This window comes from Leifsonia aquatica H1aii (assembly GCF_000633535.1).
Classification (GTDB): Bacteria; Actinomycetota; Actinomycetes; order Actinomycetales; family Microbacteriaceae; genus Leifsonia; species Leifsonia aquatica_A.
Genome location: NZ_AYMR01000020.1, coordinates 1 through 55,409 on the forward strand (window position 1 = coordinate 1; position 55,409 = coordinate 55,409).

The following is a 55,409-nucleotide window of genomic DNA, read 5'->3' on the forward strand; positions in this document are numbered from 1 at the left end:
CACGCCCTTTTCCGCGCCGTTTCGGCCTTCGAAAGGGCGTGTCGCGCCCGTTCGCTGTGGAGTTCCTCACAGGGCACGGCACCGGAGGGGCGCGCACGGGGCGGTGGGAGGTTGTCGCCTACGATGAATGCGGGGCCCACGGCCCCGCGTCCGTGTCGTCCGTCCATCCGGGAGGTGCCATGCCGAAGCGGCCCACGCTCCCCACCGCGGCACCGAAGGCCGAGAGGCCGTCCGCATCGGACCCGTCGGAGGCACCGCCCGCCGGAGGGGCGCAGAAGCCGGGATCCGGGAAGCCGGAGCGATCCCGGAAGCCGGGATCCCGGAAGCCGGAGCGATCCCGGAATCCGGGCTCCCAGAAGCCGGAGCGATCCCAGAAGGCGTCCCGGACCGACACGCGGCCGACCACCCGGACCGTCGCTCCCTCACTGGCCGCGCCGAGCGGCACCGGGCGGTGGTTGCGCGGCATCCACTTCTCGGCGTTCTCGCTGGTGATGATGGGCATCCTGGTGCTCGCCGTCGTCATCCTGGCCCCGACGCTCCAGGCCTTCGCCCAGCAGCGGGCGCAGATCGCCGACCAGCAGGCCGCCGTCGATGCCCTGACGAGCCAGGTGGATGCGGCCAAGGCGCAGCGCGCCCGCTGGAACGACCCCAGCTACATCCGTGCCCAGGCCCGCGACCGGCTCTATTATGTGATGCCGGGCGAGACCAGCTATCTCGTCGTGGACGACCGGCCGCCCGCCGCGGCGCACGCCGACGACGCGGTCAGCTCGAAGATCCAGAAGACCCGCACCGACTGGGTGGGGTCGCTCTTCGGCTCCTTCATGGGGGCGGGGCTGACCGAGGCGACGCCCCAGCAGCTGAGCGGGCAGGGCGGCACCCCGACCCCGAATCCCACCCCGACCAAGTGAGCACCGCACTATGACCAGACCGCCGTTCGATCCCGTGACCGACGAGGACATCGCCGTCGTCAGCCGTCAGCTCGGCCGTCCGGCCCGCGACGTGGTCGGCATCGCCGCGCGCTGCGTGTGCGGGCGCCCGACCGTCGTCTCCACCGCCCCGCGGCTCGCCGACGGCACGCCGTTCCCGACCTTCTACTACCTGACCCATCCGGTGGCCACGGCGGCGATGTCGACGCTGGAGGCGAACCAGGTGATGAACGAGTTCAACGACCTCCTCGCCGACGACGAGGAGGTGCGCGCCCGCTACGCCGCGGCGCATGAGCAGTTCCTCGCCGACCGCGAGTCCATCGCCGTGGTCGAGGAGATCGCCGGCATCTCGTCCGGAGGCATGCCGACGCGGGTGAAATGCCTGCACGCGCTCGCGGCGCACGCGCTCGCCGCCGGTCCCGGTGTCAACCCGGTCGGCGATCTCGCGCTCGCCCGCGGCGGGTGGTCGCCCGAGGTCTGCGAGTGTCAGGTCGACGTGACGGAATGAACGGGGCCCCGGGGGGAGTCCGCAGGACGGGCGGTGGACGCGCGCGCCGCACGCTCGCCGGTGTGGCCGCGACGCTCGCGTTCCTTCTCGTGGCGCCCACGGCGGCGCACGCCGACCAGGTCCGTGACCTCGAGTACTGGCTCAACGACTACGGCTTCACCTCCGCCTGGCAGACCACGCGCGGCGCCGGCGTGAAAGTGGCCGTGATCGACACCGGCGTCGACGGGAGTGTCCCCGACCTCGCCGGGGCGGTCGGCGCCGGCACCGACGTCTCCGAGGTGGGCGCGCCGAACGGCCAGAAGCCGCTCGGCGACGGCGACGCGGCGAACCACGGCACCTGGGTCGCCTCCCTGCTCGCCGGCCGGGGCACCGGCGACGGCAACGGGATCCTGGGCGCGGCCCCCGAGGCGACGATCCTTCCGGCGTCCGTCGCGCTCGGCAAGGCGATGGGGCCCGTCGGCAGCGACGACCAGATCGCCCAGGCGGTGCGCTGGGCGGTCGATAACGGCGCCAGCGTGATCAACATGTCGTTGACCCGCAACACGCTCGACTGGCCCACCAGTTGGGACGACGCGTTCCAGTACGCGTTCTCGCACGATGTCGTCATCGTCGCGGCCGCAGGCAACCGGGGGAGCGGCACGACCGAGGTGGGCGCCCCCGCGACGATCCCCGGGGTGCTGACCGTCGCCGGCGTCGACCGGCAGGGCACGGCGAGCTTCGATGCGTCCTCCCAGGGCATCACCATCGGCGTCTCGGCGCCCAGCGAGCAACTGGTCGGAGCGAATCCCGGCGGCGGCTACGTGCAGTGGGAGGGCACGAGCGGAGCGGCCCCGCTCGTCTCCGGTGCCGTCGCCCTGGTGCGTGCGGCGCACCCTGAGCTCAAGGCGGCCGACGTGATCGAGCGGATCATCAAGACCGCGCGGCCGGTCGCCGGAGCCGTCCCCAGCCCGATCTACGGCTTCGGGTTGCTGAACGCGGCGGCCGCGGTCACCGCTGACGTGCCGCACGTGACGGCGAATCCGATGGGCGATCTGACCGAATGGATCCGCGTCCATCGGCGCGCCGTGACCCCCACGACCCCCGCTCCGACCGCCGATCCGCAGGCCGCTCCGGCCCCGGAGAAGCTCGCACCCGAACGCGCGATAGGATGGACGCGGTTCTTCTGGCCGCAATGGAGCGTCCTCACCACCTTCTGGATTCCGTTCGCCGTGATCTCCGGTTTCGTGTCTCTCGCCGCCCTCGGCGGGGTGGGCGCGTGGCTGCATTTCAGGCGAAGGGTGCGCAGGGGGTAGATTAACACCCATTGTTTCGTGTTGAGGAGACGCATCACTGTGCCCAAGATCCTGATCGTCGGCGGAGGCTACGCCGGTTTCTACACGGCGTGGAAGCTCGAGAAGCAGCTGCGCAAGGGTGAAGCCGAGGTCACCATGGTCGACCCGCTGCCCTACATGACGTACCAGCCCTTCCTTCCAGAGGTCGCGGCAGGCTCCATCGAGCCGCGTCACGCGGTGGTCGCGCACCGTCGCCACCTGAAGAGCACGAACGTCATCACGGCGAAGGTCACCTACATCGACCACGCCAAGAAGACCGCCACCATCCAGCCGCCGGTCGGCGAGGCGTACGAGTTCGCGTACGACATCGTCGTCGTGACGGCCGGTGCCGTGTCGCGCACGTTCCCGATCCCGGGCGTCGCCGACCAGGCCGTCGGCCTCAAGACCATCGAAGAGGCGGTGTACATCCGCGACACGATGCTCACCAACTTCGACAAGGCCGCGACCCTCCCGGCCGGCCCCGAGCGCGACCGCCTGCTCACCACCGTGGTGGTCGGCGGCGGCTTCGCCGGCATCGAGATCTTCGCCGAGCTGCGCTCGTTCGCCAGCGCTCTGCTGAAGCGCTACCCGGAGCTGTCCTTCGAGGACACCCACTTCCACCTCATCGAGGCGATGGGCCGGATCATGCCCGAGGTCAGCCTCCCGACCAGCCACTGGGTGATCAAGAACCTCGCCGAGCGCGGCGCGGAGATCCACCTCGACACGCAGCTCACCAGCGCCGTCGACGGCGTCATCGAGCTGTCCACCGGCGAGTCGTTCGAGACCGACCTGATCGTCTGGACCGCCGGCGTCATGGCCAACCCGACCGTGGTGCGTCACACCGACCTCCCGATCGAGGAGCGCGGCCGTCTCCGCGTCCGCGCCGACCTGCGCGTCGGCACCGACGAGGAGATCATCAAGGACGCCTGGGGCGCCGGCGATGTCTCGGCTGTCCCCGACCTGACCGGCGCCGGCGTCGGCGGCTACTGCGTGCCGAACGCCCAGCACGCCGTCCGCCAGGGCAAGCTGCTCGCGAAGAACATCGTCGCCGACCTGCGCGGCGAGCTGCCGCGCCAGTACTTCCACAAGAGCCTCGGCGCCGTCGCGGGCCTCGGTCTCGGCATCGGCGTCCTCCAGTCCGGCAAGCTCGCCTTCAAGGGCGTCCTGGGCTGGCTGGCGCACCGCGCCTACCACGGCCTGGCCATGCCGAGCTGGGAGCGCAAGTGGCGCGTCATCTGGGGCTGGTGGAACAACTTCTGGCTCGGCCGCGACATCGTGTCGCTCGAGGCCCGGCAGACCCCGCGCGCGGTCTTCGAGGAGTTCGCTTCGCGCCCGAAGCCGGCCGTCGAGGCTCCCGCCGAGCCGGCCAAGGCTCCGGCCAAGAAGGCTCCCGCCAAGGAGCCGGCCGAGGCCGCAGCGAAGTAGCGCGACCCGTCCGATCCCAAGGCCCGGTCCCCGCAGCAGCGGGGCCGGGCTTTCGGCGTTCCGGGGCCGGTCTCGCTATTCCGGGCCGGTCTGACTCTCGCGGGCGCGACTCGCGCGCCGAGCGGAGACGTTCAGCCGGTGACGCGTGCGCGCCCGCCGCTGGCGTCGCGGACCGCGTCGACGGCGGCGTCCCGCTGTGCGGCCGGGAGCGCCACGACGAGCCGCACCGCTGCGCCGTAGTCGACGTCGGGGACGGTGAAGCCCTCGGCATCGGCCCAGCGCCGGATGCGCTCGGCATCCGCGTAGTCTGCCGTGACCGTGATCGTGGTCTCCGGGATCCGCTCGACCACCTCCGCATCGAGCAGCGCCGTGGCGATCGCGTCGGTGTAGGCGCGGACGAGTCCGCCTGCCCCCAGCTTGACGCCCCCGAAGTAGCGGACCGCCGCGCCGAGCACGCCCTCCAGATCCTGGTGGCGCAGCACTTCGAGGATGGGGCGGCCCGCGGTGCCGCTCGGCTCGCCGTCGTCCGACATCCCGGAGTGGCCGCCGGCCAGGAGCGCCCAGCAGACGTGCGAGGCGCCCGGGTGTTCGGCGCGGAGGCGCGCGATCTGCTCCGCCGCCTCGTCGCGTCCGGCGACGGGCACGGCGAGGGCGAGGAATCGGCTGCGGCGCACCTCCAGCTCCGCGTGAGCGGGGGAGGAGAGCGTGCGGGCCATCACTCCACGCTACGGGATCCGGCCGCGCGTCACTCGTCGGCGATTCCACCCAGGATCCCGGCGGCGCGCTGCAGCACGGCGCGCTCGTCCGGGGTGAGAGCGGCGAGGCTCTCCCGGAACCAGCGGTGGCGCTGCTCGCGCGCCGCCGCCGCGAGGGTGTCTCCTTCGTCGGTCGGGGCGAGCAGCACCCTGCGGCCGTCGTCCGGATCGGGGGTGCGGACGGCCAGGCCCAGGGAGGCCAGGCGGTTCACCGTCTGGCTCATGGAGGCCGGCGTGACCTTCTCATGCTCGCTCAGTGCGCCGAGCGAGGTCGGGCCGGAGCGGTGGAGGTGCCCGAGGGCCGACATCGCGGCGTCCCCGAGCTCGCCGCTCGCGCGCTCCGTGCGGAACCGCCGGTAGATGCGTGCGACCGCGCGCGTCACGGCTTCGTCGAGATCGCGGATCCCGTCGGCGTCGGTTGCGTCGTCCTGCATAAGTCTTTAGTATACCTAAAGAAGTAGTTAACACACCTGAATGATCTGGAGTCGTCACGACCGCCACCGACCGCACCTCGACGAAGCCCTTCGGCTGGCGCTTCACCGCGCCGCTGCTGCTCGGGTCCACCCTCAACCCGATCAACAGCTCGATGCTCGCCACCGGCCTGCTGGCCATCGGCCTCGACTTCCACCTCGGGCCCGGCAAGACCGCGAGCCTCATCTCGGTGCTCTACCGGTGCAGCGCGATCATGCAGCCGACGATGGGCAAGCTGTCGACCGTGTTCGGTCCACGACGCGTGTTCGTCTCCGGCATCGTCATCCTGCTGATCGCCGGAGTGGTCGGCGCCGCGGCACCCGGCTTCGGCTTCCTGCTGGTCTCGCGGGCCCTGATCGGCATCGGCAGTTCGGCCGCCTACCCGACCGCCATGGCGATGGTGCGGCGGCGTGCCGACGAGCGGCAGGTCGGCGTGCCGTCCCGGGTGCTCGGGAACTTCTCCATCGCCGCCCAGATCACCGCGGTCGTCGGTCTGCCGCTCGGCGGCATCCTCGCGGGCGCCTTCGGCTGGCGCGCGCTCTTCCTGGTGAACGTCCCGCTCGCCCTCATCGTGCTCACCTTCACGCTGATCGGCGTGGAGAAGGACGCCCCGCGCGAGCGCGGCGGAGTGCGCTCGCTCCTGGTGTCGGTCGACCTGCCCGGCATCGGGCTGTTCGCCGCCACCGTGGTCAGCCTCCTGCTGTTCCTCTCCAGCCTGTCGGCGCCCGTCTGGTGGCTGCTGCCCGTCATCGTGGTGTGCGGTGCCGGCCTCATCCTCTGGGAGCGGCGGGCGACGCGCCCCCTCATCGACGTGCGGATGCTCGGCAGCAACGGGCCGTTGCAGCGCACCTACCTACGGCAGACCCTCTCCGCGCTGGTCAGCTACTCGACCCTGTACGGCGTCAGCCAGTGGATGGAGCAGTCGGCCGGCTACTCCGCCACCCAGGTCGGGCTCATCCTGCTGCCGCTCTCCGGTATCAGCATCGTGCTCGCGCGCATCGTGTCGAACCGCGGCTGGGTGCGCAGCCCGCTCCTGCTCGGTGCCGTGGCCATCGCCGCGGCGGCCGTGCTGCTCCTGCTGATGAACGCGCACACCAGTGTCTGGCTGCTCCTGCTGATGGCGGCGCTCCTCGGCGTCGCCAACGGTCTCACCGGCTTCGCCAACCAGGCCAGCCTGTACGTGCAGGCCCCCGCGGGCGAGATCGCCGTCGCCTCCGGCCTCTACCGCACCTTCGCCTACATCGGCGCGATCTTCTCCTCCAGCCTCATCGGCATCACCTTCGGCGAGGCGGCGACGGACGCCGGCCTCCACACGCTGGCGTGGGTGATGGCGGCGATCGGTGTCGCCCTGCTGGTGATCACCGCCGCCGACCGCCGGATCCCGCGCGGGACGGCGGGGGAGCGAGGCTAGGGCACGACCCGGTCCGCGAGCGGAGGCGCCTCCATCCGTGACGGGACGCCGTGCCCCCAGTGGGACTCGAAACCGAATGCAACCTCTCTATCTATCGCGAGTGCTGGGCCAATTCGCGGAATTATGCAGATTATCGATCACGAAAGACCTATTTCAATCAGGGGGCAGCGGGCGATTTGCGGGCGATAGGAGGGCGAAGAGTGCGGGGCTCGATACCGGCGCGGCGGTCCAGCTCCACGCGAATCGCGATGTTCAGAAACGCGCGCGCCGCCTCCCGGAAGCACCCCTCCCGGCATTAATAGGGCGTGTGCAAAGCACCGTGAGCCCGACACGGCTCCAGGAGAACAATGCCGTGAGTTCGGCAAGCCGAGACCTCCTCGGTGAAGGGCCCGAGAGATGGGGGAAAGAGCGCCCCGCGCAATGGCTGAAGGTTGTGACTGCACAGATCATTCGATGACGGCATATGTCGACGCTAGCGACGTCGACTCGCGTCAGTTCGCGCCCGCCCTCGACGCGGTGCTCGAATAGCCCCCATCGCACGCGCGGTCTAAGTAGAGGCTGGCGCGCGTCCAAGCCTGATCGGCTTTGGCATTCAGCTAACAGTACGTTGACTCGCCTTTCAATCTGTGACGCGACGCTCCAGCTCGACTCGCATGGCGATGTTCAGGACTACCTTGTCTGCCACTCGGAGGCAGTGTTCGCGACTCCGCTTACCTGGGGAGCGTATGCCACCATACGCCTCGACGAGTGACGTAGATCTGGTCGGGACTGGCTATCACGTGCCGCCAAGGGGCGGCTCTAGATTGTCCGAGCTTGGGCAGTTATCCTGGCCGCGCAACATCCTCACGGGGGGGGTCTGTGGGGAGGATCAATGAAGATCTGGGGGATCTGACTATGAAACGAGCTGTAATTCAGAGGACTGTTGCCTTTGCGGGGGCGGCTGTGCTTGCATTACTGACCGTCGCGGCAGCAAGGCCGGCGGCGGCCGATCCGGCCTCTCCTGGAGATGCGCCGAAGCCGGTCGCGGTGACCAAGGTCATCGATCGGACGTCCGAAAAAATCCCGGTGGACGTCACTGCGGTGAAGGCCCTGCAGGCGAGTGAGTTGGCGGGTGCGACGAACCCGCAGGCGGTCGCGGTCAAGCCGGTGCCGCTCCCGGATGGCGTCACGCTGCAGCCCGGGGAAACCCTTCAGGTGAACTACAGCAATGGTGTGGCCGTGCATCAGGCCATCACGGCCGCATGCACCTCCACCTCTACCGTCGACACTCCGTATGTGTCCGGCGGCTACGCGTGGTCGTACCATTCACACGGGATCAGCTCGGGCTGCTCGAACTCGGCATCGGTCAACGGCATCCTGTCGTCCTACGCGCCGCCGTTGTGGTGGCAGAGAGACTTCCAGACGGTCACGGTTACGCCGGGCTCGTCGCTGTACTGGGCGACGAACAAGAAGTGCGTCAATAGCGGAAGCAAGACATGGCATTCCGAGAACGCGATCGGTTCGTCGGACACGGCTCTGTCGCCCGACAAGAACCTGGCGTGCAACCCGGGATAAGGATGGAACGTAGGAGCTAGGAGGAATCATCATGGTCGCAACCGACGTCCACACACAGAAGAGCTCACGAGGACGCAGCGTCCCGAGGATCGTCTCGTCGATCCTTCTCGGCGTCGCCATGGGGATCGTTGCTTACTACCTCATCGCGGTGGCGGCGACGGCACAGATACCCGGCAACTTCACGATCAACCCGTTGGCTTTGGTCATGGTTGCCGTAGTTGGTGCTGGCGCTGTCGTCGCCAGCTGGAGGTGGCCAACGACGGGCCTCACCGCGGGAGTCCTTATCCTCCTCCTCGTGGGCCTCGCTGTTGCCGGCCGAATGGCGTGGTCATCATCCAGCGCGGACTGGCTGAATCCGTTCAACGCGGTAGCCTTCGGAGCGGCAAGCGGGTACCCGGCGCTGCTGGGTGCAGTGCTGACCACGGTGTCCGCGCTGCAACTGCGATCTCGAAAGATCAGGTAGCTGAATTACAAGCAAGACGCACCTGTGGCGTCTGTCCTGGCCTGATCCTCGCCGGACGTCACAGGTGCGTTAATCGTGTCCTAGAGCATCTGCTGCAGTGATGTTGCGATCTGGGCCAGTCCGATCCTGACTGTGACCACTAAGGTCGCGATCTCAAAGTCAGTCACCCGTGAGGATGAGCCGGGGCCGCGGCCCGTTAGAACCGGTGATGATGATCGGTATCCCGCGCAGAGCGGTCGCCGTGAAGGACCACCGAGTTGCCCGGAACGACGCTCGGGGCGTTGATCTCCCACGGAAGGAGAAGGCGCACACGTATCTTTCGCATGAGCAGGTCCACGCGTTTGCAAGCGAAGCCGGGCAGTGTTCTACGCTTGTACGCACCCTCGCCTACCGGGCATTCGATGGGGCGAGGCGGCGGGGCTCCGAGTGAAGCACCTGACATGTTGCGCGCGGGCTCCATGTGGAGGACGATGCCGTGAACGTCGGAATTGAAGTCGTCGTTGGTGCGCCGGAGAGCCACAGGATGCGGTCGGGCACATTCCCGAAGTTCCTCGCGGAGGACCTCGCGCGACAGAGCGAAGGCAAGATTGCAGGAGCAGCTGGAATTCGGCGACGGACACACACATCACCACGCCCGACTGGGCAGGCGGTTGGTTTCACTACGCACGGAAGCCGTCGGGGCCGCCCGCTTCGCTCACGATCCACGACTTGTGGCACACCGCAGCGTCGCTCGCTATCGCGCCCGGAGCGAACGTGAAGGCAATCTAGCCATGGTCGGCCATGCCTCAACAGCGAGAACGCTCGACGTCTACGGGCACCTGTCCGATGACGACCTGGACGCCGTCTCCGCAGCCCCCGATGACGCTGTTGCGAAATCAGATGTGGACAAGAACTAGGCAAACGGGGTGAGGGGCTGGCTTGGAGCTGCTTTGATCCCAGTTTTTCAAGGGATTTGACGCCGTTGGGAGGGTGCCCCCAGTGGGACTCGAACCCACACTGAGGCGATTTTAAGTCGCCTGCCTCTGCCAATTGGGCTATAGGGGCCCGGCGACCATCGTAGCGAGCGCCGCGCGGGCGGCGGGGCTACGGGAGAGGGGTGGCGTTACTTGCCGCGGTACGGCGACTTGACCATCTGCACGATGGCCGCGAGCGCGGTCACGCCGCCGACGAGGACGACGAGCGAGATGATTCCGATGAGAACGCCTGACATACGCACAACGGTACACCTCGTGGGCCTTGCCAGCGGCACACCGGCGGGGGAGGGTGGGCGCATGATCCGGATCGGCTCGGTGGTGTGGGGTGTGCGGGATGTGCAGCGCGGGATCGCGTTCTGGTCGGCGGTGCTCGGCTACGAGCCCGTGTATGAGCCGGACACCGATTGGGCGCTGCTCGCTCCCGTGTCGGGGCACGGCCCGCGGCTGGCGCTCAAAGAGGTCGGCGCCGAGACCAACCGGGCCCCGCACCACCACCTCGACCTCTATGCGGACGATCAGGCGGCGGAGGTCGCCCGGCTGATCGGGCTCGGCGCGGCGGAGGTGGAATGGGACTACGAGGACGGCGCCGACTACGTCGTTCTCGCCGACCCCGACGGCAACCGGTTCTGCGTGGTCGCGGCCGGCCCGGCGGCCAGGGAACCCGACTGAACCGTCCTCGCGCCCCCGGCGCGCCCGGGCCGGACGAAAGCGTTGTGAGAGGTCCTTCAGGGCCTACATAGCTCACATTCACGTCGGCATCGCACACTGTTCTCGGCACCCTTTCTGGTGAGGTGTCCTCCCCCGGCCGAGGCTCGCGATCCCCCGATACCTGCCTCGGCCGGGTTCTCTTCGTCCGGTCCCGGATAGGCTCGACGGGTGACCTCCGACCGGTGCCCGTGCCTGAGCGGCCAGACGTACGACGAGTGCTGCGGGCCCCTGCATCGCGGTGAGCCCGCCCCCACCGCGGAGCGGCTGATGCGGTCGCGGTTCAGTGCGTTCGCCCGCGGCGACGCGGACTACCTGCTGCGCAGCTGGCACCCCTCCACCCGGCCCGCCGCGCTCGATCTCGACGACGGCCTGCGCTGGTACCGGCTCGACATCCTCCGCACCCAGCGAGGAGGGCCGTTCGACCGGGAGGGCGTCGTCGAGTTCCGCGCGTTCCACCGCGGTGCGGAGCGCGGCGAGCTGCACGAGACCTCCCGCTTCGTCAAGGACGCCCGGGACTGGTTCTACGTGGAGGCGCTCTAGGGTGCACGGTGGGGAGACGACCCGGCTGATCGCCTGGAGCGACGAACTGCGGAGTGTGCACACCCGGCTCCGGGACGCGCTGTCCGTCGTGCGACGCGCGCTCGAGGCGGGGGAGTCCGCACGGGTCGCGAGCCGGGACCTGCTCCTCTACTGCCACGGCTTCTGCTCGGCGCTCACCGGGCATCACGAAGGCGAGGATTGCGCGCTCTTCCCGGCGATCGAGGCCGCCCACCCGGAGCTCCGGGACACGCTGGTGCAGCTGTCGCACGATCACACGATGATCGCCCACCTCATCGGAGGCCTGCAGTCCGCCGTCGACGCGGCTGCGGCCCCCGAGGAACTGGAGCGGCACGTCGTCGGCATCGCGGCGATCATGGAGAACCACTTCCGCTTCGAGGAGCGCCGCCTTCTCACCGTGCTGGAGACGCTCGCGTTCGACGCCGACCCGGGTCGGGTGCTCGGGCCGCTCTAGGTGCTCCTCCCGGGGACGACTGCTAGCGGGCGGGTTCCACGTAGCGCTGCCAGAGCCACACCGACAGGCTGAGCACCGCGAAGACCAGGGCGGCGATGGTCGCGACGATGAGGCCGCTTCCGGCCTCGACGAGGGAGGCGACCGGGAGGAGCAGGGCGAACAGCAGGGTGTAGACGACGAGGCTCATGCCGGTCCACAGCAGGCGGCTCCACTGGAAGATCGCCCGGCCGGCCAGACCACCCACCGGCAGCAGTGCGATGGCGCTGGAGCCGATGCCGACCTGGGCCAGGGCGTTGGCGCCCTCCAGCAGGAAGGCCGACACCCCGCCGGTCGGCGCGGGCAGGATCCCGGTGAGCAGCCAGGCGAGCACGCCGAGCGCGGCCGTGGCGGAGATCTGGACGGCCGCGATGCGCCCGCGGACGATCCGGCCCAGCTCCGGGGCGATGGTCACCCCGAGCACCAGGCCGAAGAGCAGGGCGGGCTCGAGACCGAAGAGACGCGATCCGAGCGCGGCGACCGCCACCAGCACGAGCAGGCCCGGCCTGACCGCGACGGGAGGCACAGGACGGCGGAGCTGCCGAGCGAGGCCACGGGCGGCGAGCACCCAGACGGCGTTGACCAGGGCGATCGCGACCACCACGGCGACGAGCAGCCGCAGGTACGCGCCCGGATCGGTGATGGAGGTCGACAGCGTCACCAGCGCGGCGGCGATGACCCCGGTGAGCGGCGCCAGCCAGCCCGGGCGCGACGGTCGGGTCGTCGTCGCCGCGGTCTCCCCGGCGCGGCCGCCGAGCAGGGCATCCGCCTCGCCGAGCTCGGTCCGCGAACGATTGCGACCGAAGATCGAGCCGCGCTCCCGCGGGACCGCGCCCTCGGCCGCGCGGGCCGCCCGACCCCGGGCGATCGTCGCGGCGAGCAGTCGGGCGGGCAGAGCGAGCAGGAGGAGCGCGGCCAGCGCGAGCAGCGCGGAGCGCAGCCAGCCGGGGAACGCCTCGGCCGAGACGACGGGCGCGGATGCCGTGCTGAACGGCGTCTCGATCCATCCTTTCGTCCCGGGGTGCTGCTGCCCGGCGGAGGGTGGCGCGGGAGAGGCGGCGCCCGGCGGAACCGTCGGTGTCGGCGTGGGGGTGGGCGTCGCGGTCGGGCTCGGCTTCGGCGAGCGTGTGGCCGGGGGGACCGCCGCCGTGCCGGCACCCGCGACGGTGACCGCGACCGTGTTGCTGCCGGCGCTGATGTTGCCCGCGGCGTCGCGTTGCAGTGCGGTGATCAGGAAGCCGCCGTCGGCCAGGGTCCCGGTGCACGCCCACGCGCTCCCGGCGACCGTGGCCGTGCAGGCGACGGTGGCGCCCGCCGAGGTGTTCGCGTACACCGTGACGACGCCGCCGTCCTCTCCGGTGCCGGTGAAGCTCATCGGTTCCCCACTGTTCACCGTGCTCCCGGGGGCGGGGGAGGTGATCGTCGGCGCGGGCGGCGCGACCGTGTCGACCAGGATGGTCGCCGGCGCGCTCGCCGCACTCCGGGTGGGGGAGAACGGCGCGACCTGGGTGGCCGTCACCGTGTGGCGGCCGTCCGGGATGGACCCGGTCAGCACGCACCCCCACGCGCCGGTGGAGTCGGCTGGGAACTGGCAGGTGGCCCCCGAGTCGGAGGTGACCGTGACGCGCGCGCCGGGGTAGGCGGTTCCGTGCACACCGCCGCCGGTCGCGCCGCCGTCCGAGAGGATCACCGGCGGCGACAGGACGGCGACGTGCGTCGTCGCCGACTGGCCGGTCGCGGCGGATTCGGCGCGCACGGTGACGTTCGGCCCGTCGGGCAGGGCACGGAGGTCGCAGGAGAACCGGCCGGAGGCGTCCACGGTCGCCGTGCAGCGGTTGGCGGCCGAACCGGCGGCTCCGGCGGAGACCGCGATGGTGTCTCCGGGATCGCCGCCGCCCTGGATCGTGAGGGGGAAGCGGGTGACGAGGTCGTCTCCCGGCTCATCGAGCGTGAGCGGTGACGGGGTGGGGGTCGGGGTCCCCGACGAGGGGAGGGCGCTCGACGGGTGGTCGGGGGAGGGGGTGCCGTCCGGGGCGGCGGACGCGGGAGCGGCGAGAGCGAGCACACCGGCGGAGGCGAGGAGCAGGGCGGACACGGCCAGGGACGCGAGCGCGCGACGGCGCGGTCCTGTCGCCCCCCGCGACCGGACTGGAGGAGAAATGTCCGAGAAGTGCACCTGCATTCCACCCCATTCCAGGGGGAGTGCGAGGCCAAGTCAAACCACCGGGCCGGATTTGGGGCATACTGACATCTGGGTCAACCGTCCCACTTTCTCGCGCATCGGCGCGAGAGACATCCCGAGGAGACTCCGATGACGCGCATTCCACCCGCAGCTCGTCGCACCGCCCTCATCCAGGCCGCCTTCCGGATCGTCGCCCGCGACGGCGTCTCCGCCGCCACCACCCGGCGCATCGTCGCCGAGGCGGGAATGCCGCTGGCGAGCTTCCACTATGTGTTCTCGTCGCGGGACGAGCTGATGGCCGAGCTGGTCGACAGCGCGGTGGCCGGGGAGCAGTCCGACCTCGCTCCCGCCTTCGACCCGCCTCCCACGGACCTGCGCGGCGCGATCCGCAGCGGGCTCGAGCACTACTTCGAGGGCGTGCGCGCCGACCCGGACCGGGAGAAGGCGATGTTCGAGCTGACCCAGTGGGCGCTGCGGGAGCCCGGCTTCGCGCCGCTCGCACAGCGGCAGTACGAGCGCTACTACGAGGTCGCCGAACGCGCCGCCGCCGACGCCGCCCGGTTGACCGGCAGCACCTGGAGCCTGTCACTGCCCGAGGTCGCCCGGCTGCTGGTCACCCTGACCGACGGCCTCACCGTCGCGTGGCTCGCCACGCGCGACGACCGCGCCGCCGCCGCGACCATCGACTTCGCCGCCGAGGCCCTCGCCGCGCTCGCGGCGCCCGCGTCACCCTCCCCCTCCCTCCTCCCGAACGCAGGTGCCCGATGACCGACACGACATCCACCCCGGCGGTCTTCGCCGAACCCACCCGCCGCATCCCCGGGCGCTGGATCGCGTTCTTCGCGATCGCCTGGCTCGGAGTGTGGATGGCGCAGCTCGCGCCGATCCAGAAGCTGCTGCCCGATCAGGTGCAGACGCAGCTGCACACCACCTACTGGGTCGACAACGTCGTCGTCTTCGGGGTGATCTCGGGCATCTCGGGGGTGTGCGCGATCATCGCCTATCCGCTGACCGGAGCCCTCTCCGATCGCACGACCAGCCGGTTCGGCCGGAGGCGCCCCTGGATCGCCGCCGGGGCCGTGCTCTTCGCCGCCTCCCTGCTCCTGCTCGGGCTGCAGACCACGATCGTCGGCATCGGCGTCTTCTGGTCGCTCGCCCTCACCGGCTTCTGCGTGCTGACCGCGGCGCTCACGGCGACGATCAGCGACCAGGTGCCGGTCGCGCAGCGCGGCTACGTCTCGGGCTGGATCAGCGCACCGCAGGCCATCGGCATCATCCTCGGCGTCTCGCTCGTGACCTACGTGTTCGTGGGCGCCGTCGTCGGCTACGCCGCCATGGCCGTGCTGCTGCTCGTCCTGGTCCTGCCGTTCCTCTTCCTGCCGGACGCGGTGCTGCCGAAGGAGCTGCGGCAGCCGATGACGGCTCGCAGTCTCATCGAGGGCCTCTGGATCAGCCCGCGCGAGCACCCCGACTTCGGCTGGACGCTGCTGAGCCGCATCCTGGTCAACTTCGGCAACGCGTTCGGGACGTCGCTGCTGCTCTACTTCCTGGAGTTCGGACTGAAGGATCCGGACGCCGACGACGACCTGCTCATCCTGATCCTGATCTACATGGTGTTCGTCATCATCGCCTCGCTCGTCTTCGGCCGGCTCTCGGACAAGCTGGGCCGCCGCAAGGCGTTCGTCTTCCTGTCCTCGGCGATCCAGGGGGTCGCCGCGCTGCTGCTGGCCTTCGTCCCGGAGCTCACCGCCGCCATGATCGCGGCCGGCCTCCTCGGTCTCGGATACGGCTGCTTCCTCTCCGTCGACCAGGCGCTCGCCACCCAGGTGCTGCCGGATCCGGAGAGCCGCGGCAAAGACCTCGGCATCATGAACATCGCGACCGCCGTTCCGCAGGCCATGGCGCCGCTGCTGGGCGCGGGCATCGTCGCCGCACTCGGCGGGTTCATGGGCCTCTTCCTCCTGTCCGGATTGTTCGCGTTCGCGGGTGCTCTCGCGGTCGCCCGAGTGAAAGCCGTGCGTTGATGGATCTCACCAGCCCGCCCACCCCCGCCCAGCGGACGTGGACCACGCCCGACGTGTTCTGGCCGTCCCTCTCCGCTGCGACGACCCGTCTCGACCCGGCGCTGGCGGTGCTGCACCTTCCGGCGCTGCGGCACAACACGCACGACATGCTGCGTCGCGCGGGCGGCAAGCCCATCCGTGTCGCGTCCAAGTCGGTCCGGGTGCGTTCGGTGCTCGACGCGGTGCTGGCACTGCCGGGCTACGCGGGCGTGCTGGCGTACACCCTCCCGGAGGCGCTCTGGCTCGCCGAGGGCGACGCCGAGCACCCGCCGATCGAGGACGTGGTCGTCGGCTACCCGACCGCCGATCGCGGCGCCATCGCCCGGCTCGCGCAGTCGCCCGAGCTCGCCGCACGGGTCACGCTGATGGTCGACTCGATCGCCCACCTCGATCTCATCGACGCCGTCGTCCCGCCCACCCGGCGCGAGAGCATCCGGCTCTGCCTCGAACTCGACTCCTCCTGGGACGCCCCCGTGCTCGGCCACATCGGCGTCTTCCGTTCGCCGCTGCACACCGTCGAGCAGGTGCGCGCGGTCGCCGAGGAGATCCTGCGCCGGCCCGGCTTCGAGCTGGTCGGGATGATGGGCTACGAAGCGCAGATCGCGGGCCAGGGCGACAACCCGGCCGGGCGACCGGCCTGGGGCGCCACGCTGCGCTGGATGCAGAAGAACTCCCAGGAGGAGCTGATCGCCCGCCGCGGTGAGGCCGTCGCCGCGGTGCGCGCGCTGACCGACCTCGAATTCGTCAACGGCGGCGGGACGGGCTCGCTCGAGTTCACCTCCAGCGATGACGCCGTCACCGAGATCGCCGCGGGCAGCGGGCTGTTCGGCGGGCACCTCTTCGACACGTACCGCGGGTTCCGGCCGGCGCCGGCGGCCTCCTTCGCCCTCTCGGTGGTGCGTCGTCCCACCCCCGAGATCGCCACGCTGCTCGGCGGCGGCTGGATCGCCTCGGGCCCGCCCGGGGTCGACCGGATGCCGAAGGTGGTCTGGCCGACCGGCCTGTCCATGGTGGACCGGGAGATGGCGGGCGAAGTCCAGACGCCGTTGACCGGAGCCGCGGCGAGCGTGCTGCGCATCGGCGACCGGGTCTGGCTGCGGCACACCAAGTCCGGTGAGCTGAGCGAGCACGTCGACGTCTTCCACCTGGTGGACGTCGTCGACGGCCGTGCCACCGTCGTCGGGGAGGCACTCAGCTACCGCGGCGAAGGACAGGTGTTCCTGTGACGGCGGTCGACGCGCGAACGGGCGTCTGGCGCAACTGGGGCCGCAGCGAGTCCATCCGCCCCCAGCGCATCGAGCGGCCGGCGACCGCGGAGGCGGTCCAGCGCGCCGTGGCGGCCGCCGCGAAGCAGGGGATGCGAGTCAAGGCGATCGGCGCGGGACACAGCTTCACGGCGATCTCGGCCGCACCCGGTGTGCTGCTCGACCTGGAGGACGTCACCGGCATCCTCGACGTCGACCTCGAGCGCGCCCGGGTCACCCTCGCCGCGGGCACGCACCTGCACCGGCTCCCCGCCCTCCTGCGCCCGCACGGGCTCGCGCTGCAGAACATGGGCGACATCGACCGGCAGACCATCGCCGGCGCCACCTCCACCGGCACGCACGGCACCGGCGGTGGATTCGGCGGTCTCGCCACCCAGATCGTGGCGCTGACGCTCGTCACCGGCGAGGGGGAGCTGCTGCGGATCAGCGAGACCGAGAGCGCCGACCTGCTGCCCGCCGCCCGGCTGGGGCTGGGAGCGCTGGGCGTCATCGTCGACGTCACCCTCCAGTGCGTCCCGGCGTTCCTGCTGCAGGCCGTCGAACGTCCCGAGCCGTTGCAGGACGTCCTCGACGCCTATCTGACACGATCGGCGGCCGAGGACCACTTCGAGTTCTACTGGTTCCCGCACACCGAGACCGCGCTCACCAAGACGAACACGCGCCTGCCGCTCACCGAGAAGCGCGCTCCGCTGCCGCCGATGGGTCGATGGCTCGACGACGAGCTGCTGGCGAACGGGCTGTACCGCGGGGTGTGCGCGCTCGGGACCGTCGTACCCGCGATCGTCCCGCCGTTCAGCCGCCTCGCCCAGAAGCTGACCGGCAACCGCGACTTCACCGACCACTCGCCGCGGGTCTACGTCACCAACCGCACCGTGCGGTTCCGTGAGATGGAGTACGCCCTCCCGCGCACGGCCGTCCCGCAGGCGCTGGCCGAGGTGAAGGCCCTGATCGAGGAGCGCGGCTGGCGCATCTCGTTCCCGATCGAGGTGCGCTCGGCCGCCGCCGACGACAACTGGCTCTCGACCGCCTACGGCCGCGAGACCGGGTACATCGCCGTGCACCGGTACTACCGGGAGGATCCGAGCGCCTACTTCCACGCCGTCGAGCAGATCATGATGGCGCACGGCGGTCGCCCGCACTGGGGCAAGATGCACTATCGCGACGCGGACTCCCTGCGCACGGTCTACCCGCGCTTCGACGACTTCATCGCGGTGCGCGATCGCCTCGACCCGCAGCGGCGCTTCGAGAACACCTACCTTCGGCGGGTGCTGGGCGAGTAGGCCTCAGGCGGAGGGGCCCCGGCCGGCAGGATGCGGCGCGAACGCGTACGCGTCGACGAGCAGCCAGCGCCGGCCGGTGTCGTCGCGCTCCCGGCGCAGCCGGAGCTCCAGGTTCTGCGGGGAGGGGACGGGGCGTCCCGCTTGCAGACGGCGCACGTCCACGCCCGGGTGTCCCGCCCGGGTGAGTGCGTCGGACAGGTCGTTGCGCTGCTCCGCCTGGGAGTGCCACACCGCGACGAAGAGCCACAGGAAGACGAACAGCAGCACGAGGATCCCGACCAGGCCGAACAGCAACGCGACCCCCCATCCGCCGTACGACGCGGGCAGGAGCAGGATGAGGATCGCGACCAGTCCGGCGATCATCACTCCGGCGACGACCAAGGCCGCCGTCTTCCACGCCCGGATGGCACCGCCGTGGGCGTCCACGATCGCCACGCCGCTCGTCGCCGGCTGGAACATGCTCCGTCTCCCCTCGGTCGGGTGAGCGTCCTCGGTCGCGCGGGGGCGGGAACGCCCGTCGGCGACGACCGGTTCGAACGCTGCGGTCGGTGCCCGATGAGAGCCCCCTGCCGTCGAGTCCGGGATGGCCTCGACGCTCACGCCGTCCACCCTAGCCCGGCCGCCGCGCCCCGCCCATCCGTGCCCGCACGGGCGTGCCGGCGGGCTATCGACGGGCTCAGGGCGTCCGGCGCTGCAGGGTGAGGGCGCCCAGCACCACCGCGCCGACCGCGTAGGCGCCGATGATGAGCAGCTCGCCGCCGACGTAGGCCGCATCGTGCGAGTCCGTCGCCACCGCGTTGAGAGCATCGATCGCGTGGGAGAGGGGGAGCCAGTCGCTGATCGCGTGCAGCACGTCCGGGAGCTGGTCTCGCGGCAGGAAGATCCCGCCGAGCAGGATCTGCGGGAACACGATGACGGGCATGAACTGGACCACCTGGAACTCGGTGCGGGCGAACGCGCTCACGAACAGCCCGAGGGTGGTGCCGAGCACCGCGTCGCAGACCGCCACCGCCAGCAGGATCCACACGTTCCCGGCGATGCCGAGTCCGCAGACCCAGACGGCGAACCCGACGGCGACGCACGACTGCACGATCGCCAGCACGGCGAACGCGAGCGTGTAGCCGAGGATGAAGTCCGCCTTGCCGAGCGGAAGGGAGAGCAGCCGCTCGAGCGTGCCCGTCCGCCGCTCCCGCAGCGTGGTGATGCTGGTGACGAGGAACATCACGATGAACGGGAACAGCGCGAGCATCGCCGGACCGATGGTCTGGAAGACCCGCGTGTCGGTGAAGATCCACGCGACGAGCCCGGTCAGCAGAGCCGGGACGAGGACGAGGAGGGCGACGGTGCGGGGGTCGTGCCGGATCTGCGTGAGCACGCGTCCGGCGGTCGCGACGGTGCGGGTGGCGTTCATCGCTCGTCCCCCTCCGGGAGCTGGTGGCGCGGATGCCGCCGGCGCAGCAGGGCGAGGAACGCCCCCTCCGCGTCGGCAGCCCCCGTCTCCGCGAGCAGTTCGTCGGGCGTGCTGTCGGCGATGATCGCGCCCTCCCGCATCAGCAGCAGCCGGTCGCACCGGGTGGCCTCGTCCATCACATGGCTGGAGACGAGGAGGCTCGTCCCGCCCGCGGCGAGCCGGTGGAACAGCTCCCAGAGATCCGCGCGCAGCAGCGGGTCGAGCCCGACGGTCGGCTCGTCCAGGACGAGGACGTCGGGGGAGCCGAGCAACGCGGCGGCGAGGGAGACCCTGCTGCGCTGACCGCCCGAGAGCGTCGAGACCAGTTGAGCGGTGTTCGCTCCGAGGTCGGTGGAGGCGATCGCCCGTTCCACGTCGTCGGGGGATGCGCCGAGCACGCGCCGGAAGTACTGGAGGTTCTGCGCGACCGTCAGGTCGTCGTAGACGCTGGCCGCCTGCGTGACATAGCCGACACGATGCCGCAGCGCCGCCGAACCCGCCGTCTGCCCGAGCACCGTCACGGTGCCGCCCGCGATCCGTTGCACGCCGACGATCGACCGCATGAGCGTGGTCTTGCCGCATCCGCTGGGGCCGAGGAGCCCGACCACCTGGCCGCGCGGCACGCTGATCGACAGCCCGTCGAGCACCGTGCTGCGGCCGCGCCGCACCCGCAGTCCGTCGACCACGATCGCGTCCGACGAAATATTCATCATGTGGTGAATTATTCGCCTCGGGACTCTCCCGGTCAAGAGAGCGGACGTGATATCCCGACGATCACTCCATCGGCGTGCCGAACAGATGCCACTGCAGCACAGGCCCCACCCGCCGCGCGAGATCGTCCGCGGGCGTCACCGCCACCGGGTCCAGCTTCAGCACGTAGCGGGTCATGATCAGTCCGACGATCTGGGAGGCCGCGAGGTCGGCGCGCAGGTCGGCGTCGTCGGCGTCGGGGTTGAGGGCGGCCAGTCGCGTGAACACCTCGCGGGCGAGGAACTCCCGCACCATGCGCGTGCCCGGTCCGCTGCCGAGCGCGGTGCGGAGAACCACCACCATGCGGCCCGCCGCCGGGCCGTCGTCGAGCTGCTCGCAGAGATGCCGGACGAGCCGGACGCCGATCTCCTCGCGCGGCGCGCTGAGCACGACGTCCAGCAGGCGATCGGGACGCAGCGGAGCCTCCAGCGCGGCGGCGAACAGGTCCGCCTTCCCGTCGAAGTAGTGGTGCACCAGGGCCGAGTCGACGCCCGCCCGCCGGGCGACCGCGCGCAGGGAGGCGGCCTCGTAGCCGCGCTCCACGAACTCCTCGGCCGCGGCGCGCACGATCGCGTCGCGCGCCGACGTCGCGCCGCGCGCTTTGCGCGGCCGTCCCCGACCGCGCCGCTCGACCACCTCGCTCACGCGTCCATTGTGCACCCCGGCGTGCGTCGCCCCTCCGCGGACTCCGAACCGGCCGTCACCTAGCTTTGAGAGTCATGGGAAGGCGGTGGGAGGCCGCGGCACCGCCGTTAGGATGATGCTGCGCCCGAAACGTCCGCGCCCCACGCAAGGAGTACCCCACAATGGAATGGCTCATTCCGGTCATCATCGTCGTCGTGATCGTCGCGATCATCGGAATCTACCTGTGGGCAACGTACAACTCGCTCGTCACCCTCAAGGTGCGCGTGGACGAGGCGTGGAGCGACATCACGGTGCAGCTCAAGCGGCGTGCCGACCTGATCCCGAACCTGATCGAGACGGTCAAGGGCTACGCGGCGCACGAGAAGGGCGTCTTCGAGGCGGTCACCCAGGCGCGTGCCGAGACGCTGTCTGCCCAGGGGCCGGCGGACGCGTCTGTGGCCGAGGGCCACATGCAGTCCGCCCTGAAGAGCATCTTCGCGGTCGCCGAGGCGTACCCGCAGCTGCAGGCGAGCCAGAACTTCCTCCGGCTGCAGGCCGACCTGGTCGACACCGAGGACAAGATCCAGGCGTCGCGCCGGTTCTACAACGGCGGTGTGCGCGAGTTCAACACGAAGATCAAGGTTTTCCCGAACAACCTCTTCGCCCGTCGTCTGGGCTTCAGCGAGCGCGACTTCTTCGAGGTGGAGAACCTCGCCGCGATCGCCGAACCTCCGCGCGTCCAGTTCTAGGGCCTCGATGTACAGGGCGATCGCCAGGAACAAGCGCAACACGATCTTCATCATCCTGCTGTTCCTGATCATCATCGGTGCGCTCGGCTGGCTGGCGGCGTACCTCTACAACAGCTGGACCATCTTCGCCGTGGTCGTCATCGGCGCGGTCCTGTTCTCGGTCTTCCAGTACTACATGGCGAGCAGCCAGGCGCTGAGCATGTCCGGTGCCGTGCCGATCACCAAGGCCGACAACCCGCGCCTCTGGAACGTGGTCGAGAACCTGTCGATCACGACCGGGACGCCGATGCCCGCGGTCTACATCGTCAACGACCCGGCGCCGAACGCCTTCGCCACCGGGCGCGACCCGCAGCACGCGTCCGTCGCTGCGACCACCGGGCTGCTGGACATCATGAACGACGCCGAGCTGGAGGGCGTCATGGCGCACGAGCTCGGGCACGTGCGCAACTACGACATCCGTCTCTCCATGATCGTCTTCGGCCTGACCGTCGCGATCGGTCTCGTCGCCGACATCTTCATGCGGATGGCGTTCTTCGGCGCGATCGGCGGCAACAACCGCGGCGGCAACAACAACAACGGCGGCGGGGGAGGCGGCAACCCGGTCATCCTGGTCTTCGGCCTGATCGCCGCGATCGTCGCGCCTCTGCTGGCGACCCTCATCCAGCTCGCCGTGTCGCGGCAGCGCGAGTACCTCGCCGATGCGACGGGAGCGATGACCACCCGGCACCCGGACGCCCTCGCGAGCGCCCTGCTGAAGCTGGAGACCCACGCGCAGCCGATGCGCAAGCAGAACACCTCGATGGCGCACCTCTGGATCGCCGAGCCGCTCAAGCCGAGCCTGATGAGCCGCCTGTTCAGCACCCACCCCCCGATCCCCGAGCGCGTCGAGCGCCTCGAGAAGATGGGCGCCGGCTTCTAAGACGCGCAGATGTGGACCACATCGCTGGAATGAGTGAGCCAAAACGCACTTGTGGTCCACATCGCCGGGTTCTACAACGAGGTTGACCGGACTCCGCGGGCGCTGACGAGCGCCTCGAGTCGGGCGAGCCGCTCCTCGGGTGAGCCGACGAGCTCGGCGATGTGCGCGCGCGTCCCGACGAGGTCGGGGTCGTCGACGAGTTCCAGGAGGACGTCGTTCATCGCGGTCCTCAGCTCGGGGTCCTCATCGTCGCCGACGTCGATCGGATCCGCTGCGGTCAGCGGCAGCAGGACGAGCAGGTCGACGTGCTGCATCGCTGCGGCGGTGATCTCTGCGGAGCGTTCGAGGAGTGCGGGCGCGCTGGAGACGCCCGTCGTCTCGCCGAGGGCGATCAGATAGGCGAGGAAGTCGAGGGGGCCGCGCTCGGCGATGACATCGCCCGCGTCGTGTCCGGGGTCGAGTCGATCCGCCGCGAGCCGGAGTTGCGCGGCGAACAGCGCGGGGGAGGGACTGCCCCAGGCTTCGTCGACGAGCTCGAACGGGTCGGGAAGCACGGTGTAGTCCGGGTGCCGGAGGGCGAAGTCGGAGAGGAGGGTGCTCTTGCCGCTGGCGTGGGTCCCGGAGACGACGATGCGCATGGCGTCACCCTAGCGGCGGTCGGCGACACGGGGCGTCACGCGCTCAGCGGAGTCTCGCCAGCTCGGCACGGAGCGCCGGCACGAGGTCGCCGCGCGCGACGGGCGAGACCTCCACTCCGCCGAGTCCCTGCCAGGCGGCGGTCTCTGCCAGGAGCGGGCCGAGCCGTTCCGCGGTCGCCGTCGGCGCGCCCGGCTCCGTCCACGCGGACTGCACGCGCAGCACGCCGGCCTGACGGTCGCTCTTGAGGTCGATCCGGCCGACCACGGCGTCGTCGAGCAGGATCGGCAGCGAGTAGTAGCCGTAGATCCGCTGAGGGGCTGGGGTGTAGATCTCGATCCGGTAGTGGAAGTCGAACATCCGCAGCCCTCGATCCCGGAACCACACGACGGGGTCGAACGGGGAGAGCAGCGCGGCGCCCTCGATGCGGCGCGGGCGCCGGGCGTCCCGGTGCATCCACGCCGCGGCGGGCCGGCCGGCCGATTCCCAGCCGGGGACGCGGACCGGGATGAGCTCGCCCGCCTCCTCCAGGTCGCGGATGGCCGCCGTCGCCGGTGCGACCTTGATGCGGTAGTAGTCGGCGAAGTCCTTGGCCGTGCCGATGCCGTGAGCGACCGCCGAGCGGCGGATCAGCTCGCGCACCGAGTCCTCCGTGGAGACGCTGCGCTCGAGAATGCTCGCGTCCAGGACGTCCTCCACCAGGGCGTACCGGCGCTGGAACCGCGTGCGCCCGGCGATCGCGACCTCGCCGAAGAGGAACAGGTACTCGAGGGCGCGCTTGACCGCCGACCACCCCCACCACGGGCCGGTGCGGGTGTTGGCGTCGTGCTCGATCTCGCTCGCCGCGAGCGGACCGTTCGCGGCCAGCTCCCGACGCAGCCACTCGACGGTCTCGCGGTTGGCCTCGAACCAGCTGTCGGCGGCGCCGTAGCGGCGGCGGTACGCCTCCATCCGCCACCGGAACAGCGGCCAGTCCTCCTTGCGCAGGAACGCGGCCTCGTGCGCCCAGTACTCCGTGTGCGGTCCGCGGGCGTCGAACGTCAGCCGATCGAGCAGCGAGCGGTCGTACGCGCCCAGCCGGGCGAAGGCGGGCAGGTAGTGGCTGCGCTCGAACACGTTGACGGAGTCGATCTGCAGCAGATGGAGCCGGTCGACCAGCGCGTTGAGCTGCCGGGTGCCGACCACGGCGGGTCGCGGGCGCCCGAAGCCCTGCGCGGCCAACCCGATCCGGCGGGCGAGCGCGGGGGAGACGGATTCGGCGGAGAGCCGTTCAGCGGGAACCAGTGCGACCACGGGTCGACCCTACCGAGTACGGCCGACACCCGGTGTTCACCTGCGCGTCACCGCTCGCTGGCCCACGCGTCTCCCGCGCTGCTTAGCGTGACCTTCGGACCGGGCGCCGCCCGGTCGAACCCGTGCACTGGAGGATATTCCGTGATCAACAAGCGCGCACGTGTCGCCGGCCTCGCGGCCGCGGCCACCGTGGTCGCCCTTTCGCTCGCCGCCTGCTCCGGCGGAGCGGACGCGAGCAGCACCGCCGGCAGCAACTCGGCGGCCACCGCAACCGACGTCGCCTCCGCGGGCGGCATGGACGCTCTCGTCGCCGCCGCGAAGAAAGAGGGAAGCCTCAACATCATCGCGACGCCGGGCGACTGGGCCAACTACCAGGAGATCTTCGACGGCTTCACCAAGAAGTACGGCATCACGATCAACCCGAGCCAGGACAGCGCCTCCAGCCAGGAGGAGATCGACGCCGCCAAGAAGCTCAAGGGTCAGGACACCGCCCCCGACACCTTCGACATCGGCTCGTCCGTCGCCCTCGCCAACACCGAGTACTTCGCGCCGTACAAGCCGACCGGCTGGGACGACATCCCCGCCGACCAGAAGGAGAAGGACGGCCTCTGGAAGGTCGGCTACTACGGTGTGATGGCGGTCGGCTACGACGCCAACAAGATCAAGACCCCGCCGAAGAGCTTCGACGACCTGCTGAAGCCGGAGTTCAAGGGCGCGGTCGCGCTCAACGGCAACCCGACCCAGGCGGCGGCCGCGGCCGGCGCCGTGGCGTGGGCGACGCTCCAGGCCGGCGGCAGCCTCGACGACCTGAAGACCGGCGTCGACTGGTTCTCGAAGCTGAAGGCCGCGGGCAACTGGAACGCCGCCGACGGCAAGCCGAACACCATCGCCTCGGGTGAGACCCCGGTGCTGCTCGACTGGTCGTTCAACCAGAAGGGCTACACCACCTCCGACACGATCAAGTCGGGCGGCATCGACTGGAAGTACGTCGTCCTCCCGGGCAAGGCGTACGTCGGCTACTACAACCAGGCCATCAACAAGGACGCCCCGCACCCCGCGGCCGCGCGCCTCTGGGAGGAGTACCTCTACAGCGACGCCGCTCAGAACGCATGGCTGAAGGGCGGCGCCTACCCGGCGCGCGTCGACGCCATGGAGAAGGCGAAGACCCTGGACACCAAGGAGTTCCCGGGCAAGCTGGACGAGGTCGCCGTCATGACCGAGAAGCAGGCCACGGACGCCGGCACGCTCCTCAACTCGACCTGGGCCAACGCGGTCGGCTGATGACCCGCACCCTCGCTGACGCTCCGGCGTCGGCGGTCGACAGCGCTGCCGCCGGGGCGACCCGGCGGCAGTCGCCGTCCGGCCCCCGGCTCGCGCGTCCCCGCCGCCGGCCGCGCGGACTCGTCGCCGCGCTCGGGCTGACCCCGTTCGCCTTCTACGTCGTGATCTTCCTGGCCGTACCGACTCTCGTCGCGGTCGGCAGCGGTTTCGTCGACGGCGAGGGCCGCTTCACCTGGAGCAATCTCTCCGGCCTCGCCGAGCCGGCCATCGCCGGCTCCTTCTTCGGCGCCTTCTGGCTCTCGGCCGTCACCGCCGTCGTCGGAGCGATCGCCGGCGCCGCCCTCTGCTTCGCCCTGCTCGGCTCGCGCCCGGGAGGCTTCGGGCGTTCGCTCGTCGACTCCGCCAGCAGCGTGCTCGCCCAGTTCGGCGGCGTGATGCTCGCTTTCGCATTCATCGCGACCATCGGAGCGCAGGGCCTCGTGACGGTGCTGCTGCGCAACCAGTTCCACATCAACATCTACGAGAACGGCGTGTGGCTCTACACGGTGCCCGGGCTGATCCTCCCGTACCTCTACTTCCAGATCCCGCTCATGGTCATCACCTTCCTGCCGGCCCTGGAGGGCCTGCGCCCGCAGTGGCTGGAGGCGACCGCGACGCTCGGCGGCAGCCGCTGGACCTACTGGCGCCGCGTCGGCGGCCCCATCTTGCTCCCGTCGTTCCTGGGCAGCCTGCTGCTGCTCTTCGCCAACGCGTTCTCCTCGTACGCGACCGCCGCGGCGCTCGTCGGGCAGGCCAACAACATCGTGTCGCTGCAGATCCGCCAGGCGCTCATCAGCGAGACGGTGCTCGGCCGATCCAACCTGGCCGGGGCGATGGCGCTCGGGATGCTCGTCGTGATGGTCGTCGTGATGCTCGCCTACTCGGCGCTCGTGCGCCGCACCGCCCGGTGGCAGCGATGAGCCGCCGGGTCGCGCCGCTGCGCCTCGGGCCCGGCGTGGTCGCCCGGACGATCATCTGGACCCTGCTCGGGCTGTTCTTCCTCATCCCGCTGCTGTCGATGCTGGAGTTCACGCTCCGCACCGCCAAGCCCGGCGTCTACAGCTTCGATCGCTGGGAGGCGGTCTTCAGCGGGGAGACCACGCGGTACGACCGCGTCTATCAGGGTCTCGGCAACTCGCTCGTGCTCGCCGTGGTCACGGTGGCGATCGTGCTCCTGGTGCTGCTGCCGACGATGGTGCTGGTGGAGCTGCGGTTCGCCCGTCTCCGCCGGTTGCTGGAGGCGGTGTGCCTGCTGCCGATCATGATCCCAGCGATCGTGATGGTCGTCGGCCTCGCACCCACCTACGCGGTGGTCACGCAGATCTTCGGCTCGGGTTCGTGGACGCTGGCCTTCGCGTACGGCATCACGGTGCTGCCGTACGCCTACCGGGCGATCCAGAGCAACGTCGCCGCCGTCGACCTGATCACGCTGAGCGAGGCCGCGCGGTCCCTCGGCGCCGGCTGGGGCACCGTGTTCTGGCGGGCGATCGTGCCGAACCTGCGGCGCGGCATCCTCGCCGCCTCCGCGCTCTCCGTCGCGGTCGTGCTGGGCGAGTTCACGATCGCCTCGCTGCTCAGCCGGGTGAACCTGCAGACCTCGTTGCTCTTGGTCTCGCAGTCCGACCCGTTCGTCGCGGTCATCTTCGCGCTGCTGGCGCTGGTGTTCGCGTTCGTCCTCCTCGTCGTCGTCGACCGCCTCGTGGCGAGTCGCCGGCGCATCGCGAAAGGCTAGGAATGTCCGTCCTCCCGTCTCCCGTCGACTCGCCCGCGTCCGTCGGTGCGGCCGGCGCCGTCGCCCCCACGCTCGCCGCGCCCGGCCTGGGCGGCACCGTCGAGCTGCGCGGGCTGGTCCGCGACTTCGGCGGCGGTGTCGGCCTCAACGGTCTCGACCTCGCGGCCGAACCGGGTGAGCTGATCGCCCTTCTCGGCCCCAGCGGCTGCGGCAAGACCACCGCCCTGCGCGCCCTGGCCGGCCTCGAACGCGTCGACGCGGGCAGCATCCTCGTCGACGGCCGCGACGTCACCGACGAGCCGGCCAACCGCCGCGACCTGGGGATGGTGTTCCAGTCCTACTCCCTGTTCCCGCACCTGACCTCGGGTCAGAACGTGGAGTTCGGTCTGCGGATGCGCAAGGTCCCGGCGGCCGAGCGGCGGCGGCGCGCCGCCGAGGCCCTGGAGCTCGTCGGGCTCGGGCAGCACGCCGGCCGGTACGCGCATCAGCTGTCCGGCGGCCAGCAGCAGCGCGTGGCGCTGGCGCGCGCCCTGGTCACCCGGCCCCGGGTGCTCCTGCTCGACGAGCCGCTCTCGGCCCTCGACGCCAAGGTGCGCGTGCAGTTGCGGGAGGAGATCCGCCGCATCCAGACCGAGCTCGGCATCACCACGTTCTTCGTGACGCACGACCAGGAGGAGGCCCTCGCGGTCGCCGACCGCGTCGCCGTCATGCGCGCGGGGGTGATCGAGCAGATCGGTCGTCCGGAGGAGCTCTACCGCCGCCCGGTCTCGGCCTTCGTCGCCGAGTTCGTGGGACTGACCAACCGTCTCCCCGCCACCGTCTCCGGCGGCCGCCTCACCGTGCTCGGTCAGGAGGTCCCGCTCGCGACGCCGTCGCCGGACGGCCCGGTGACCGCCTACATCCGTCCCGAGGACGTCCTGCTCGGCGCTTCGGGGCTGCCGGGAGAGGTGCTCACGTCGAGCTTCCTCGGAGCCCTGCGGCGCACCGGGGTGCGCCTGGCGGACGGCACCGAGCTGTCCGTCCAGCACGCCGCGGGCGACGTGCTGTCCGCAGGCGACCGCGTGAACATCGCGCTCAGCGGCGCGCCGGCCACCGTCTCCCCGGCCGCCTGAGCGACGGGGGCACGTCGCCGCCGGGGCGGGCGGCCGCGACGTGCTCCCCGTCCAGCAGCGGGCGGGGCGGGCGCCGGGTGTACGACAGCACGACGCCCATCGCCACCAGCGACGCGATCAACGCCGTGCCGCCGGCCGAGATGAACGGCAGGGGCACGCCGAGGGTGGGGATCAGCCCGAGCACCACCCCGATGTTGACGAAGGCCTGGAACAGCAGCCACACCAGCACGGTCCCGGTGGTCACCCGCACCACCGGGTCCGGGGTGGAGCGCACCAGCCGCACCAGGAGTACGGCGAGCAGGGCGAACAGCAGCAGCACGACGCACGCCCCGATCAGGCCGAGTTCCTCGCCGATGACCGCGAAGATGAAGTCCGTGTCGGCCGACGGCAGCCACGACCACTTGGCGTGGGAGTTGCCCAGCCCGACGCCCCAGAGCCCGCCCGACGCGAGGGCGTAGTGGGCGTTGTCCAGCTGCCAGTTCACGTCCGGGTTCACCGCGCTCGTACCGCCGAAGAACGCCGAGATGCGCCCGCGCCGGGTGGCGCTCGACAGGGCGATGAGGATGGCGGCGAAGGCCCCTGCCCCGAGCACGACACCGAGATGCTTGAGGCGTGCGCCGGCGAAGTACAGCGCGCCGAGCGTGAACGCGGCCATGACGACCGTCGTGCCGAGATCGCCGCCGAGGACCACCAGCAGGAGGGACGGCCCGGCGACGGGGAGCACACGGCGTGCGAGCGCGCGCCAGTCCTGCAGTTCGTCCGGGCGGCGGCCGAGTGCCATCCCGAGCCAGATCACCAGCCCGAGCTTGATGCCTTCGGACGGTTGGCCCGCAAGCGGTCCGAGCCGGATCCAGTTGGTGTTGTCGCCGATCTTGACGCCCAGCGGGGTCGCCAGGGCGAGGATCTGCAGCACACAGGAGACGACGAGCACGACCACGGCGACCCGCTGCACCGTCCGCCGCGGCAGACGCGCCACGATCAGCATCAGCACGACGCCGAGCACCGCGTATCCGCCCTGCGACTCGAAGCGTCCGAAGAAGCCGTTCCCGTCGGTGAAGGACTCGACGGAGGAGGCCGAGAGCACCATCACCAGGCCGAAGACGACGAGGAAGAGCACGACGGCGGCGAGCAGTGTGCCGAAGGCGGTGGGAAGCTCGACTCCCCGTCGCAGGTGGACGAGGATGCGGCGCGGCCCGGTGCCGTTCGGAGCCGGAGGCGCGGAGGGGGGAGGTGCGGTCATGCGATGCTGCTCGGTGTCTCGGCGGGCGGAGAGGAGCCCGGAGGGCGGTTGCTGTGTTCTCGACGGTAGGGCCGCGGCGCCGCCGGGCGGCCCGACCCTCCGCGCATCCAGCCATCTCACGGGATGCGCGGCCCGCGACGGTGCCGCCGGCGAGCCTCCCCTGGAGACCTCCTGTGACTTCGGCGAGGTCTCCTGAGAAGCCGCTGAGGGAACGTGATGCGCCCGCCTAGACTGGCGGGCATGGCCGACAGCGAGACCCCCGTCCCCCCTCCCGCCGGTGAGAACCGCGCACCGGCACGGTCCTGGTTCCTGCGCCGCAGGCAGCTGCCGGGGGAGTCGCTCGACCTCGAGCCGGTGGACGCCTCGCTGCCGCGCGGCGTGCGGCTCGCCGGGGCCTGGTCGTGGCGCCTGCTGGTGATCGGCGCGGTCATCGCCGTGGTCGTCTTCCTCATCGTGCAGCTGCGCCTGATCGTCATCCCGGTGCTGATCGCCGTGCTGCTGGCAGCGCTGCTCGTGCCGTTCAAAGACGTCCTGCACCGGCACGGCTGGCCGCGCTGGCTGGCCATCGTGGCCGCCCTGGTCGCCCTGGTCGTCGTCGTGGGCGGACTGCTGTACCTGGCGATCTGGCAGGTGAGCCGCGAGAGCCACGAGCTGCAGACCCAGTCGATCGCCGCCTACGACCAGTTCCGGTCCTGGCTGACCACCGGCCCGCTGGGACTCAGCGAGGATCAGATCAACGGGACCTTCCAGGCCATCTGGACCTCGATCCAGGAGGACAGCCAGGTGTTCATCTCCGGCGCGCTGTCGCTGGGATCGACCGTGGGCCACGTGCTCGCCGGGGCCCTGCTGACGATCTTCAGCGTGCTGTTCATCCTGATCGACGGCAAGAGCATCTGGGGCTGGATCGTGCGGATCTTCCCGCGCAACGCCCGCGCCGCCCTCGACGGGGCCGGACAGGCCGGATGGCTCACCCTCCGCAACTTCGCCAAGGTCCAGATCCTCGTCGCCTCGATCGACGCGCTCGGGATCGGGCTCGGGGCGTTCTTCCTCGGACTGCCGCTGGTGATCCCGATCGGTGTGCTGGTCTTCCTCGGCTCCTTCATCCCCATCGTTGGCGCGGTGGTCACGGGGGCGCTGGCCGTCTTCATCGCTCTCGTCTTCAAGGGGTGGGTGTTCGCGCTCATCATGCTCGGCGTCGTGCTGCTCGTGCAGCAGGTCGAGGGCCACGTGCTGCAGCCGCTGATCATGGGAACCGCGGTCAAGGTGCATCCGCTGGCCGTGGTGCTCGCGGTCGCGGGAGGGTCACTGCTCGCCGGCATCCCGGGCGCGCTCTTCGCCGTGCCATTCGTCGCCGTGCTGAACGTGATGGTGCACTACATCTCGAGCGGAGCGTGGCGCGGCCGAGCGCAGGAGGCGTTCAGTCCGCCGGCGGGTGCGATCTGGGAGACCGTGCCCCGCGCTGTGCGCCGCCCGCGGGCCTGAACCGGGCTCCGCCCGCATGAACGGTGCGGAATATGGCGGCGAGTAGGCTGTGCGAGTGGCTACCGTGACCGACTCCACGCGCACTCCCTTCGCCGGCCCCGGCCTGGACGAGATCGAGGCTGCGCGGTCCATCGTGTCCCGGGTGGCGCAGCCGACGCCGATGGAGAGCTCGCGCTTCCTCGCCGATGTGCTGGGCGTGCCGGTGCTGCTCAAGTGCGAGAACCTCCAGCGGACCGGGTCGTACAAGATCCGCGGCGCCTACAACCGCCTCTCCAAGCTCTCCGCCGAGGAGCGGGCCCGCGGGGTCGTGGCCGCCTCGGCCGGCAACCACGCGCAGGGCGTCGCCTTCGCCGCCCGTGAGCTCGGCATCCACGCGACCATCTTCATGCCGGTCGGCGTCGCCATTCCCAAGTTCCAGGCCACGCGCGCCTATGGCGCCGATGTGGTGCTGAGCGGCAGCATCGTCGACGAGACGCTCCGCGCCGCCGCCGACTTCGCCGCCGAGACCGGCGCCGTGCTCATCCCGCCGTTCGACCACCCCGACGTGGTCGCCGGGCAGGGGACTCTCGGGCTCGAGATCCTCGACGAGGTACCGGACGTGACGACGATCGTCGTCCCCATCGGTGGCGGCGGTCTCATCTCCGGCGTCGCCAGTGCCGTCAAGCAGCGCGCCCGGCTCGAGGGGCGCGCGGTGCGCGTGATCGGCGTGCAGGCCGCCAACGCCGCGGCCTACCCGGTGTCGCTCGCGGCCGGAAAGGTCACCGAGATCTCGCTCGTGCCCACGATCGCCGACGGCATCGCGGTCAGCAAGCCCGGCCTCCTCAACTTCGAGATCATCAGGGACGCGGTGGACGAGGTCGTCACCGTGACCGAGGACGACATCGCCCGCGCGATGCTGGTGCTGCTGGAGCGCGCCAAGCTGGTGGTGGAGCCGGCCGGAGCGGCCGCCGTCGCGGCCATCCTGGCCGACAAGTTCACCGCCGACGGCACGACCGTCGCGATCCTCTCCGGCGGAAACATCGACCCGCTGCTCATGCAGCGCGTCATCGGCCACGGCCTGGCGGCGTCCGACCGCTACCTCAAGCTCTCGATCATGATGCCGGACCGCCCCGGCCAGCTCGCGCGGATCGCCGAGATCCTCGCCGGGGTCAACGCCAACGTGGTCGAGGTGCTGCACACCCGGCACGGCCGCGGCCTGCAGATCAGCCAGGTCGAGCTCGACGTGAGCGTCGAGACCCGCGGAACCGAGCACCGTCAGCAGGTCATCGAGGCGCTGCGGACGGCCGGCTACGACGCCGTCGTCGACTACGAGTAGCCACGCCGAAACGGCCGATCCTCGACCGCTTCGGCATTTCGGGCCCGACGTTCGGCCGTCTGGCGCAGGCTACTGGCCGGCGTAGGTCTCGACCTTGGTGATCTCCACCGAGATCTGACGGCCGTTGGGGGCTGTGTACTCCGTCGAGTCGCCGATCTTCAGTCCGAGGATGGCCGCGCCGAGCGGGCTCTGCTCGCTGTAGACGGGGAGCTCGCTGCCGGCTGCGATCTCGCGGTTGCCGATGAGGAAGACGCTCTCGTCACCCGCGATCGTCGCGGTGATGACGGTGCCCGGCTCCACGACGCCGTGGCTCACGGGCGCGTCGCCGACGGTGGCGTTGCGCAGCAGCAGTGTCAGCTGCACGATGCGGGACTCGATCTTGCCCTGCTCGTCCTTGGCGGCGTGGTAGCCGCCGTTCTCCTTGAGGTCGCCCTCCTCGCGGGCCGCCTCGATACGCTTGGCGATCTCGTTGCGGCCGTTGATGCTGAGCTCCTCGAGTTCCGCCGCGAGACGGTCGTACGCGTCCTGGGTCAGAAAGGTGACCGGTGTCTCCTGGGACATGGTGAGCTCCTTTGCGCCCGCGGCTGGTGCCGCGTCAGCAGATAGACCGGCCGGGGCCGGTGGGTAAAGTAGACGCCCCGACCTCGGTCGGGGCGTATCCACAGAATGCTAGGTCAGCCAGCAGGTGTTAATCAAACCTGTGTTGCTCTGCGAGATGGTGCGGATGGTCTCGGTGTGCTGGGTCACCCGGGCATCCGTGCCGGGGAAGCTGACGATGCGCCAGCCGACGATCGCGAAGTCCTCGTTGAGTGCCTGGATGGCGCACGTCACCGGCGTGTTCTTCGGTGCGTTGATCGTGAAGCTGATGTCGACGTGGTGCGCGTCGGTGATCGTGTAGGCCGTGTCCGTCGCCTCCAGGTCGGCCTGGTTGTTGTCCCAGCCCGCCCAGAATACCCACGCGACGACGACCGCGAGCACGGCGACCCCGCCGCCGATGAGGAACCATCGGTCCCGGCGCTTGCGCTGGGGCGTCCGCCCGTAGCGGCGATCGATGGTCTGCGTCACGGCCATGCTCGCCGGTTCCGCCTCTCGGTCCACGTTCAGGCCCACCGTCGGGGCGGCGGTAGGCTGAGTCAAGACTAGGAGATGAAGCTGAGAATCGCGGCTTCCTCCCGAGTGAGAGAAGAGACTCCCGAACGATGATCGCCGACGCCTTCCTGCGCGCTTCCGTCTGGCTGGCCGTGACGCCGACTCCGACCCCGTCCGGCGGTCCGGACGCGGATCAGGTCACTCCCGGCGTCGTCGGGTTCGTGGTCACGTTCCTGGTCGCTGTGGCGGCCGTGCTGCTGGTTCTCGACATGGTCCGCCGGATCCGCCGGGTGCGCTATCGCGCCGAGATCGCGGCCAAGCTCGATGCAGAGCAGGCCGCCGACGGCTCGGTCCCCTCGGACGACACGACCTCCACCGACGGTCGCTGAACCGCTCGTACCCACGACGCACGCATTCGTGCCGAATGCGGTCTTCGACGCTCGGTATCACCGCATTCGGCACGAATGCGCGGCGGCTCAGCCTGCGTTGTAGGCGGGGTGCAGTGCGATGATCAGCGTCGCCGTCCAGTGGCAGAGGAACGCCAGCACGGTCAGCGTGTGGAAGATCTCGTGGAAGCCGAACCGGCCCGGGAACGGGTTCGGCCGCTTCACGCCGTAGATCACGGCGCCGATCGTGTAGAACACGCCGCCGATGAGGACCAGCACCATCATCGCGACGTTGGCGTTCACCAGGTCGACGATGTACATCATCGCCGCCCAGCCCAGCAGCAGGTAGATCGGCACGTACAGCCACCGCGGCGCATTGATCCAGAACACCCGGAAGCCGATCCCGAGCAGCGCGCCGCCCCACACGAAGCTGAGCAGCAGGATGCCCTTCGACGGGGGGAGGGCGAGCACCGCGAGCGGCGTGTAGGTGCCGGCGATCAGCAGGAAGATGTTCGCGTGGTCGATGCGTTTCAGGACGACCTTGGTGCGCGGCTTCCAATTGAAGCGGTGGTACAGCGCCGAGTTGCCGAAGAGCAGCATCGACGTGAGCACGAAGACGGCCGACGCCCACTTGGCCGGCGCGCCCTGCGCGAGGCAGATGAGCACGATGCCCGCGGCGATGGTGAAGGGGAACGTGCCCGCGTGGATCCAGCCGCGCCAGGTCGGCTTGATCTCGGCGATGTTCGCGGGGGAGGCGTCGAGCAGCGGGATGTTCGGCAGGTCGCGTCCCCGCTCGCGGGCGGTCGCGTCGTCGGCTTGGACGGCCGCATCCGACGGCTCGAGCGACGAAGCGGGCTCGCGCAGGAGCTCCGAGACGTCCTCGGGCTCATGACGGTTGCGGGGCGACATGGCCCAAGCGTAGGGGAAGCGGGTGGCGGGATGCTGAGAGCCGGACACGGAACGGAGCGCTAACGTATCCCCGTGAGCAAACGCAGCAGCGCCCCGGGGGCCGGGCTGCTCTACGGGCTCTACCAGAAGCGGCTGCGCCGCGAGCTGGCGGGACTGGGTGAGCAGGCCCTGCCGAAGCACGTCGCGATGATCATCGACGGCAACCGGCGGTGGGCGCGTCTGGCCGGTCTGACCACGGTGGCCCACGGGCATCGGGCGGGCGCGGCGAAGATGCGCGAGTTCCTGGAGTGGTGCGACGACCTCGGCGTCTCGGTCGCCACCCTGTACCTGCTCTCCAGCGACAACCTCACCAACCGCGAGAGCACCGAGCTCTCCGACCTGATCGAGATCATCGCCGAGCTGGCGGACGACCTCTCCCGCTACCGCGATTGGCGCGTGCAGCACGTCGGGTCGACGTCCGGACTCCCGGAACCGCTGGTGGCGGCGCTGGCCGGCGCCGAGCAGCGCACCGCCGACCACGCCGGGATGCACATCAACCTCGCGGTCGGCTACGGCGGGCGCAAGGAGATCACGGACGCGATGCGCAGCATCGTCGCCGCCCACCACGCCGAGGGCGGCAGCCTCGAGACCCTCGCCGACCTCCTCACGCCCGACCTGATCGGCGAGCACCTCTACACCGGCGGCCAGCCGGATCCGGACCTCGTCATCCGCACCTCGGGGGAGCAGCGGCTGAGCGACTTCATGCTCTGGCAGAGCGCGCACTCGGAGTTCTACTTCGTGGAGGCGCTCGGGCCCGACCTGCGCGAGGTCGACTTCCTGCGCGCGGTGCGCGACTACTCCCGCCGCCAGCGGCGGTTCGGCGGCTGAGCCTCCGTCGCTAGCGGAGGAGGTCCGCGCCTCCGAGGCGAGGATCCCTTCCGTTCACCGCCGACACGCCGTGTGCGGCGGCAGAACTCCTCCGTTGCCGCCAGAATCGTACGGGAGGTTCGGATGACGTCAGTCGAAGAGTTCGCACGCGGGTTCGGCGAGGAGCCGGGATACCTGGACTACGGCCGGGTGGGACCGATCTCGGCCACGGTCCGCGCCGAGGCGACGGCCCAGTACGAGATCCTGGCGCGGGCGCGCTACGGGACCGTCGACCGGCTGCAGGGCGAGGACGCCCGGGTGCGCGCGGCCGTCTCCGCGCTCACCGGCTTCCCGGCCGACCAGGTCGCGTTCCAGCCCAACGCCTCCATCGGCCTCATGCACGCCGCCTTCGGCCTCACCGGCGGGGAGGTGCTGCTGTCGCGGGCCGAGTTCCCCTCGGTCACCTACGCCGCCGTCCGTGCTGCGCAGGCGATGCGCGTGATCACCCCGACCTGGCTGGAGACGGACCACGGGCGCGTGACGCCCGCGCAGATCCGCGACCAGATCACCCCGGCCACGGCGGCCGTGATGGTGAGCCTCGTCGACTCGCGCACCGGCTACCTCGCCGACATCGACGGCATCCGCCAGGTCATCGGCGATCGGTTGCTGATCGTCGACGCCATCCAGGGCTTCGGCGTGGTCGACGCGCCGTACGAGGTGGCCGACGTGGTGCTCGCCGGGGGTCAGAAGTGGGCGCGCGCGGGATGGGGGACCGGCTTCCTCGCGCTGAGCGACCGCGCGATCGACCACCTCACCCCGGTCTTCAGCGGCTGGACCGGCACCGGCGAGGGTCTCACCTGGGACGAGGTCGTCGAGCCCGCGCACGGCGCCCGCGCCTTCTCGATCTCCAATCCCGACTCCGTGGCGCAGGCGCGCTTCGCGGCCGCCCTCGAGGAGGTCGCGGCGACCGGCGTGGCCCAGGTGAACTCCGCCATGGCGGACGGTGTGGAGCGCGTGATCGACCTCGCCGACGAGTTCGCCCTGCCGGTGACCTCGCCGCGCAATCCGGCCGAGCGCGCCGGCATGGTCGTAGTGGAGCCGCCGGAGAACCTGACCGCGCTCAGCGCGTCCTTGTTCAACCACGGCGTGAGCGCGTCGGTGCGGCAGACGTCGGTGCGGTTCAGCGTCCACGCGGGGACCACGGAGGAGACGCTCGACATGCTGCGCGCGGCGTTCACCTCCTACGCGTCCGCGATCTGACGCCGGGCCCGCGTCGGCGCGCCCGCTCCGGGCCGGCGGCGCTGTCCAGCCTCCACAACTGGGGGCGATTGTTCACCTGATGGAAACGCGACACGCGGGTCCCGGGGGCGTCCGTGTCGGAGGTGCGGCGTAGTTTCGTGGCATCGGGCATGGCGCCCGGTCGAGACGGCCACATAAGTTCGTTTCGGAACCCAGCGGCCGACTCGCCAAGTTGATCCGCAGGTCCCCGCGGGGGCCGGCGGGGTGGGAGTGGTCGTGGCTGAATCAAAGACCCGGCAGTTCGAGGCGGCACCCGACGGAACGAAGCAGGCCGAGCGCACGTATGTGCTCGACACCTCCGTCCTCCTGTCGGATCCCCAAGCGATCCACCGGTTCGCGGAGCATTCCGTCGTCATCCCGGTGATCGTCGTCAGCGAACTGGAGGGCAAGCGGAACGACCCGGAGATCGGGTACTTCGCGAGGCAGGCGCTGCGCAACCTGGACGACCTTCGGGTCGAGCACGAGCGGCTCGACTTCCCGATCCCGATCGGGGACGGCGGGTCGCTGCGGGTGGAACTGAACCACTCCAACATGGGGGTGCTCCCGAGCGGACTGCAACTCGGCGACAACGACTCCCGCATCCTTGCGGTCGCACTCAACCTCGCCAACGACGGGCTCGACGTGACGGTCGTCTCCAAAGACCTCCCGCTGCGCGTGAAGGCCGCCTCGATCGGTCTGGCCGCCGAGGAGTACCGGCACGAGCAGGTGGTCGACTCCGGCTGGACGGGTCTGTCCGAGATCACCCTGGGCAGCGACCAGATGAGCGACCTGTACGAGAACGAGTGGATGACTACGCCGCTCGCCGACACCCTCCCCGTCAACACCGGGCTCGTCATCCACTCGGACCGCGGCTCGGCGCTCGGCCGGGTCGTCTCCCCGGGCGAGGTGAAGCTGGTCCGCGGCGATCGCGACGTCTTCGGCCTGCACGGGCGCTCGGCGGAGCAGCGCCTGGCCATCGATCTGCTGCTCGACCCCGAGGTCGGCATCCTGTCGCTCGGCGGTCGTGCCGGGACCGGCAAGTCCGCGCTCGCCCTGTGCGCGGGCCTCGAGGCGGTGCTCGAACGGCAGCAGCACAAGAAGATCATGGTGTTCCGGCCGCTCTACGCGGTGGGCGGGCAGGAGCTGGGCTACCTCCCGGGCGACCAGGGCGAGAAGATGAACCCGTGGGGCCAGGCGGTCTTCGACACGCTCGGCGCGCTGGTGTCGCAGAACGTCCTCGACGAGGTGCTCGACCGGGGCATCCTGGAGGTGCTGCCGCTCACGCACATCCGCGGCCGTTCCCTGCACGACGCCTTCGTGATCGTCGACGAGGCGCAGTCGCTGGAGCGCAACGTGCTGCTCACGGTGCTGAGCCGGGTCGGTCAGAACTCCCGAGTGGTCCTCACGCACGACGTCGCCCAGCGCGACAACCTGCGGGTCGGCCGGCACGACGGCGTCGCCTCCGTGATCGAGACGCTGAAGGGTCATCCGCTCTTCGCCCACGTCACCCTCACCCGCTCCGAGCGGTCGGCCATCGCGGCTCTCGTGACCGAGATGCTGGAGGCCAACGAGCTCGCCTGACCGGGCGTCGCACTCGGCGCAGCGCGAGGTGTGGACGGAGGGGCCAGTGCACCGGTTCCCGCCGCCCGCTCCTGTCGCCGCGCTCGCCTCCTAGCGTGGAGGCATGGGGGAGCACATCGGGATCCGGATCCTGATCGCGGTCGGGCTGGCCTCCGCGCTCGTTGCGGTGCGGGGCGCCGGCCCGGCCGTGCTCGCCGGCCTGTACGTCGCGGCGGTGACCGTGCCGCTCTCGGTCGCGGATGCCCGCACGCACCGGCTGCCGAACGCGCTCGTGCTGCCGGGATACCTGTTCGCGACGGTGGGACTCGCGTGGGAGGCGCTGGGCCGGGGGTCTCCGAGCTTGCTCGGGGGGCCGGCAGGAGCGCTCTCTGGGCCGTCGTCCTCCGGGCGGCCGTGGCCGGGCCCGGGGGACGTGGGGTGGAGCCCGGGGTGGCCGGCTGGGTGGGAGTCGATCGTCGTCCCCATCGGCGGGAGCGGGCTCGTGGTGGCTGGGCTCCTGCTGCTGTCCTGCTGCGGTGGTCTCGGAATGGGGGATGTGAAGCTCGGCGGCCTGCTCGCACTCGCCCTGGCCGGAGCGGCGAGCGGTCCGTCCGTGTGGACGCTGGTGTGGCTGGGGGCGGCATTCGGCGCCGTCGCGTTGCACGCGACGATCGAGGTGGCGACGACGCGCGCTGGAGGGGGCGGCGCGCGAGCCGTGCCGGGTGGACACCTGCGGCAGGTGGCGTTCGGACCGGCGCTGCTGGGGGCCTTCTGGGTGGTGGTGCTCGTGGCGTGAGAGCACCAGGAACACGCAACAGGGGTCGCAGATCGTCGTTATCGCTGTGGCGAAGCGACGATGTGCGACCCCTATGGCAGGAAGCAGGCGTGGAAGAGGCGGGTCAGCCCGGGTGGGTCATGCTCAGCACGTCGAGGGACGCGTCGAGCTGCTCCAGGGTGACCTCGCCGCGCTCGACGAAGCCGAGGTCGATGACGGCCTCGCGGACGGTCATGCCCTGTGCGACCGAGTGCTTGGCGACCTTGGCGGCGGCCTCGTAGCCGATCACACGGTTCAGCGGGGTCACGATCGACGGGCTGGACTCGGCGAAGGCGCGGGCGCGATCGAGGTTCGCCTCGAGGCCGGCGACGGTCTTGTCCGCGAGCACGCGGCTGGCCTGGGTGAGCAGGCGGATCGACTCCAGCAGCGCCGTGCCCATCACCGGGATGGCGACGTTGAGCTCGAACAGGCCCGAGGCGCCGCTCCACGCGATGGTGGCGTCGTTGCCGACGACCCGGCTGGCGACCATGAGCACGGCCTCCGGGATGACCGGGTTGACCTTGCCCGGCATGATCGACGATCCCGGCTGCAGGTCCGGGATGTGGAGCTCGCCGAGACCGGTGTTCGGGCCCGAGCCCATCCAGCGCAGGTCGTTGCAGATCTTCGTCAGGCTGACGGCGATGGTGCGCAGGGCGCCGGAGGCCTCCACCAGTGCGTCGCGGTTGGCCTGCGCCTCGAAGTGGTTGCGCGCCTCGGTGATCGGCAGCTCCGTCTCGGCGGTCAGCAGCTCGATGACCAGCTGCGGGAAGCCGAGCGGGGTGTTGATGCCGGTGCCGACGGCGGTGCCGCCGAGCGGGACCTCCGCGACGCGGGTCAGCGACGACTGGACGCGCTCGATGCCGTAGCGGACCTGTGCGGCGTAGCCGCCGAACTCCTGGCCCAGGGTCACCGGGGTGGCGTCCATGAGGTGCGTGCGGCCCGACTTCACGGCGGTGGCCCACAGCTCGGCCTTCTCCTCCAGGGCCACCGCGAGGTGGTCGAGGGCGGGGATGAGGTCGTCGATCAGCGCGCCGGTCACGGCGATGTGCACGGAGGTCGGGAAGACGTCGTTCGACGACTGCGACGCGTTCACGTGGTCGTTCGGGTGCACCGGCTTGCCGAGGCGGCGCGTCGCGAGCGTGGCGAGGACCTCGTTCATGTTCATGTTCGAGGACGTGCCGGATCCGGTCTGGTAGACGTCGATCGGGAACTCGCCGTCGTGCGCTCCGCTGACGACCTCGTCGGCGGAGGCGGCGATGGCGTCCGCGATGTCCTGATCCAGCACGCCGAGGCGGGCGTTGGCGAGCGCCGCCGACTTCTTGATGCGCGCCAGGGCGGCGATCTGGGTGGGCTCGAGCACGGAGCCCGAGATGGGGAAGTTCTCGACGGCCCTCTGCGTCTGAGCGCTGTAGAGCGCGGCCGCGGGAACGCGGACCTCGCCCATCGTGTCGTGCTCGATGCGGTACTCGGCGTCCGCCTGGGTGTCCACCACGGTGTGTTCTTCCTTTCTGATGCCGACGACGCTGCGGTCAGCGCTCGGGCTGGTGTTCGGCGACCGGATCGGTCATGCCGACGACGACGTCGGGAACGACCCGACCTTGCTCAAGACGATAGTTGGCGCCGACGATGGCGAGCGTGTTCGCGGCCACGGCGGAGCTGATGATCTCCGAGCGGGCGAGCAGCTCGGCGACCGTGTCGCGCAGGTGCTCGCGACCCACCTCGGAGGGGTCGACGGTGCCCGGATCGATGGCCTCGTCGGGAGCCGTGCGGGTGACCCGGTGCACGGCGGGGACGATCGGGGCGATCAGGTTGGCTATGTGCGGCGGCAGCGGCTCTGCGTCCGCGGCCTGGGAGGCGATGGCCGAAGCCACCGCGCCGCAGGAGTCGTGGCCGAGCACCAGGATGAGCGGCACCTGGAGCACGGCGACGGCGTACTCCAGCGAGCCGATGACCGACTCGGACGCCACCTGACCGGCATTGCGGACGACGAACGCGTCGCCCAGGCCCATGTCGAAGATGATCTCGGCGGCGAGACGCGAGTCGGCGCAGCCGAAGATCGCGGCGACCGGCGCCTGACCGTTCGCGACCGAGTGGCGGCGCTCGACGTCCTGACGCGGGTGCTGCGGCGAACCGGAGATGAAACGCTCATTGCCCGCGAGCATGGCGTTCCAGATGCGTCCTGGACGGGTCGTGGGCATTCATTCGCCTTTCAGTGCGGTGATCTGCGACGCCAGCGACGACGCGACCGTGCGGAACTCGGCGTCGTCGGCGGTGCCGACCACGACGATGGAACTGTGGCCCGCGTTCGTGGTGAGCGCGTACTCGACGTTGCCGGCATCCGCGGCCGCCTTGCGGTTGTCGTAGACGTCCCAGCGCACGCCGTCGATGTCGCGTGTTCCGCCGATGCGGGACTTGGAGACCTGGTCGGCGACCCAGCTGTCGTTCGCGTCGAAGCCCTGGGTGATGCCGATGTACTCGCCCTTCGGCGTGATCAGGCCGATGTACCAGGAGTCGACGCCGTCGGCCGTCTTCGTCCGCAGCTCAGCGCTGTTGGACTTCCAGCTCGACGGGAGTTTCGGCACCAGCAGCGGGTCGGCCTGACTGCCCTGCGCCTCCTGCGCCACCGACGCGTAGTCGACCGGGGGCTGGGTGGCCGTGGGGTTGCCGCGCGGAACGATCAGGACGATCACGATCACGAGCGCGACGGTCGCGATCAACGAGTAGACGAGGTTGTTGATCGTCTGCCGGTTGCGGTGGTTCGCCGAGTTCTGCGCCTTGCGCGCGGCGGTCTCCTCGGGCGTCTCGGGACGGCCGAGCTCGGCGACGACCGCCGGGGGCTTCTCGCGGGGGCTCATTCGCTGTCAGCGGCTCCTGAACCGGTGGCAGCGCCGGCGCGCGCCGCATCGAGGCGGGCCTTCGCGCCGATCAGCCATTCCTCGCAGTGCCGGGCCAGGGCCTCGCCGCGCTCCCAGAGCGCGATCGACTCCTCGAGGGTCGCCGATCCCTGCTCGAGCTCGGTCACGACGCGCACCAGCTCGTCGCGCGCCTCTTCGTAACCGAGGTCGCTGAGGGGGTCCGCGCCGGGGGTCGACCCCGCGGCCGGGGTCGTCTGGGAAGTCGGCATGGCACCCATTCTATTTGCCCGCCCGAGTGCCCGCTGAGTCCGTGCCGCCGTCGGTGGTGTCGGGCGCTTCGGGGTCGGTGCCGGGGCGGGCGGGGGAGGGGAGCTCCTCGCCCGCCGTCGCGGCGAAGGCTCCGCCCGAGACGGTGACCCGCAGAGCGCTGCCGGGTGCCGCCTCGGCCGGCGTCGAGACGACGTGGCCGACGTCGGTCTGCACGATCGCGTAGCCGCGGTCGAGCGTCGCCTGCGGCGAGAGCGCACGCAGGTGGCCGCGCAGCTCGGCGATGCGGCGCTGCTCGCGGTCGACGCCCCGCTCCACCAGCTCGACGCCGCGCGCGACGTAGCGGGTCAGCTCCTGGGCGCGGGAGTCCACGATCCAGGTGGAGGAGGCCAATACCGGGCGTGTGCGCAGGTGGCCGATCCGGTCGATCTCGTGGCCGATCATCTGGGTGAGACGGGCGCCGATCCGGGCACGGGCCTGATGCACCCGGGCGAGCTCCTCCGCGACGTCGGGCACGACGCGCTTGGCGGCGTCCGTCGGGGTGGAGGCGCGCAGGTCCGCGACTTCGTCGAGCAGAGGGCGGTCGGCCTCGTGACCGATCGCGCTGACGAGCGGGGTGGTCGCGGCCGCCGCCGCGCGCACCAGCGCCTCGTCGCTGAAGCCGAGCAGGTTCTGGAAGTCGCCGCCGCCGCGGGCGACGATGATGACCTCGACCTCCGGGTCGGCGTCGAGGGTGCGGATCGCCGCGACCACCTCGGGGACGGTCCGCTCGCCCTGCACCGCCGCGTACACGGTGCGGAAGCGCACCTGCGGCCAGCGCAGCTGGGCGTTGCGGAGCACATCCTTCTCGGCGTCCGAGTCCCGGCCCGTGATCAGGCCGATGGTGTGCGGGAGGAAGGGGAGGCGCTTCTTGCGCTCGGGCGCGAACAGCCCCTCCGCCGTCAGCTGCTGCCGCAGTCGCTCCAGCCGCTCCAGCAGGTCGCCGAGGCCGACGTGGCGCATGTCGGAGACCTGCATGGTCAGGGTGCCGCCCTTGACCCAGTAGTTCGGCTTCACCGCCGCGATCACCCGGTCGCCCTGCTTGAGATCGGCGGGGATGCGCGCCTTGACCGACGACCAGATCGTGAAGCTGATCGTGGCGTCGCCCTCGAGGTCCTTGAGCTTGCCGTAGACGTTGCCGCCGGAGACGCCCCACTGGGTGATCTCGCCTTCGACCCACGCGGTGCCCAGCCGGTCGATCCAGCCCTTGATCTTGCCCGCCAGCACCGAGACGGGCCACGGCTCGTCCCGTGTCGGCGGTCCCGGCGTGAATGCGGGCGCCCGTGTGGTCTCCGTCACCGCTTGTGCGGCCTCCCATCCGTTCCTCAGCGCTTCTCCCGTACGATCAAGGGGTGAGCGACGCGACTATCAGCCTGCCGATGCCCCGGATCCCGCGGACCCCCGGTGCGCGCGGCCGGCTTCAGGATATCCCGGTCGTCGGACACAAACGTGTGCTGCTGGCCGCCCCGCGCGGATACTGCGCGGGTGTCGACCGGGCGGTCGTCGCCGTCGAGAAGGCGATCGAGCACTACGGTTCGCCGGTCTATGTGCGCAAGCAGATCGTCCACAACGTGCACGTCGTCTCGGAGCTGGAGAAGCAGGGGGCGATCTTCGTCGACGAGGTCGACGAGGTCCCGACGGGTGCGCACGTGGTCTTCTCGGCCCACGGCGTCTCGCCGGCGGTCGTGAACGCCGCGTCCGATCGCGGGCTGCACGCGATCGACGCCACCTGCCCGCTGGTCACCAAGGTGCACCGCGAGGCCGTGCGTTTCGCGCGCGACGACTTCGAGATCCTGCTGATCGGCCACGAAGGCCACGAGGAGGTCGAGGGGACGGCGGGCGAGGCGCCCGATCACGTCACCCTCGTCAACGGGCCGGACGACGTCGACAGCATCGTCGTGAAGGACCCGGACAAGGTGGTCTGGCTCTCCCAGACGACCCTCTCGGTCGACGAGACGATGGAGACCGTGCGTCGCCTGCGGGAGCGCTTCCCGAACCTCCAGGATCCGCCGAGCGACGACATCTGCTACGCCACCCAGAACCGCCAGGTCGCGATCAAGAAGGTCGCCGAGCAGGCCGAGCTGGTCATCGTGGTCGGCTCCGCCAACTCCTCGAACTCCGTGCGGCTGGTGGAGGTCGCCCTCGAGTACGGCGCGAAGGCCGCCTACCGCGTCGACTACGCCACCGAGATCAAGCAGGAGTGGCTCGAGGGCGTCTCGAGCGTCGGCGTCACCAGCGGTGCTTCGGTGCCGGAGGTGCTGGTGCAGGAGGTCCTGGACGACCTCGCGGGTGCCGGCTACCGCGACGTCGAAGAGGTCAAGACGGCGGAGGAGGACCTGATGTTCTCGCTGCCGAAGGAGCTGCGCAAGGACATCACGGGCAAGCAGGACGCCCGCGCGATCGGCGGCCGCGGACGCTGAGGCGCCTCCGGCTCCGCCCCTCGTCCCGTCTACCAGCCCTTCCTCCGGTTTCTCCTGTCGACTGTGGATGAACCATCCTCATCGGTCGTGACACGCCCTTTCGAGGCACGATTCCGGTGCCAGAAGGGCGAGTCGTGACCTCTCGCCGGGGCTAGGCGAGGATGTCGTCGGCGTTGGCGGCAATCCAGGACATGAGCGGCAGGAGGTGCTCGGTCAGCTCGTGCCCGCGCGGGGTGAGGCTGTAGTCCACCCGAGGCGGGATCGTCGGCTGCGCGGTGCGGAGCACGAACCCGTCGGCCTCCAGGGTGCGCAGCGTCTGGGCGAGCATCTTCTCGCTGATGCCCTGCACGGTGCGCCGCAGCTCGCCCCAGCGCAGGTCGCTCTGCGAGAGGGCGACCAGCACGAGCACGCCCCAGGTGCTGGTGACGTGATTGAGCACGATCCGGGTCGGACAGGCCGAGGGGAGCACGCCGTCGGTGAAGCCGAAGCCGTTCAGCGTCTCAAAACTGGTGTCCACGTCAGTAACTTACCAAAAAGTGGGTACCTTCGATTGGGAAGTAATGGAGGATCCCGCCGGTTGGCCTGGGTGTCCGATCGAAAGGAACCTCCATGACCATCGTCGTCACCGGCGCCACCGGCCACCTCGGCCGACTCACCGTCGATTCCCTCCTCGCCCGCGGCGTCGCCGCCTCCGACATCCGCGCACTCGGTCGCTCCGCCGAACGGCTCGCGCCGCTCGCCGCGCAGGGCGTCGAGACCGCCGTCATCGACTTCGAGCAGCCCGAGACGCTCACCACCGCCTTCGCGGGCGCGGACGCCGTGCTTCTCGTCTCCGGATCGGAGGTCGGCAAGCGCGTCCCGCAGCACCGCAACGCCATCGAGGCGGCCGAGGCCGCAGGGGTGGGTCGCCTGGTCTACACCAGCGCGCCGCACGCGACCGACGGCGGCCTCGTGCTCGCGCCCGAGCACAAGGCGACCGAGGAGCTGCTGGCGGCCTCGTCGCTGCCGGTGACCATCCTGCGCAACAACTGGTACACCGAGAACTACACCGGCCTGATCGACCAGGCCGCCGCGACCGGCGAGATCGTCGGCAGCGCGGGAGACGGACGCGTGGCCAGCGCTTCGCGCAAGGACTACGCGGAGGCCGCGGCCGTCGTGCTCACGACCGACGGCCACGAGGGCGCGGTCTACGAGCTGAGCGGCGACGTCGCCTGGACCTTCGACGAGCTCGCCTCCGCCGTCGGCGCCCTGGCCGGCCGCGAGGTCGTCTACCGGTCGGTCACGCCCGAAGAGCACACGGGCATCCTCACCGGCGCCGGCCTCGACGAGGGCACGGCCGGGTTCGTCGTGGCGCTCGACGGCAACATCCGCGACGGCGAGCTCGCCGACGCGACGAGCACGCTCTCCGAGCTCATCGGCCGGCCGACGACGCCGCTGGCGCAGGGCCTCGCCGAGTCGCGGGAGGGGGCGGCGGCCTGACGGTCGCCCCTCAGGCTCAGGGTGTCGCCGGTGCCGTCGGTACCGGCGACACCGTGCTGAGCCCGCTGTAGAAGTCGATCAGCGCCGGGTCCGTCGACAGGGCGACGGCGACGAAGACGATCAGCACCACGAACGCGACCACTCCGGCGGTCAGCGGGATCCAGAACGACATCCTCCGCCGCAGCAGCCGCCAGACGGCGAGCCCGGTCGAGATCGCCCAGATCCCCGTCATCGTCACCGTGCCCGCGGTGATGATGGTCTGGATGGCCGGCGCCGGTGTGTAGTCGCCGAGCCCCTGGGTCGTGTGCAGCAGCTGCATATAGGTCGGGAGGGCCTGGAGGGTCCCCACCGAGTACGACACCCCGAACAGGCCGAAGGCGACCAGCAGGATCGTGAGGGTCGTGTTCCATCGCGGCGCCGGGCCGCGGTCGGCCGCGGCACCGGCGGGCGGGTGCGCCGCGGGAGGCGGCACCGGCCGATACGATCCGGGCGCGGCGTCCGGGGCCGGCGCCGTCTCGTCGTCGACGGGGTTCGGGCGCGCGGTGTCGAGCCGGTCGACGTCGGCCGGAGGCTTCCACTCCCACCCGGGCGGGGCCAGTTCGCCGTACTTCGGCCGCGGCCGTTCGTCCGGCTGCGGATGTTCGTCGGCCATGCCGGCCGCCTCCTCGGGATATGCGAAGCGGCGGCCGGCCGGAGCCGACCGCCGCCGCGACGGATTACTTGCCGGAGTGTCCGGCGGAGCCCAGCTGCTGCGTGGCCTCGACCACACGAGCGGCCATCGCGGACTCGGCGACCTTGCCCCACGCGCGCGGGTCGTACAGCTTCTTGTTGCCGACCTCGCCGTCGATCTTCAGCACGCCGTCGTAGTTCGACAGCATGTAGCCGGCGATCGAGCGGGTGAACGCGTACTGGGTGTCGGTGTCGATGTTCATCTTGATGACACCGTTGCGGACCGCCTCGGCGATCTCCTCGTCGGTCGAGCCCGAGCCGCCGTGGAAGACGAGGTCGAGCGGCTTCGGGCCGTGGCCGTACTTGGCGGCGAGGCCGTCCTGGATCTCCTTGAGCAGCTCCGGGCGCAGCTTCACGTTGCCCGGCTTGTACACGCCGTGCACGTTGCCGAAGGTGAGGGCCGCCATGTAGCGGCCGTTCTCGCCGAGGCCGAGCGCCTCAACCGTCTGGATCGCGTCGTCGAGCGTGGTGTAGAGGTGCTCGTTGATCTCGTGGCTGACGCCGTCCTCCTCGCCGCCGACGACGCCGATCTCGACCTCGAGGATGGCGTTGATCGCCTTGGTGCGCTTGATCATGTCCTGCGCGATCTCGAGGTTCTCGGACAGCGGCACCGCCGAGCCGTCCCACATGTGGGACTGGAAGATCGGGTTGCGGCCCGCGCGGACCTCCTCCTCGGAGGCGGCGATCAGCGGGAGCACGAAGTCGTCGAGCGCGTTCTTCGGGCAGTGGTCCGTGTGGAGCGCGACGGTGACGGGGTAGTTCTTGGCGACCTCGGTGGCGAACTTCGCGAAGGCGATCGCGCCGGCGGCACGGTTCTTCACGGTCTGGCCGGCGAAGTAGTCGGCACCGCCCGTGGTGACCTGGATGATGCCGTCGCTGCCGGCCTCGGTGAGGCCCTGCAGCACCGCGTTGATCGTCTGCGACGACGACACGTTGAACGCGGGATAGGCGAAGCCGCCGGCCTTCGCTTTGTCGAGCATCTCTGCGTACTGGTCCGGCGTGGCGATGGGCATTGCAGCTCCTTGGGAATGAGGGTGTCGAACGCTCCTCATCATACCGACGCGGCTGTGCGACGCCCGGGCGCCTGGTCCGTTCGCGCATCGCGGGTGAACGTTCGTGCGCATCCTGCCGCCTCGGGACCCGGCGCGGATAAACTGGCAGCGCCGCCGCGGGCGGCCTAGACAACGTCGTTCGATTCCGTCCGGGAGGACCCATCATGACCAGCACCGACACCGCATCCCTGTTTCTGCATCCCGACCGGAACCTGGCGATGGAGCTGGTGAGGGCGACCGAGGCGGCCGCCATCCGCGCGACGCCGTGGATCGGTCGTGGCGACAAGAACGCGGCGGACGGCGCGGCCGTGGACGCGATGCGCAAGTTCCTCGGGACGGTCAACTTCGACGGCCTGATCGTCATCGGCGAGGGGGAGAAGGACAACGCCCCGATGCTGTTCAACGGCGAGCACGTCGGCAACGGGCGCGGACCGGCCTGCGACATCGCGGTGGACCCGATCGACGGCACGTCGCTGACCGCCGCCGGCCGTCAGAACGCGCTCTCGGTGATCGCCGTCTCCGACCGGGGCACGATGCTCGACGCCTCCAGCGTCTTTTACATGTCGAAGATCGTGACCGGGCCGGAGGGGCGCGGCGTCGTGGACCTCTCCCAGTCCATCGGTGACAACATCCGTGAGCTGGCCAAGGCCAAGGGCAAGCCGGTCGGCGAGATCCGCGTTGCGGTGCTCGACCGCCCGCGTCACGAGGAGCTGATCGAGGAGATCCGGGCGTCGGGAGCCGGGACGCGGCTGATGCTGGACGGCGACGTCGCCGGTGGCATCAATGCGGCCCGCTACGAGTCGCGCATCGACCTGTGCGTCGGCATCGGCGGCAGCCCGGAGGGCATCACCACCGCGGCCGCCATCAAGGCGATCGGCGGCTTCATGCAGGGCAAGCTCGCGCCGAAGGACGACGCGGAGCGTGCCGCCGGCATCGCCGCGGGTCTCGACATGGACCGCATCTACGGGGCGGACGACCTGGTGGAGGGCGACAACACGTTCTTCGTCGCGACCGGTGTGACCGACGGCGGTCTCGTCGAGGGTGTGCGCCGCAAGGGCCCGATCATCCGCACGGAGTCGATCGTGCTGCGCTCGAAGTCGGGCACGATCCGCCGCGTGATCGCGGACCACCTGGCCGAGAAGTGGCTGGAGCGCGACCAGCTCTGATGCCCTTTCGTGCCGAATGTCGACTCCGGCGCCGCCAGAGTCGACATTCGGCACGAATGCGTCGGCGGCGTCAGGCCGCGCCGGACTCCTCGTCGCGGTCGTCGTGCGCCGCGTGCTCCTGCGCGTGCGCGCGCTGCTGCTCCTCGACGGCGAGCTTGTCGATGCCGTGCATGTCGCGGGGTTCCGGGTCGAGTTCGAGCGCACTGGTCAGCTCGAACGCGGCAAGCTCGCGCGGCGACTCGTCGATGCCCTCGATCACCCCGATCACCTTGGACTCGTCGAGCGCACCGAGCTTGCGGGCGGCGGGGAACACCTGCCGCTCGAACGAGCCGACGAAGCCGTTGTAGTCCTTCACGGTGCGCTCGATCGACCGGCCCAGCTTCTCGATGTGCGTCGCGGTGGTGGAGAGTCGGCTGTAGAGCGTGCGGCTGAGGTCGAACAGCTGCTTCGCCTCCTGCGTCAGCACATCCTGCTGCCAGCTGAAGGCGACCGTCTTGAGCACGGACCAGAGCGTGACCGGCGAGGCGAGGGCCACCCGCTTGCCGAAGGCGAACTCCATGATCGACGGGTCGGCCTCCAGCGCCGACGAGACCAGCGACTCGCTCGGGATGAAGGCGATCACCAGCTCGGGCGAGGACTCGAGGCCGGTCCAGTACGCCTTGCTGCCGAGGGCCGTGATGTGGTCGCGAACCGCCTTCACGTGCTGCTTCATGAGCGCCTCGCGCTGGGCGCCCTCGACGCCGGTGGCGGTCGCCGGGATCTGGCTGGCCTCGAGGTACGCGTTGAAGGGGACCTTCGCGTCGAGCGCGATGTTCTTGCCGCCGGGGAGCCGGACGATCATGTCGGGGCGGCCGGCCCCGGACTCGGAATGGATGCTGGACTGCACGTCGAAGTCGACCCGCTCCAGCAGGCCCGCGGCCTCCACGACACTGCGCAGCTGGGTCTCGCCCCACACGCCGCGCGTGCTGTTCGAGCGCAGCGCCGAGGCGAGCGCCTCCGCGGTGCTCCGCAGCCGCTCCTCGGACTCGGCCGCCGTGCGCAGCTGCTGGGTCAGCTGGCCGTGTTGCTCGCTGCGCTGCGACTCGAGCGCGACGACCTTGCGCTGCATGTCCGTGAGGCTCTCGCGCACCGGGGCGAGCGCCTGCAGGACCTTGCTCTCGGCGCGCTCGCGCTCGGTCTGCGCCTGCGCCTCCGCACGGTGGCGCTCCACCGTCTCGCGCTGCAGCTCCTGCGCCGCGCGCAGTTGCTCCTCCAGCGCGTCGACCCGCGACTGGGCGCCCGCCAGGTCGGCGCGGATCTCCGCCTGCACGGCCTGCTCGGCCGCGCGCAGCTCGGCGAGCGCGGTGGTGTGCCGCGCCTCGATCACCGCCGGATCGACCGCGGGGGCCGCCGGGGCGCTGTTCGCCGCCCGGTCGCGCAGCAGCTTCGCGACGGCGAAGCCGGCACCGACGGCGCCGACGACGAGGCCCAGGAGGAGACCGAGGAGCAGGGCGAGGATGTCCATGCCGCCAGTGTGCCAGGGGCGTCCGACACTGGGGCGCTCCCGCGCGGCGGATGCGGCGAGTGCGGCGAACGGAGGAGCGGGCGCGCGACGCGCCGGACCGTCGCGGGTTCGGGAGGAGGTCCGGGGCGCGCGGAGGCCGGATCTCCTCCGTTGCCGGCGGGGTAGGTGTGCGGAGGCCGGATCTCCTCCGTTGCCGGCGAGGCGCGTGCGCGGGGCCGGGTCAGGCCGCGGCGACCATCCCGATACGGCCGACCCGGGCGCCGGTGAGGGCGGAGAGATCGTCGATGGTGGCCGCGCCGTGGCGCTTCGCCGCGTGGATCACGATGGCGGCGCAGGCTTCGGCGTCGGCCAGCGCGTCGTGGTGGGCGAAGTCCTCGAAGCCGGCGGCCATCGCCGCGACCGGGAGGCGGTAGGAGTCGAGGGAGTAGGTGCGGCGGGCCACCTGCAGGCTGCAGAGGTAGCGGTACTCCGGGCACGCGACGGCGGTCGCGGCGCAGGCCGCCCGGATGACGCCCATGTCGAAGCCGGCGTTGTGGGCGACGAGGTGGTCGTCCTCCGCGAACTCGACGAGGTCGGCCAGCTGGTCCACCCAGCCGGCGGCTCCGATGACGTCCTCGGGCTGGATGCCGTGGATGCGCACGTTCCACTCCTGGAAGTGATCGTGCCCGAAGGGCGGCTGGATGAGCCAGCCCACGCGGTCGACCACGCGGCCGTCCCGCACTTTCACCAGCCCGACGGAGCAGGCGGATGCCGCGGACGAGTTCGCGGTCTCGAAGTCGATGGCGGTGAAGTCCAGTGTCACGTCGTCATGCTCGCACGGCCCGCCGACACCGCCCGGTCACCGGGTGGGCGTGCCGCGGCATCCGGTCGGTACTGCTCAGCCGGTGAGCAAGGAGCCCTTCTGTGCAGCCAGGAGGGCGTCGAGGAACTGGCGCACGGTCGCTTCCGGCGCGTCGAAGGCCGAGACATCGATCAGCGCCATGACGCCGTCGAAACGTACGCAGACGTACGTTCCGACGATCCGATACGCGCGCGCCGAGCTCCACCGACAGGCGAAGTAGGACGCATCGGTCTGCCAGATCCAGTGGTACTGGGTGAGCCATTCGTGCTCGTCCCGGATGGAGGACGCACGGATGGCCGCGCGGATGCGACGGCGCGTCAGCACGTAGACGGCGGTCGTACCCGCTGCCAGGAGCACGAAGAACACGAACCCGGTCATCGGCGGGAAGGGACCGGAGGCGCCGGTCAGCTCGAGTGCCAACACGAGGAGCGACATGAGCAGGGAGGTCGCGATCACGATCGGGAACTGCGGATCGAGCCGGTTCACCCGCATCGTCATGCGGAACTGCTCCTCCTCGGGCACACGCCGGATGCGCACGTACGAGGTTCCCGCTGTTGCCAGTCGCAGCGCGTCGGCGTCGGTCATGTCATCCCCCTGCTCTGCGGCGCGGTGCGTGAGCCGCCGCGCAACCGTAGACAGCGGGAGGGACCTACAGGCAAACTCGGAGGGAACAGGCGGTGTCGTGCGCGCCCGGCCGGTCCGGAGGTGGCGCGTACGATCGCACCATGCGCCAGCGTCACGACCGCGACCTCCTCGCCGCCTCCTTCGACCGTGCCGCCGAGGTGTACGACGTCTCCCGTCCCGGGTACCCGGCCGGGGCCGTCGCCTGGATCACGGAGGGCATCACCGGCGACGTGCTCGACCTCGGCGCCGGGACGGGCAAGCTCACAGCCTCCCTCGTCGAGGCCGGTCTGCACGTGACGGCGGTCGACCCGTCGCCCGAGATGCTGCGCGTGCTCGGGGAGCGGCTGCCGGCTGTGGACGCGCGACTCGGGACGGGGGAGGAGCTTCCGGTGCCCGACGCCTCCCAGCGGCTGGTGGTCTCCGCCCAGGCCTGGCACTGGGTCGATCCGTCGCGCGCCGTGCCCGAGGTCGCCCGTGCGCTCGGACCCGGCGGCCGGCTTGCGCTGCTGTGGAACGACCGCGACGAGCGCGTCGACTGGGTGCGGCGGCTGGGGGAGCTGATCGGTGCGGGGGAAGCGTACTCGGGTGACGAGGAGGAGCCCGTCCTCGGGCCGCCCTTCGGCCCGCTGGAGCGCCACGACGTGCCGTGGACGCAGCGGCTCGACCTCGACGGGCTGCTCGACCTGGTGCGCTCCCGCAGCTATGTCATCACCAAGGATCCGGACGCGCAGGCGGCGGTGATCGCCTCCGTGCGCCGGCTGCACGCCGAGCATCCCCAGCTCGCCGGAGCTGCGACGATCGAGTTGCCGTACGTGACCCGCGCCTACCGGGCGCAGCTCGCGGGCTGAGGGCGGGCGGTCGCCTGCGTAGAATGGACGACCGTGGCTCTCACTATCGGTATCGTCGGACTCCCCAATGTGGGCAAGTCCACCCTGTTCAACGCGCTGACCAAGAACGACGCGCTCGCCGCGAACTACCCGTTCGCGACCATCGAGCCGAACGTCGGCGTGGTGAACCTCCCCGACCCGCGGCTCGACAAGCTGGCGGAGGTCTTCGGGAGCGAGCGCATCCTCCCGGCGCCCGTGTCGTTCCTCGACATCGCCGGCATTGTCAAGGGCGCGAGCGAGGGTGAGGGCCTCGGCAACAAGTTCCTCGCCAACATCCGCGAGGCCGACGCCATCGCGCAGGTCGTCCGCGGCTTCAGCGACCCCGACGTCGTGCACGTCGCCGGCAAGGTCGACGCCGCCGGCGACATGGAGACCATCAACACCGAGCTTATCCTCGCCGACCTCCAGACCCTCGAGAAGGCGGAGGCGCGCTACGAGAAGGAGGTCAAGGGCCGCAAACTCGAGCCCATCGTGCTCGAGACAGCCCGCGAGGCCGCCGCGTACCTCAACGAGGGCAAGCCGCTCTCGACCTCCAGCATCGACCTCGAGCCCATCAAGGAGCTCGGCCTGCTGACCGCCAAGCCCTTCATCTACGTCTTCAACGTGGACGAGGACGTGCTCACCGACGACTCCCGCCGCGCCGCGCTCGCCGCCCTGGTCGCCCCCGCGCAGGCCGTGTTCCTGGACGCCAAGCTCGAGTCCGAGCTCATCGACCTGGACGCCGCCGACGCCGCCGAGCTCCTCGCCTCCACCGGCCAGACCGAGAGCGGCCTCGACCAGCTCGCCCGCATCGGCTTCGACACCCTCGGCCTGCAGACCTACCTCACCGCCGGCCCCAAGGAATCGCGCGCCTGGACCATCCCCAAGGGCGCCAAGGCCCCCCAGGCCGCCGGCGTCATCCACACCGACTTCGAGAAGGGCTTCATCAAGGCCGAGGTCATCTCGTTCGACGACCTGGTCGAGGCCGGCTCCGTCGCCGAGGCGCGCTCGCGCGGGAAGGCGCGCATGGAGGGCAAGGACTACGTGATGCAGGACGGGGATGTGGTGGAGTTCCGTTTCAACGTGTAGCCGGCGGTCAGCCGCCGCGGCATGCAGCTAACGGAGGAGATCCCGGCCGATTCCGGCTCGGATCGCCTCCGTTTCCTGTTTTCGGGCGGCGTGTCGGGGCGGATGTCCTCCGGTGCCAACGCTCGTCGGGCGCCGCCGCTGCAGACGCCGTAGCTCATCGACCTCGACATCGCCGACGCAGGCGAGCCACGTCCGGGCCGGCCCCAACGAGTCGCGCGTCTGGACCAGCCCCAAGGGCGCCACGAAGGGCTTCATCAAGGCCGAAGTCATCTCCTTCGACAACCTGGTCGAGGATGGGCCGGTCGCTGAGGCGCGATCGCGCGGGAACACCCGTATGGAGGGCAGGGACAACGTGATGATGGAATTCCGCTTCAACGTGTAGCTGACCTGGGATTTCTCGCATATCATTCACGCGATGAGTGACGCTTCAGATCCCTTGCTCCCTCAGGTCAGAGCGCACTTCGAGGCGTTGCTCTCCAATGAAGAATCAACCGCGCAGGCTCTGGACTGGTCACATGACCAACTCGATCAAGGAACTTGGCGCGATGAGGTCACGTATCTAGGCCTGATGAGGCTGGCCGACCTGGTTCATGCCACGTGGAACTACGTCATCGAACAATGCTCGCCGGCT

58 protein-coding genes, 1 tRNA gene and 1 pseudogene (1 of these 60 running past the window's edge) are annotated in these 55,409 nt (G+C 70.5%); 34 read left to right on the forward strand and 26 right to left on the reverse strand.

Annotated elements, in window-relative coordinates; translation table 11 throughout:
• Window positions 1-118: 118 nt before the first annotated feature.
• Window positions 119-502, reverse strand: a complete 384-nt coding sequence (locus tag U870_RS24935) for a hypothetical protein (protein WP_240183745.1) — start codon at window positions 500-502, stop codon at window positions 119-121.
• On the opposite strand from U870_RS24935, the gene U870_RS24940 reads away from it, so the two are divergent.
• Genes U870_RS24940 through U870_RS0117425 form a run of 4 tightly spaced genes read left to right on the forward strand, consistent with a single transcriptional unit; the run spans window position 495 to window position 4,169 of the window.
• Window positions 495-908, forward strand: a complete 414-nt coding sequence (locus U870_RS24940) for an FtsB family cell division protein (protein ID WP_240183746.1) — start codon at window positions 495-497, stop codon at window positions 906-908. The genes U870_RS24935 and U870_RS24940 overlap by 8 nt on opposite strands.
• Window positions 909-918: 10 nt before the next feature.
• Window positions 919-1,434: a DUF501 domain-containing protein gene (locus U870_RS0117415; protein WP_025158655.1), complete on the forward strand. Its 516-nt coding sequence runs from the start codon at window positions 919-921 to the stop codon at window positions 1,432-1,434.
• Window positions 1,431-2,726 carry a S8 family serine peptidase gene (locus tag U870_RS0117420; protein ID WP_025158656.1) on the forward strand — a complete coding sequence of 432 codons (1,296 nt, stop codon included), beginning with the start codon at window positions 1,431-1,433 and terminating at the stop codon, window positions 2,724-2,726. The genes U870_RS0117415 and U870_RS0117420 overlap by 4 nt, the downstream gene beginning before the upstream one ends.
• Window positions 2,727-2,765: 39 nt before the next feature.
• Window positions 2,766-4,169, forward strand: coding sequence for an NAD(P)/FAD-dependent oxidoreductase (locus U870_RS0117425; protein ID WP_025158657.1), 1,404 nt, complete (start codon window positions 2,766-2,768; stop codon window positions 4,167-4,169).
• 131 nt (window positions 4,170-4,300) lie between these two features.
• On the opposite strand, the gene U870_RS0117430 is transcribed toward U870_RS0117425, so the two are convergent.
• Window positions 4,301-4,885, reverse strand: a complete 585-nt coding sequence (locus U870_RS0117430) for an IMPACT family protein (RefSeq protein WP_025158658.1) — start codon at window positions 4,883-4,885, stop codon at window positions 4,301-4,303.
• 29 nt (window positions 4,886-4,914) lie between these two features.
• Window positions 4,915-5,358 (reverse strand): MarR family winged helix-turn-helix transcriptional regulator, encoded by a 444-nt coding sequence (locus U870_RS0117435; RefSeq protein ID WP_052357798.1) that lies wholly within the window; start codon window positions 5,356-5,358, stop codon window positions 4,915-4,917.
• 116 nt (window positions 5,359-5,474) lie between these two features.
• Here U870_RS0117435 and U870_RS0117440 point away from each other — a divergent pair, with 116 nt between their 5' ends.
• The 3 genes from U870_RS0117440 (at window position 5,475) to U870_RS0117450 (ending at window position 8,823) form a co-directional block, all read left to right on the forward strand.
• Window positions 5,475-6,806, forward strand: coding sequence for an MFS transporter (locus U870_RS0117440; protein ID WP_275886608.1), 1,332 nt, complete (start codon window positions 5,475-5,477; stop codon window positions 6,804-6,806).
• 942 nt (window positions 6,807-7,748) lie between these two features.
• The gene (locus U870_RS0117445; protein WP_162819177.1) at window positions 7,749-8,360 is read left to right on the forward strand and encodes a hypothetical protein; all 612 of its coding nucleotides are present in this window, start codon (window positions 7,749-7,751) and stop codon (window positions 8,358-8,360) included.
• A 31-nt stretch (window positions 8,361-8,391) separates the two neighbouring features.
• Window positions 8,392-8,823: a hypothetical protein gene (locus U870_RS0117450; protein ID WP_025158662.1), complete on the forward strand. Its 432-nt coding sequence runs from the start codon at window positions 8,392-8,394 to the stop codon at window positions 8,821-8,823.
• Window positions 8,824-9,793: 970 nt separating this feature from the next.
• Here U870_RS0117450 and U870_RS0117455 read toward each other — a convergent pair.
• Window positions 9,794-9,867 (reverse strand) — tRNA-Leu (locus tag U870_RS0117455).
• Window positions 9,868-10,094: 227 nt separating this feature from the next.
• On the opposite strand from U870_RS0117455, the gene U870_RS0117465 reads away from it, so the two are divergent.
• The 3 genes from U870_RS0117465 (at window position 10,095) to U870_RS0117475 (ending at window position 11,517) form a co-directional block, all read left to right on the forward strand.
• Window positions 10,095-10,466 (forward strand): VOC family protein, encoded by a 372-nt coding sequence (locus U870_RS0117465; RefSeq protein ID WP_025158663.1) that lies wholly within the window; start codon window positions 10,095-10,097, stop codon window positions 10,464-10,466.
• Between the two features lie 207 nt (window positions 10,467-10,673).
• The gene (locus tag U870_RS0117470) at window positions 10,674-11,045 is read left to right on the forward strand and encodes a YchJ family protein (protein WP_025158664.1); all 372 of its coding nucleotides are present in this window, start codon (window positions 10,674-10,676) and stop codon (window positions 11,043-11,045) included.
• Window position 11,046: 1 nt separating this feature from the next.
• Entirely contained in the window at window positions 11,047-11,517 is a 471-nt protein-coding gene (locus U870_RS0117475; protein WP_025158665.1) for a hemerythrin domain-containing protein, read from the forward strand.
• A 22-nt stretch (window positions 11,518-11,539) separates the two neighbouring features.
• On the opposite strand, the gene U870_RS0117480 is transcribed toward U870_RS0117475, so the two are convergent.
• Window positions 11,540-13,648: an Ig-like domain-containing protein gene (locus U870_RS0117480; protein WP_052357801.1), complete on the reverse strand. Its 2,109-nt coding sequence runs from the start codon at window positions 13,646-13,648 to the stop codon at window positions 11,540-11,542.
• A 216-nt stretch (window positions 13,649-13,864) separates the two neighbouring features.
• On the opposite strand from U870_RS0117480, the gene U870_RS0117485 reads away from it, so the two are divergent.
• Genes U870_RS0117485 through U870_RS0117500 form a run of 4 tightly spaced genes read left to right on the forward strand, consistent with a single transcriptional unit; the run spans window position 13,865 to window position 18,343 of the window.
• A complete protein-coding gene (locus U870_RS0117485; protein WP_025158666.1) occupies window positions 13,865-14,503 on the forward strand; it encodes a TetR/AcrR family transcriptional regulator in 639 nt (212 codons plus the stop codon).
• On the forward strand, window positions 14,500-15,759 hold the full coding sequence (locus tag U870_RS0117490) for an MFS transporter (RefSeq protein WP_025158667.1): 1,260 nt from the start codon (window positions 14,500-14,502) through the stop codon (window positions 15,757-15,759). Before U870_RS0117485 ends, U870_RS0117490 begins: the two co-directional genes overlap by 4 nt.
• Window positions 15,759-17,024, forward strand: a complete 1,266-nt coding sequence (locus U870_RS0117495; protein WP_025158668.1) for an amino acid deaminase/aldolase — start codon at window positions 15,759-15,761, stop codon at window positions 17,022-17,024. The genes U870_RS0117490 and U870_RS0117495 overlap by 1 nt, the downstream gene beginning before the upstream one ends.
• Window positions 17,021-18,343: a D-arabinono-1,4-lactone oxidase gene (locus U870_RS0117500; protein ID WP_025158669.1), complete on the forward strand. Its 1,323-nt coding sequence runs from the start codon at window positions 17,021-17,023 to the stop codon at window positions 18,341-18,343. Before U870_RS0117495 ends, U870_RS0117500 begins: the two co-directional genes overlap by 4 nt.
• A gap of 3 nt (window positions 18,344-18,346) precedes the next feature.
• On the opposite strand, the gene U870_RS0117505 is transcribed toward U870_RS0117500, so the two are convergent.
• The 4 genes from U870_RS0117505 to U870_RS0117520 all read right to left on the reverse strand — a co-directional run bounded on the left by U870_RS0117505 (window position 18,347) and on the right by U870_RS0117520 (window position 21,188).
• Complete coding sequence (locus tag U870_RS0117505) at window positions 18,347-18,943, reverse strand: hypothetical protein (RefSeq protein WP_162819178.1); 597 nt, start codon at window positions 18,941-18,943, stop codon at window positions 18,347-18,349.
• A 76-nt stretch (window positions 18,944-19,019) separates the two neighbouring features.
• The gene (locus tag U870_RS0117510; protein WP_025158671.1) at window positions 19,020-19,754 is read right to left on the reverse strand and encodes an ABC transporter permease; all 735 of its coding nucleotides are present in this window, start codon (window positions 19,752-19,754) and stop codon (window positions 19,020-19,022) included.
• Window positions 19,751-20,506 (reverse strand): ABC transporter ATP-binding protein, encoded by a 756-nt coding sequence (locus U870_RS0117515; RefSeq protein ID WP_052357803.1) that lies wholly within the window; start codon window positions 20,504-20,506, stop codon window positions 19,751-19,753. Before U870_RS0117515 ends, U870_RS0117510 begins: the two co-directional genes overlap by 4 nt.
• Before the next feature lie 61 nt (window positions 20,507-20,567).
• Window positions 20,568-21,188 carry a TetR family transcriptional regulator gene (locus U870_RS0117520; RefSeq protein WP_025158673.1) on the reverse strand — a complete coding sequence of 207 codons (621 nt, stop codon included), beginning with the start codon at window positions 21,186-21,188 and terminating at the stop codon, window positions 20,568-20,570.
• 161 nt (window positions 21,189-21,349) lie between these two features.
• On the opposite strand from U870_RS0117520, the gene U870_RS0117525 reads away from it, so the two are divergent.
• Window positions 21,350-21,916: a LemA family protein gene (locus tag U870_RS0117525; RefSeq protein ID WP_025158674.1), complete on the forward strand. Its 567-nt coding sequence runs from the start codon at window positions 21,350-21,352 to the stop codon at window positions 21,914-21,916.
• Window positions 21,917-21,923: 7 nt separating this feature from the next.
• Entirely contained in the window at window positions 21,924-22,835 is a 912-nt protein-coding gene (locus U870_RS0117530; protein WP_025158675.1) for a M48 family metalloprotease, read from the forward strand.
• A 71-nt stretch (window positions 22,836-22,906) separates the two neighbouring features.
• On the opposite strand, the gene U870_RS0117535 is transcribed toward U870_RS0117530, so the two are convergent.
• Entirely contained in the window at window positions 22,907-23,473 is a 567-nt protein-coding gene (locus U870_RS0117535; RefSeq protein WP_025158676.1) for an AAA family ATPase, read from the reverse strand.
• 43 nt (window positions 23,474-23,516) lie between these two features.
• Entirely contained in the window at window positions 23,517-24,755 is a 1,239-nt protein-coding gene (locus tag U870_RS0117540; RefSeq protein WP_029947789.1) for a winged helix-turn-helix domain-containing protein, read from the reverse strand.
• Between the two features lie 150 nt (window positions 24,756-24,905).
• On the opposite strand from U870_RS0117540, the gene U870_RS0117545 reads away from it, so the two are divergent.
• Genes U870_RS0117545 through U870_RS0117560 form a run of 4 tightly spaced genes read left to right on the forward strand, consistent with a single transcriptional unit; the run spans window position 24,906 to window position 28,928 of the window.
• Complete coding sequence (locus tag U870_RS0117545; protein WP_025158678.1) at window positions 24,906-26,045, forward strand: ABC transporter substrate-binding protein; 1,140 nt, start codon at window positions 24,906-24,908, stop codon at window positions 26,043-26,045.
• Window positions 26,024-27,004 (forward strand): ABC transporter permease, encoded by a 981-nt coding sequence (locus U870_RS0117550; RefSeq protein ID WP_025158780.1) that lies wholly within the window; start codon window positions 26,024-26,026, stop codon window positions 27,002-27,004. Before U870_RS0117545 ends, U870_RS0117550 begins: the two co-directional genes overlap by 22 nt.
• Complete coding sequence (locus tag U870_RS0117555) at window positions 27,001-27,816, forward strand: ABC transporter permease subunit (RefSeq protein WP_052357805.1); 816 nt, start codon at window positions 27,001-27,003, stop codon at window positions 27,814-27,816. Before U870_RS0117550 ends, U870_RS0117555 begins: the two co-directional genes overlap by 4 nt.
• Window positions 27,817-27,818: 2 nt before the next feature.
• Window positions 27,819-28,928: an ABC transporter ATP-binding protein gene (locus U870_RS0117560; protein WP_025158680.1), complete on the forward strand. Its 1,110-nt coding sequence runs from the start codon at window positions 27,819-27,821 to the stop codon at window positions 28,926-28,928.
• On the opposite strand, the gene U870_RS0117565 is transcribed toward U870_RS0117560, so the two are convergent.
• Complete coding sequence (locus U870_RS0117565; protein ID WP_025158681.1) at window positions 28,891-30,168, reverse strand: FtsW/RodA/SpoVE family cell cycle protein; 1,278 nt, start codon at window positions 30,166-30,168, stop codon at window positions 28,891-28,893. The two genes, U870_RS0117560 and U870_RS0117565, sit on opposite strands and share 38 nt — an antisense overlap.
• A gap of 240 nt (window positions 30,169-30,408) precedes the next feature.
• On the opposite strand from U870_RS0117565, the gene U870_RS0117570 reads away from it, so the two are divergent.
• Entirely contained in the window at window positions 30,409-31,650 is a 1,242-nt protein-coding gene (locus U870_RS0117570) for an AI-2E family transporter (protein WP_025158682.1), read from the forward strand.
• Window positions 31,651-31,705: 55 nt separating this feature from the next.
• Window positions 31,706-32,965, forward strand: a complete 1,260-nt coding sequence (ilvA, locus tag U870_RS0117575) for a threonine ammonia-lyase (protein WP_029947792.1) — start codon at window positions 31,706-31,708, stop codon at window positions 32,963-32,965.
• Window positions 32,966-33,034: 69 nt separating this feature from the next.
• On the opposite strand, the gene greA is transcribed toward ilvA, so the two are convergent.
• Together greA and U870_RS0117585 are read right to left on the reverse strand one after the other, a co-directional pair.
• Window positions 33,035-33,526, reverse strand: a complete 492-nt coding sequence (greA, locus tag U870_RS0117580) for a transcription elongation factor GreA (RefSeq protein WP_025158684.1) — start codon at window positions 33,524-33,526, stop codon at window positions 33,035-33,037.
• Between the two features lie 108 nt (window positions 33,527-33,634).
• Window positions 33,635-34,030, reverse strand: a complete 396-nt coding sequence (locus U870_RS0117585; RefSeq protein WP_240183747.1) for a DUF4307 domain-containing protein — start codon at window positions 34,028-34,030, stop codon at window positions 33,635-33,637.
• Between the two features lie 134 nt (window positions 34,031-34,164).
• On the opposite strand from U870_RS0117585, the gene U870_RS0117590 reads away from it, so the two are divergent.
• Window positions 34,165-34,443 carry a hypothetical protein gene (locus tag U870_RS0117590; RefSeq protein WP_025158686.1) on the forward strand — a complete coding sequence of 93 codons (279 nt, stop codon included), beginning with the start codon at window positions 34,165-34,167 and terminating at the stop codon, window positions 34,441-34,443.
• Window positions 34,444-34,530: 87 nt separating this feature from the next.
• On the opposite strand, the gene trhA is transcribed toward U870_RS0117590, so the two are convergent.
• Window positions 34,531-35,349, reverse strand: coding sequence for a PAQR family membrane homeostasis protein TrhA (gene trhA, locus U870_RS0117595; protein WP_081815335.1), 819 nt, complete (start codon window positions 35,347-35,349; stop codon window positions 34,531-34,533).
• A 72-nt stretch (window positions 35,350-35,421) separates the two neighbouring features.
• Between trhA and U870_RS0117600 the strand changes: the two genes are divergently transcribed.
• From U870_RS0117600 to U870_RS0117615, 4 genes are all read left to right on the forward strand, one after another.
• Window positions 35,422-36,216 carry an isoprenyl transferase gene (locus U870_RS0117600; RefSeq protein ID WP_025158688.1) on the forward strand — a complete coding sequence of 265 codons (795 nt, stop codon included), beginning with the start codon at window positions 35,422-35,424 and terminating at the stop codon, window positions 36,214-36,216.
• 123 nt (window positions 36,217-36,339) lie between these two features.
• Window positions 36,340-37,455 (forward strand): aminotransferase class V-fold PLP-dependent enzyme, encoded by a 1,116-nt coding sequence (locus U870_RS0117605; protein ID WP_025158689.1) that lies wholly within the window; start codon window positions 36,340-36,342, stop codon window positions 37,453-37,455.
• A 255-nt stretch (window positions 37,456-37,710) separates the two neighbouring features.
• Complete coding sequence (locus tag U870_RS0117610; RefSeq protein ID WP_240183748.1) at window positions 37,711-39,054, forward strand: PhoH family protein; 1,344 nt, start codon at window positions 37,711-37,713, stop codon at window positions 39,052-39,054.
• 103 nt (window positions 39,055-39,157) lie between these two features.
• A complete protein-coding gene (locus U870_RS0117615; RefSeq protein WP_025158691.1) occupies window positions 39,158-39,829 on the forward strand; it encodes a hypothetical protein in 672 nt (223 codons plus the stop codon).
• 103 nt (window positions 39,830-39,932) lie between these two features.
• Here the strand turns inward: U870_RS0117615 and U870_RS0117620 are convergent, their stop codons facing one another.
• The 5 genes from U870_RS0117620 to xseA are packed head-to-tail and all read right to left on the reverse strand — an operon-like array spanning window position 39,933 to window position 44,307.
• A complete protein-coding gene (locus U870_RS0117620) occupies window positions 39,933-41,339 on the reverse strand; it encodes a class II fumarate hydratase (RefSeq protein ID WP_025158692.1) in 1,407 nt (468 codons plus the stop codon).
• A gap of 37 nt (window positions 41,340-41,376) precedes the next feature.
• Window positions 41,377-42,045: a carbonic anhydrase gene (locus U870_RS0117625; RefSeq protein WP_025158693.1), complete on the reverse strand. Its 669-nt coding sequence runs from the start codon at window positions 42,043-42,045 to the stop codon at window positions 41,377-41,379.
• Window positions 42,046-42,702 carry a DUF4245 domain-containing protein gene (locus U870_RS0117630; protein WP_025158694.1) on the reverse strand — a complete coding sequence of 219 codons (657 nt, stop codon included), beginning with the start codon at window positions 42,700-42,702 and terminating at the stop codon, window positions 42,046-42,048.
• A complete protein-coding gene (locus U870_RS0117635; protein ID WP_025158695.1) occupies window positions 42,699-42,971 on the reverse strand; it encodes an exodeoxyribonuclease VII small subunit in 273 nt (90 codons plus the stop codon). Before U870_RS0117635 ends, U870_RS0117630 begins: the two co-directional genes overlap by 4 nt.
• A gap of 10 nt (window positions 42,972-42,981) precedes the next feature.
• Window positions 42,982-44,307 (reverse strand): exodeoxyribonuclease VII large subunit, encoded by a 1,326-nt coding sequence (gene xseA / locus U870_RS0117640; RefSeq protein WP_025158696.1) that lies wholly within the window; start codon window positions 44,305-44,307, stop codon window positions 42,982-42,984.
• An 80-nt stretch (window positions 44,308-44,387) separates the two neighbouring features.
• On the opposite strand from xseA, the gene U870_RS0117645 reads away from it, so the two are divergent.
• Entirely contained in the window at window positions 44,388-45,428 is a 1,041-nt protein-coding gene (locus tag U870_RS0117645; protein ID WP_029947796.1) for a 4-hydroxy-3-methylbut-2-enyl diphosphate reductase, read from the forward strand.
• Window positions 45,429-45,579: 151 nt separating this feature from the next.
• Here the strand turns inward: U870_RS0117645 and U870_RS0117650 are convergent, their stop codons facing one another.
• Window positions 45,580-45,945: a winged helix-turn-helix transcriptional regulator gene (locus tag U870_RS0117650; RefSeq protein ID WP_025158698.1), complete on the reverse strand. Its 366-nt coding sequence runs from the start codon at window positions 45,943-45,945 to the stop codon at window positions 45,580-45,582.
• Window positions 45,946-46,037: 92 nt separating this feature from the next.
• Here U870_RS0117650 and U870_RS0117655 point away from each other — a divergent pair, with 92 nt between their 5' ends.
• Window positions 46,038-46,907 carry an SDR family oxidoreductase gene (locus U870_RS0117655; RefSeq protein ID WP_025158699.1) on the forward strand — a complete coding sequence of 290 codons (870 nt, stop codon included), beginning with the start codon at window positions 46,038-46,040 and terminating at the stop codon, window positions 46,905-46,907.
• A gap of 16 nt (window positions 46,908-46,923) precedes the next feature.
• Here the strand turns inward: U870_RS0117655 and U870_RS0117660 are convergent, their stop codons facing one another.
• Together U870_RS0117660 and fbaA are read right to left on the reverse strand one after the other, a co-directional pair.
• Window positions 46,924-47,559: a DUF6264 family protein gene (locus tag U870_RS0117660; protein WP_025158700.1), complete on the reverse strand. Its 636-nt coding sequence runs from the start codon at window positions 47,557-47,559 to the stop codon at window positions 46,924-46,926.
• A 64-nt stretch (window positions 47,560-47,623) separates the two neighbouring features.
• A complete protein-coding gene (gene fbaA / locus U870_RS0117665) occupies window positions 47,624-48,649 on the reverse strand; it encodes a class II fructose-bisphosphate aldolase (protein ID WP_025158701.1) in 1,026 nt (341 codons plus the stop codon).
• A gap of 203 nt (window positions 48,650-48,852) precedes the next feature.
• Here fbaA and glpX point away from each other — a divergent pair, with 203 nt between their 5' ends.
• Window positions 48,853-49,854 (forward strand): class II fructose-bisphosphatase, encoded by a 1,002-nt coding sequence (gene glpX, locus U870_RS0117670; protein WP_025158702.1) that lies wholly within the window; start codon window positions 48,853-48,855, stop codon window positions 49,852-49,854.
• A gap of 70 nt (window positions 49,855-49,924) precedes the next feature.
• On the opposite strand, the gene rmuC is transcribed toward glpX, so the two are convergent.
• The 3 genes from rmuC to U870_RS0117690 form a co-directional block, all read right to left on the reverse strand.
• Window positions 49,925-51,358, reverse strand: a complete 1,434-nt coding sequence (gene rmuC, locus U870_RS0117675; protein WP_025158703.1) for a DNA recombination protein RmuC — start codon at window positions 51,356-51,358, stop codon at window positions 49,925-49,927.
• A 220-nt stretch (window positions 51,359-51,578) separates the two neighbouring features.
• Complete coding sequence (locus tag U870_RS0117685) at window positions 51,579-52,160, reverse strand: exonuclease domain-containing protein (RefSeq protein ID WP_025158704.1); 582 nt, start codon at window positions 52,158-52,160, stop codon at window positions 51,579-51,581.
• 75 nt (window positions 52,161-52,235) lie between these two features.
• Window positions 52,236-52,784, reverse strand: a complete 549-nt coding sequence (locus U870_RS0117690; protein WP_025158705.1) for a hypothetical protein — start codon at window positions 52,782-52,784, stop codon at window positions 52,236-52,238.
• A 140-nt stretch (window positions 52,785-52,924) separates the two neighbouring features.
• Here U870_RS0117690 and U870_RS0117695 point away from each other — a divergent pair, with 140 nt between their 5' ends.
• The 4 genes and pseudogenes from U870_RS0117695 to U870_RS24470 all read left to right on the forward strand — a co-directional run.
• Entirely contained in the window at window positions 52,925-53,671 is a 747-nt protein-coding gene (locus U870_RS0117695) for a class I SAM-dependent methyltransferase (RefSeq protein ID WP_025158706.1), read from the forward strand.
• 33 nt (window positions 53,672-53,704) lie between these two features.
• The gene (gene ychF, locus U870_RS0117700) at window positions 53,705-54,778 is read left to right on the forward strand and encodes a redox-regulated ATPase YchF (RefSeq protein ID WP_021764238.1); all 1,074 of its coding nucleotides are present in this window, start codon (window positions 53,705-53,707) and stop codon (window positions 54,776-54,778) included.
• 184 nt (window positions 54,779-54,962) lie between these two features.
• Window positions 54,963-55,160, forward strand: a pseudogene (locus U870_RS24945) (DUF933 domain-containing protein); the annotation flags it as partial.
• 33 nt (window positions 55,161-55,193) lie between these two features.
• Window positions 55,194-55,409, forward strand: partial view of a hypothetical protein gene (locus U870_RS24470; protein WP_162819179.1) — the 5' portion only. 21 nt of this gene lie beyond the right edge of the window; only the first 216 of its 237 coding nucleotides appear in the window; the start codon lies at window positions 55,194-55,196; the stop codon falls past the right edge of the window.

Bases quoted from the DNA above. Each gene is read 5' to 3' on its own strand.
- U870_RS24940 (WP_240183746.1), top strand. From the start codon at position 495: ATGGGCATCCTGGTGCTCGCCGTCGTCATCCTGGCCCCGACGCTCCAG.
- U870_RS24935 (WP_240183745.1), bottom strand. From the start codon at position 502: ATGCCCATCATCACCAGCGAGAACGCCGAGAAGTGGATGCCGCGCAAC.
- U870_RS0117415 (WP_025158655.1), top strand. From the start codon at position 919: ATGACCAGACCGCCGTTCGATCCCGTGACCGACGAGGACATCGCCGTC.
- U870_RS0117420 (WP_025158656.1), top strand. From the start codon at position 1,431: ATGAACGGGGCCCCGGGGGGAGTCCGCAGGACGGGCGGTGGACGCGCG.
- U870_RS0117430 (WP_025158658.1), bottom strand. From the start codon at position 4,885: ATGGCCCGCACGCTCTCCTCCCCCGCTCACGCGGAGCTGGAGGTGCGC.
- U870_RS0117435 (WP_052357798.1), bottom strand. From the start codon at position 5,358: ATGCAGGACGACGCAACCGACGCCGACGGGATCCGCGATCTCGACGAA.
- U870_RS0117450 (WP_025158662.1), top strand. From the start codon at position 8,392: ATGGTCGCAACCGACGTCCACACACAGAAGAGCTCACGAGGACGCAGC.
- U870_RS0117465 (WP_025158663.1), top strand. From the start codon at position 10,095: ATGATCCGGATCGGCTCGGTGGTGTGGGGTGTGCGGGATGTGCAGCGC.
- U870_RS0117485 (WP_025158666.1), top strand. From the start codon at position 13,865: ATGACGCGCATTCCACCCGCAGCTCGTCGCACCGCCCTCATCCAGGCC.
- U870_RS0117490 (WP_025158667.1), top strand. From the start codon at position 14,500: ATGACCGACACGACATCCACCCCGGCGGTCTTCGCCGAACCCACCCGC.
- U870_RS0117495 (WP_025158668.1), top strand. From the start codon at position 15,759: ATGGATCTCACCAGCCCGCCCACCCCCGCCCAGCGGACGTGGACCACG.
- U870_RS0117510 (WP_025158671.1), bottom strand. From the start codon at position 19,754: ATGAACGCCACCCGCACCGTCGCGACCGCCGGACGCGTGCTCACGCAG.
- U870_RS0117515 (WP_052357803.1), bottom strand. From the start codon at position 20,506: ATGATGAATATTTCGTCGGACGCGATCGTGGTCGACGGACTGCGGGTG.
- U870_RS0117525 (WP_025158674.1), top strand. From the start codon at position 21,350: ATGGAATGGCTCATTCCGGTCATCATCGTCGTCGTGATCGTCGCGATC.
- U870_RS0117530 (WP_025158675.1), top strand. From the start codon at position 21,924: ATGTACAGGGCGATCGCCAGGAACAAGCGCAACACGATCTTCATCATC.
- U870_RS0117535 (WP_025158676.1), bottom strand. From the start codon at position 23,473: ATGCGCATCGTCGTCTCCGGGACCCACGCCAGCGGCAAGAGCACCCTC.
- U870_RS0117555 (WP_052357805.1), top strand. From the start codon at position 27,001: ATGAGCCGCCGGGTCGCGCCGCTGCGCCTCGGGCCCGGCGTGGTCGCC.
- U870_RS0117560 (WP_025158680.1), top strand. From the start codon at position 27,819: ATGTCCGTCCTCCCGTCTCCCGTCGACTCGCCCGCGTCCGTCGGTGCG.
- U870_RS0117565 (WP_025158681.1), bottom strand. From the start codon at position 30,168: ATGACCGCACCTCCCCCCTCCGCGCCTCCGGCTCCGAACGGCACCGGG.
- U870_RS0117570 (WP_025158682.1), top strand. From the start codon at position 30,409: ATGGCCGACAGCGAGACCCCCGTCCCCCCTCCCGCCGGTGAGAACCGC.
- greA (WP_025158684.1), bottom strand. From the start codon at position 33,526: ATGTCCCAGGAGACACCGGTCACCTTTCTGACCCAGGACGCGTACGAC.
- U870_RS0117590 (WP_025158686.1), top strand. From the start codon at position 34,165: ATGATCGCCGACGCCTTCCTGCGCGCTTCCGTCTGGCTGGCCGTGACG.
- trhA (WP_081815335.1), bottom strand. From the start codon at position 35,349: ATGTCGCCCCGCAACCGTCATGAGCCCGAGGACGTCTCGGAGCTCCTG.
- U870_RS0117605 (WP_025158689.1), top strand. From the start codon at position 36,340: ATGACGTCAGTCGAAGAGTTCGCACGCGGGTTCGGCGAGGAGCCGGGA.
- U870_RS0117615 (WP_025158691.1), top strand. From the start codon at position 39,158: ATGGGGGAGCACATCGGGATCCGGATCCTGATCGCGGTCGGGCTGGCC.
- U870_RS0117625 (WP_025158693.1), bottom strand. From the start codon at position 42,045: ATGCCCACGACCCGTCCAGGACGCATCTGGAACGCCATGCTCGCGGGC.
- U870_RS0117630 (WP_025158694.1), bottom strand. From the start codon at position 42,702: ATGAGCCCCCGCGAGAAGCCCCCGGCGGTCGTCGCCGAGCTCGGCCGT.
- U870_RS0117635 (WP_025158695.1), bottom strand. From the start codon at position 42,971: ATGCCGACTTCCCAGACGACCCCGGCCGCGGGGTCGACCCCCGGCGCG.
- U870_RS0117645 (WP_029947796.1), top strand. From the start codon at position 44,388: ATGCCCCGGATCCCGCGGACCCCCGGTGCGCGCGGCCGGCTTCAGGAT.
- U870_RS0117655 (WP_025158699.1), top strand. From the start codon at position 46,038: ATGACCATCGTCGTCACCGGCGCCACCGGCCACCTCGGCCGACTCACC.
- U870_RS0117660 (WP_025158700.1), bottom strand. From the start codon at position 47,559: ATGGCCGACGAACATCCGCAGCCGGACGAACGGCCGCGGCCGAAGTAC.
- fbaA (WP_025158701.1), bottom strand. From the start codon at position 48,649: ATGCCCATCGCCACGCCGGACCAGTACGCAGAGATGCTCGACAAAGCG.
- glpX (WP_025158702.1), top strand. From the start codon at position 48,853: ATGACCAGCACCGACACCGCATCCCTGTTTCTGCATCCCGACCGGAAC.
- rmuC (WP_025158703.1), bottom strand. From the start codon at position 51,358: ATGGACATCCTCGCCCTGCTCCTCGGTCTCCTCCTGGGCCTCGTCGTC.
- U870_RS0117690 (WP_025158705.1), bottom strand. From the start codon at position 52,784: ATGACCGACGCCGACGCGCTGCGACTGGCAACAGCGGGAACCTCGTAC.
- U870_RS0117695 (WP_025158706.1), top strand. From the start codon at position 52,925: ATGCGCCAGCGTCACGACCGCGACCTCCTCGCCGCCTCCTTCGACCGT.